The sequence below is a fragment of the Allosalinactinospora lopnorensis genome (genome assembly GCF_000981225.1).
Taxonomy (GTDB): domain Bacteria; phylum Actinomycetota; class Actinomycetes; order Streptosporangiales; family Streptosporangiaceae; genus Allosalinactinospora; species Allosalinactinospora lopnorensis.
In genome coordinates, this window is sequence record NZ_LAJC01000032.1 from 1 (window position 1) to 55,207 (window position 55,207).

Below are 55,207 nucleotides of genomic sequence, written 5' to 3' on the forward strand. Positions count from 1 at the left end.
TCATCGACCGTCCGGCCAAGGTGCGGGTCCCAAGGACGGGGCGCCGCGGCGACAGGACCGTGGAGCGGGCTCGGCGGTCAGTCGCCGACGCCTGGCGGCCCATCGAGCACGGTGGGCACGTACCCGAGCAACTGAAGCCGACCGTCGAATGTGCGGCTGTCGACCAAGTCGAGGGCGATGTCGGGGTACGCGTCGAAGATGCGGTCCCTCCCGGTGGCGCCGGTGATGACCGGGAAGATAACCACGCGGAAGCGATCCACCACGCCGGCTTCGAGTAGAGACCGGCACAGGCTGAGACTGCCGATGGTGCGCAGCGGTCGCGCGTCGCGCCGCTTCATGTCCTGCACAGCCGCGACCGCGTCCCCGTCGACCAACTCGGTGTTGGCCCATGACAATGGCGTCTCCAAGGTCGAGGAGAACGCTACCTTGGGCATCGCGGTCAATGCGGCGAGGCCGGGCTCGTCGGGCATCTCAGCGGCGAACCCGGACATCAGCCGGTACGTCGTCGCACCCATTAGGGCGACGTGCTCGTGTTCGGCGCCTTTCTCGATCCAGGCGAGATACTCAGGCCCCTCCATGCCCCAGTAGCCGGGCCAGCCCTCCGCGGCCCCGTAACCGTCGAGTGAAATGATGAAGTCCACCATCAGGCTTGACATCGGCCTTTCCTTCCGTCGGCAGCGGTGTCGCGCTCTGGGCGCCCGCCGGTCGAGCCGCATCGGCTGAGGGGCTCGACAGTGGTGACTGACCGCAAGACAAAAACTCATCGCCTCGGACCCGAGGAACACACCCGCTGTGGGCGCCACACCGACATCCCGCGAACGGGACGGCTGCCGACGGTCCACGACGCGCGGCCGAGGAAAAGATCGCCGAGTGCGACACCAAGCTCGCCCGCTACCGCGCCGCGCCGGAGGCCGGAACGGCCCCCAAGGTCGTCGCGGAGTGGATCCGCGAGGGACCGGACACTGGCCAACGCCCAACTCGACGAAGACGAGATCGCCGCTGTGGTCGGCTACAGCCAGTCGTGTTCGCGCGCGTACCGCGCCGCCTCGTGCCGGGTCCGCGTCTGGGTCTTCTGCATCGCGTTGGAGAGGTAGTTGCGCACCGTGCCCTCGGCAAGGTGGAGTTGGGCGGCGATGTCGGCGACCGAGTACCCCCCGCCGGTCGCCCGCAGCACGTCGATCTCCCGGTCGGTGAGCGGGCAGTCGTCGATGACGGCGAGCGCGGAGACGTCCGGGTCGATCCACCGCTTGCCTGCGTGCAGAGCGGTGATGACCGAAGCGATGTGCGCCGGTTCCGCCGACTTGCTGACGAAGCCCTGGACCCGGAGTTTCAGTGCCTTGCGGAGCACGCCGGGCCTGGCATGGCGGGTCAGCATGAGGATCACCTGCTCCGGTCGCTCCCGGCGGATCGCCGCGACGGCACCGAGCCCGTCCACACCGGGCATCTCCAAGTCGATGACGAGCACGTCGGGCCGGTCGTGCAGCGTGGCTCGCACCGCTGATCCACTGTTTATTGGAGGCTCTAGTGTGTGCCGGGTCTTGTGGAGTCGGGTTTCTGGTTCTCAGGGCGGGCTGGAACGGCGCGGTTCGGAGGAGTAGTACGGGTGTCGAACTTGGTGCTCGCCAAGGTGCGCTCCGTCAGCGTAATCAGATCAAGCACCTCGCGGGCGAGGTAGGCGGTGGCGCCCCGTTCAATCGACCTGGTCCGCAGGATACCGGCCTGACGGAGTTCATCCAGGGCAGCACTCGCCGCCGGGAACGAGATATCGAGGATCTTCGACAGGGTCGTCGCGGTAACCACAGGCGCCTCGGGAAGGTGGTCGAGCAAGCGCGCAACGGCTGAATCTGCCCGCGGTGCGGCGCGTAGGCCGACGGATGTTCGATGTGTCGACAAGCGATTGGTCCAGTCAGAGCGTAGATCCTCGATCTGTTTCATGAGCGTTTTCGACTGTTCGACAGCGATGGCAGAGGCTCGAACGAAGACCGTCAGCCACTCGTTGATTGATGCACTCGCGTCTACGCTCGCAGCGGGTGCATCGTGTCGGTAGACGTTTAGCCCGGTGACGTAGGTGTCCCGCAGGGTTGCGAGTACGAGGCTGATTGGAAGGACCGCGCGTTCGGTCAGCCCGCGGCGTGCCAAAATCGTGTGGACGAGCGCACGGCCCACGCGCCCGTTGCCATCGGTGAAGGGGTGGATCGTCTCGAACTGCGCATGGACGACAGCGGCTTGGATCAAGGGAGCATGGGCGGCCCCGTTCATATAGTCGGTGAGGTCAGCCATCAGCCCGGGAACCCGGTCGGGATCTGGCGGGACGAAGTCCGCTCCGATCGGGCTCCAGTCCGAGCCACCGATCCAGTTCTGCACTTTGCGCAGGCCGTGGTGCCGGGGCTGGTCGGGAAGCAGTGACTGATGAAGTCCGACGATGTGGTCGACCGTCAAGGTCTCGACCTCGACGAGTTCGGTCGTCGACTGCCGCACGATCGTCATGTTGTTGGCCACGAACCGTGCCTGTTCGCTTACACCACGAACCGCCTCCGACTGACCGAGCTCAGCGAGGGCGACCTGCTGCGCCGACGGGGAGATGCCTTCAATCCGCGAGCTGGCGATGGCCTCGGAGCGCAGCAGGAACCGCGCAATGCCGGCCAAGTTCTCCGCCCCCAGGCTGTTGAGGGCACGGATACTTCGCTCGATCGCGGTAACCTCACGCGAGATCCCTCCGTCGATACCCAGCGCGAAGCCATCAACGGTGTCAGGGACGTACCGTTGATACAGCCCGGAACGTTGCGCAGAGCGCGGCAGGCCAGTGTCCGCGCTGGACTCCCAGTGGGCCTCTTCCCAAGTGGCCATCAGCGGATTTTCCTTTCACCGGGCTGTCCTCTATCAAAGGATAACGGTCTTAAGTTTGATAGGTGCGTGATCTGTTCAAGGATTCCTGCGAGCTTCCTGCTCGTCGCGCGACCTTGAAGGCATGCTGATGGCGGCGGAAGCACGCCGGGGAGCCGTGATATCGGACCAGCAGGCAGCTCGGCGTCGGTTGCTAGAGCTGGGACGAGCAGCCCGAAACCAAGCGGACTCTCATCAGGCGCGCTTGCGGCGCCCTTGACCGTGTGCCCTACGTTTCGCGGAGTGAGTCCAGAAGCCTGCCGGTATCGCTCACCCGCCAGAACCGCCAGCCGTTGGTGTTCGCGTTGCGCTCCGGGTTGTACCGCGTGACGACCGCGATGGCGGCCGTGCTGGGCTTAGAGAACTCCTCGCCCTCCCACGGGGATGAGTCGATGGTCACCGTCTGGGTGCCCGGGTCGTACGTCCCTTCGACGCGGACCTGTCTGTAGACGGCGTGCACCGAAACACGGCCGTCGCCTCGACCTCTTGGCTCGGGCTTCCGATTGAGCAGGCGGGTGACCACCTCTCCGATGGATATCCCTTCCCAAGTAGCGATGGCGGAGAGCTTGGCATAGGTATCGGAACTGATCTCAATGGCCGGCATGACTCGATTATAGTGTCCAAAGTACTTATAGCAATTATAGTGCTATGGCTTGCGCATGGGGACGCCTCCATAGGCCAGCATGTCGGAGGCGAAGAAAGTCACCAGACGCAGCATTTGGGGCCGGACCCGGGAGCGCGGTCGTCGTGCGAGCGCCTACCGCACCCGGACCGGTCTCGCCGTTCGCACTGCTGTGACCTGCGATGCGGGGTAATCGGGAGTGTCCGAGGGGGGTCGAACCCCCATGGTCGTGACCTGCGACTTCTCTACACGGTCATGCCAGCCCCATAAGAGAACCCCTGCTGATCGCAGGGTTCCAAGTGATGGCCTTGTGTCCGAGGGGGCCTCGAACCGATTTCCTATACCCCCTCAACCCGCCCGACCTTCTCCAACGCGCGGGTTCGCCTGAGCACCGAGCTGGATCTGACGGGACGGTGAGCTGGTATGAGTTCTTCCCGCTGGTCCCGCTGGACAACCATCGCGCGGTGCTGCTGCTGGCCGTGATCGCCGCTGTCGTCAGCTACAGCCACATGTACGAACTCGCCTTGCGCCATGGCGAGCCCGAGTAGCGGGCGGCGCTGTTTCCCCTCGTGGTGGATGGCATCATCGTCGCGTCGTCGATGACTCTGCTCAGTGACGCCCGTCAAGGGCATCGTGGTGGGCTGTTGCCGTGGACGTTGCTGATCATCGGCGGCGTCGCGTCGCTCGCGGCCGACATCGCGGTGGCCGACCCCACCGCCTGGTCGCGCATCATCCACGCCCGGCCGTCCTTCGCGCTGATCGGAGCCCATGAGCTGCTGATGCGCCAGTTCCGCGCGAATGCCGCTGGCGTACGCAACACCCACGCAGTGCGTACGCACACCGAAGATGAGAAGACAATCGGCGTTGAGGAGCGCGATGCGCCCTCAGTTGCGGAGTCGGAGAAGGCTTCAAAACCACAGGAGCGCCGTCATCTGCACGTGGTTCAGGTACAGGAGTCAGCCGGTGAGCCTCGTTGCGGAGTCCCTGAACGGCAGAGCCCCCTTTTACCTCAAGTGCAGTGCGACGCCTGGAAGTGGGCGCTGGCCAACCGGCGCGAGGACGGCTCATTGCCCAGCGGACAGGAGATCGCGGCGCAGTTTGGCCGGAAGGAGCGCTGGGGCGGTTGGTCAAGCAGTGGGGCAGCAGGGCCGCCTCGGCGCAGGCGCGTCGAGGCGGCCGATACCTGACGCTGTGCCGGGATGGGCCGGTCCGCCGCGTGCGTCTTTGGCGCTGTGTTCTCAGCCGTCCTCGGTGTGCACTGTTCCGGGTGTTCCCCCCTCGCCGGTGTCATCGGGCTCGCCGGTTGCGCTGTTGGCCACCCATTCCTCCCAGGGGCGCTGCCAGTAGCCCCAGCCGTTGTCGACTTCGAGTTCGCGGTCGGTTCCGGTGACGATCAGCGGGTCGCCCATATAGGAGTTGTCGTAAAACCACTTGGCGTCGGCGGTGGCCAGGTTGGGGCAGCCGTGGCTGAGGTTGGCCTCGCCGAGCTGGTCGTTCCACGGGGCGGCGTGGGTGAACTCGCCGCTGTCGGAGAAGCGGACCGCGTATTGGACGTCGAGCTTGTAGTACTCGGGGTCGTCCTTGGGCACACCGACGGTGGCCGAGTCCATGACGAGGTCCTCGTACTTCTCCATGGTGAGGTGGGTGCCGCTGGTGGTGGTGTACTTCTCGACGTCGGCGCGGCCGATGCTGGTGGGGAAGTCCTTGATCTGCTGGCCGTCGCGTTCGACGGTCATACGCTTGGTGTCGCTGTCGATGGTGCTGATCTGGGAGCGGCCGACCTCGAAGTTGAGCTGGTGGTTCTCGGTGCCGTACACGCCGTCGGCGGCTTGGACTCCGGCCAGGCGCAGGTTGACGGTGACTTCCTGGTCGGGCTGCCAGTACTCCTTGGGGCGGAAGACCGCGGTCTGGTCGCCGAACCAGTTCCAGGCGCCTTCCTCCGGTTCGTCGGACAGGACCTCCATCGCCGACTCCACCGGGCCTTGTTCTGCACGGGCAGGTCGAAGTTGACGACGACGGGCATGCCGACCCCGACCGTCTTCCCGCTGGTCGGGAAGTTCGACTCCAGCCCCAACCGTTGGCCCTCGGCCGCGGGCAGTGTCGTGAAGGCGCTGGTGGTCTCGCTCTCCTGCCCGTCGGGGGAGGCGGCGGTGGCGGTCACGGTGACGTCGGCGCCGGGGGGCAGCGTCCAGTCGCCGGTCCACTCGGTCTTGTCGTCGTTGAGGGAGCCGGTCATCTCGTTGGCGCCGGTGTCCTTTTGTTCGGCGGTGGCGACGTCGACGTCGGTGATGGTGCCGCCGTCGGCCTCGACGGTGACGGGAAGGTCGGGCCGGACCTTGGTGGCACCGTCCTCCGGCGAGATCCGGAGCTCGGTCGGCTGGCGGTTCTCGCCGCCGGGCTCCGCATCTGAGGCGGGTGCGCTGGAGCAGGCGGTCGCGACCAGGAGGCCGAGAGCGGCCAGGCAGACGCCGGTCGTTCTGGTCAGCGGAAAACGGCTGGTGTATGGCATTTTCGGGAGTCTTTCGAAGTCGTGCGTCTGGACTGAGGGGCCGGTGATTGCCGTGCGACGTCGGTGAAGGGAGCCACCGATCGGGGTGAGGGCCACGGTCATTGCAGCGGGCGGCAGCGTTCGTGTGCCTCGACGGGTTCGGCGTTGCGGAGCGGTCCGCACGGCGCCGGGCGAGCCAGGGCGGCCCATCCGCGCGGGAATCCCGTCAGTGCCGTGAGCGGTGCGAAGCGCGGCTTCAGCGGGCGGTCAGCCTACACCTGTAGTACACACAGGGAGACATGCAGCCGTGCCCGAAGGCGCGGCGTCTGCGGAGAAGACCGCTCTCTGCGGGGAGCGGGCCGCCGCGCCGCGGTCCACAGCACGGCGAGGGCGGCCGCGCCCAGCCCTGGCAGTGCGGCTGTTCTGATCGCGGTGGTGCGCTGGCGGACACCGAAGGCTGCACCGTTCTGGCACAGGTGGCGCTCGGTTGTCGCCTCGTGTGGCGGTGCGCTCATCTGGGATGCGGCCGAGGCGGTGGCGGGCACGTCGGCGAGTGAGTCCGCAGTGCTGCCGCCGTGGCAGGAGGCGCCCAGGACGTGGGCCAAGAGCAGCAGCGCCAGCAGCGCGGTTCCCGCGCCGAACAGCCGTCGCATCGTCGTCCGCACCACCCCATGAACCCTATCCAAACCCACACGTACCGGGGCAGGGGCGTACGCATCCGGTGCGATATCGGCGACTCCGCCCCCGGCTACCAGAGCACAAGGTGCCGACCGGCGGGACAGGCGGGCGGACGCGCGGTCCGCGCCGTGGCCCCGCGCACGGTCGCCGGAACCGGTTCAGCCGAGGCGGATGCTCACGGCAGACCGCCGCCGCTGCCAGCGGCAACCGAGCGGGGGCGGACGAAACCGGCCAGCGCGTCCATCCTGAGGAACAGCCCGGCTCAGGTGCCGAAGGGCGCCACCGGCTGCCACACGGGATCGGCCTGCGGAGAACACCCGCGGTGACAGTGCCACCGACTCGGCGGTCACCGCCCCGCCCCATTGGCGGCGCGGAGATGGCCGCCAAAAGCACCGTCGCACGACCGCCATGCCCCTCCTTGACGGCCACGGCGGCGATGGGCAGCGCGACGATCGGGTCGGTCCATGCCCGCCGAAGAGGGCGTTGGCCAGCAGGTCTGCCAGCAGGGCGGCGGAGAGGTAGGTGCACAGCAGGCTCTGCTTGGAGTCGGTCACCGCTGAGGACGAGCCGAGTCCGCGGCCCGCCGGCGCTGGGCCAGCGACAGGAACGGCATGATCACCACCGAGGTGGCGGCCAGCGCGATCCCGGGTACGGAGGTCTCGGCCTCACCGGTGCCCAGGAGCGAGCGCAGTGCTTCGAAAGTGACGTAGGCAGCCAGAGCGAAGAATGACACGGCGATGATCCGCAGCACCCCATTCTCCCGCGCCTGGCGCAAGGCGTGCTCGCGGGCGGAGAACTGCCAGGCCACTGCCGCGGCCGAGGACACCTCGATGACCGAGTCCAGGCCGAAGCCGATCAGCGCCGCCGAGGAGGCCAGCACCCCGCGGTGACGGCCAGCGGCCTTGAACCGTTCCGGGTTCGGTGGAGGGTTTGGTGTGTGCTACCGGGGATTCGTGGACACCTGTTCGGGGGCGCCGCGGGGCGGTGAATGAAAACCGCCGCATGTGCGCGTATGGCGTCACAGGACCAGCAGTAGGAACACGTGGTTGAGCTGGAAAGCCGAGGAGGTCACGCCGCTGGTGGCCACACCGGCCCCGCTGAGCAGGGCCGGCCCGGCCACACGGTTGGTCGAGGGCGCGTCGCTGAGCAAAGCTTCGACGCGCTGCACGACGTGGGAATTGGCCAGTGCCGGATGCCATGAGGTGCTGGATTTCGGGGAGGCCAGGGCGACCTGGGCGATGGTGTGGGCGACGAGCGTGCGATCGCCGACAGTCGCGGCGGCGTCCTCGTCGGCCCATCGTTCCAGTGCGAGCCGTACCGACCGGTGCACCCAGGCCAGGGGCGGAAAGATGCTCGCGGCGAATGCGCTGACCGAGCCGTAGAGGTGGTGCCGGTGCCGCAGGTGGGCGTGTTCGTGCCGGAAGACGACCTGCAGTTGTTCGCGTGTCAGCAGCCGTAGCAGACCTCTGGAGACAAGAACACCGCCGTGGTGTCCGGGCACGGCCATGGCGATGGGCTGGTCGTGATCGCTGATGCCTGAGGTGTGTTGACGTACGGTCTGCAGGTCGCGCCACCACCGGTAAGCAAGGCGTATGGTGCAGAACGCGCCCACGGCGAGTAACGCGATGGCGAGCAGTCCGGGGTAGGCGGGGATGGGCGCGTGCTCCAGCAGCAGCCTGCCCTGCGAGGTCGCCGCTACCGCCTCGGCAGGCAGTTGCCCTGCGATGAAGACGGCCGCGATGAAGGCGACGGTGGTGCTGACGGTCAAAGCCGTGGTGGTCGACAGGACGACCAGGACCCGGGCCGACCAGGCCGGGTGCAGTGACGGGGGGCGCCAGGCGAGAGTCAGGCTCAGCACCGTCAGCGCGGCGGCTGGAGCCAATGCGACTGTGCTCATGGCGACTCCTCGTTCTGGTTCCTGTTCTCGTTCAGTACTGCGCGCAGTGCTGCGGCCTCGGAGTTGTTGAGGCCGTGGGCGAACTGGCTGAGCACGTGCGAGGGGTCGCTGGCGACGCGCAGGTGGCCGAACATGCGCTCCGCGGCGATCTCGGATTCGTCGACGAGGAGGCGGTAGACGAAGGCACGTCCGCGCTGGGAGCGTTCGACCATTTTCTTGTCGAGGAGCCGGAACAGGATGGTGTTGACCGTGGTGTAGGCGGGGTCGCCGTTGAGGCGCTCGCACAGTTCACTGGTCGACAGGTAACCGTCGGCGCCGGCCAGTACCGCCAGGACCTCCGCTTCTAGTTGGCCGAGTTTTCTTCGTGACATTGGTGAACCTTTAGCGTCGTTGTCGAGTCGCCCCGTCCGCCCCATTGTCGCTGACTTTTGGCGGGGGAGGAGATGCGTCTTCGCCGCTGGTGTGTGGTTATTGTTTGAACCCGATGTGCAGGTGGTCCTCGTGCACCGTGTCGGTGAAGGTCGCGCCGCCGCTGGTGTCGAAGGCCCACGGCCCGCCCACTTCGGTGGCGCCGTTGTCCAGGGCGAGTTCCATCAGGGCGCGCGCGGTGTTGTCGGCTCCTTGGTCGCGTAGGTCGGAGACGGTGGTGCCGTCGATGGCCCAGATGTCTACAGCCCGGCCCTTGATGTGGTTGCTGACGGAGGAGCTGTCGAAGACGTTGGTCGGGTGGCCGGTGGAGAGGACGGCGACCGAGATGGTGTGCTCGGCGGAGAGCGCGAGCATCATCTGCAGGATCCGGTCATCGATCTCACCAGTCAGGATATCCCACCGGGCGGTGTCGGGCAGCTTGATCCGCTCGGACTGGAGAACGTCCTCGGCGGCATCGGAGATACCAGGGTCCTCGGTGGAGCCGCCGTCTGGCGGTTCGCCCCCGAGGGAGGCGATCCCGCTCACCTGCCACTCGTCTTCGTCGCGGCTCAGGCGCAGGTCGATGACGCGAGTGGCGGAGGAGAGTCCGGGTGTCCGTGGCGGCTTCTCCTGCAGCAGGTGTAGTTCGACCACCGCCATGATCGAGGCCTGGTCTTCGGTCAGCCCGCCCAGTTGCGGATAGATCACCTGTGCTGCGCTTGCTGCGTCCTCGGCAAGGAGGGGAAGGGCGTCATCGACGGCGGTGTCGCTCGCCTCTTCGGCGTGGAGGCGTTTGCGGGTCTTCTGTGGTGTGCCCTCGCCGACGCCGTAGGTGAAGACGGTTTCCAGAAAACGCGCAGCGGTACCTTTCACCTCGGGGGCGGGCTCGCCCTGGGCGACCTCGTAGGCCCGGACCTCGGGTAGCGTGGCCGATTCTGTGTCTGGCACGCCCCTTTCCTCCTCTCCGGCTCTCTCGACGGCACCGCATGCGCTCAGCACACAGAGTGCGCTCGCCAAAGCCATGGCGCCTGGCCTCACGTGCTTTCCGCTCTGGATTTTGGTGTGCCCCGTGGTTGGTCCTTGGCGTGGGCGCATGGATCAGTGGGCCGCCTCTAGCGCGTTGCGGCGCGCAACGAACTCATCTGCCGGAACGAAGGTCTCGATGGGGTGGCGGATCATGGCCACATTTTCCTGCCAATTATCGGTAACGGGCGGCTGGTGCGTGTCCAGTGCTTGGGCGAGCAGCCCGTTGATCTCGTCGATCCCTGCGGCGGTGGTCAGGGCGGAGCTTCCGGAGAAGCGCGGGTTGATCTCGAAGACCTGCGGAGCGCCCAATGAGTCAAGGCGGAGCTGGACGTTGAAGGGCCCATCGGCGTCAAGGGCGTGGGCGGTCTCGATGCAGATCTCGGTGATAGCGGGGTTGCGGCGGCTGATCGCGTAGCGTGAGCTGCCCTCCTTCAGCACGACCTCTTTGGGAACGACCGCTTGGACTTGGCCGTCGCGCCAGGCCACAACGGAGACGGAGAACTCCGGTCCCTCGACGTACTCCTGGATGATCCACTGGCCGAGGTCGCCGGCCCGTGCCAGGATGTCGCGGAGTTCACGGCGATTGCGGGCGATGGCGATCCCCCGGCCGCCGCGCCCCGCGCGGGGTTTGACGATCAGGGGATAGGCAAGGCTGCCGGCCCCGAACGTGGCCAGACGAGTGTGCGGCACGGTGACCTTCGCCTCGGCCAGGGTCTCCATCAAAACCAGCTTGTCCAGGCAGAGCGCGACCATCTCGGCGTGCGGAAGCAGGATCTCGACGCCCTCGGCCGCCAGCTCCCACACCGGGAGAAGCTCCTCATCGACCAGCGGAACGATGGCCTGGATGTTTTCGGATGCGCAGATGCGCCGCATCCGTCCAAGGAACGCCGGGCTCGTCCCCCCGGGGACCGTGAAGGCGGCATCGGCCAGGTAGAGGCCAGCCGAACGCGGATCGCAGTCGGTGGCGACGACCCGGTGGCCATGCTGACGCAAACCGAGGATCTTTCCGGCCGTGCCCACCGCACCCGCCGTTGTGACCAGGACGTTCGCGCGTTTCTCCGTCATGGGCCGTTCCCCCTCTTCGAAATGTCCGCAACCTCGTTGCTACTACAGTGTTAGTAGATGGTTGTGCGGTGCGCCGCTGGGGCGGCCGCGAGCGATGAATCCGGCCGCAGTAGGCCGGGTTGCCCTGGGGCGTCGGAGTGGTGATGCATCTATTACAAGTGTAGTAGCTTGTGGGCATGTCATCCACCTCGCCTATGGAGACGCCCGCGGTGTCACTGCGCGTCATGGAACTCGGTGATGTCCCCACGGTGGTACGGCTGCACCGTGCGAACCTGCCCGCCGGGTTCTTCGTCGAGCTCGGCGACCGTTTCCTCGGCCGGTACTACCGCACCTTTTTGACCAGCCCCGCGGCGGTGGCCCTCATCGCCGAGGTCGAAGGCACCGCCGTGGGCTTCCTGGTGGGAGCCACCGACGAGGTGGTCCACCACCGCCACGTCATGCACCTCAACAGGTGGGACCTGGCACGCTGCGGCATGGCGTCGCTACTCGTGCGCCCCGAACTGACCGCCCGCTTCGTGCGCACCCGAGCCCGACGCTACCTGCGCGGCATGCGGCGGCGCCGTTCCGCTGGGTCCGCTCAGGAGGAGTGGGGCCGGACCGGGGTGCTGAGCCACATCGCGGTGCAGACCCGCCTCCGCGGCGCGGGGGTGGGCGCGGCGCTCGTAGGCGGTTTCGTGGAGATCGCGAAGGTCCACGGTGTGGAACGGCTGCGCCTGTTCACGTCCTGTGACAACGAGCCAGCTCAGCGTTTCTACAAGCGCCTGGGCTGGCAGACCCGGCCCGAGCAGTGCGACGCGGACGGCAAGCGCTGGGTGCCTTTCACCCTCGACCTGTAAGGCGAACACCGCGACCGCGGCCGATCATCGAGTCCGTAGCGCAGTGCCTCGCCGCCCAAGCGGCGCCGGAGCGGGGTCACTGGCATGGGCTCCATGCACCACGAACTCTGAAGGGAGATCGAGCCAGTGGCCGGCGACATCACCACCAGTGGCACCACCGAGGACGAACGCGCCCCCACCACGGAACGCGCTCACCGTGAGCGCGTACCACCCGCCGGAGGCCCCCCGGAGGACGCGGGTCCGAGCCTGGCCAGATCGAGCGCGGTCATGGCCACCGGCACACTGGTCTCCCGCGTCACCGGGTTCGGTCGCACTGTGGTGCTGGCCGCGGCGCTGGGAACCCAGCTGCTCGGCGACGCCTACAACACCGCCAACACCATCCCCTTCATCGTCTATGACCTGCTCATCGGCGGGCTGATGGCCAGCGTGATCGTCCCGTTCCTGGTCAAGCGCCGCAAGGCCGATGCCGATGGCGGGCAGGCCACCGAGAACCGGCTCTTCACGGTGGCGGTGCTGCTGCTGGCCGCGCTGACAGCCGCGGCCGTCCTGGCGGCCGAGCCGCTCATCCGCCTCTACGCCGACCGGTTCACCGATCCCCAGTTCGAGGTCGCGGTCCTCTTCGCCCGCTACCTGCTGGCGCAGATCTTCTTCATCGGGGTGAGCGGCTTGTCGAGCGCGATGCTGAACACCCGCGGCCGGTTCGGCGCACCGGTCTGGGCACCCGTTGTGAACAACCTGGTGATCATCAGCGTGGGCGCGGCCTTCCTGGCCGTCGCCGGCCCGGGAAGCACCCCGGACTCAATCACCGACCACCAGATCCTGCTGCTCGGCGCCGGTACCGCATGCGGCATGGTGCTGCAGGCCACCGTGCTGCAGTGCGCCCTGTGGGCGACGGGCTTCCGCTGGCGTCCCCGCCTGGACCTGCGCGGCTCCGGTCTTGGAGAGGCCCTGCGCGCGGCCGGGTGGATGTTCGTGCTGGTCTGCACGATGCAGCTCGGCCTGCTCATCACGGCCAACCTGGCCAACCGGGCGGGGGTGGAAGCAGCCCAGGAAGCCGGGGTCGGCGCCGGCCTCACCGCCTACAACTACGCCTACCAGCTGTTCCAGCTGCCTTATGCCATCATCGCGGTCTCCGTGATCACCGTCCTGCTGCCCCGCATGAGCGCCCACGCCGCGGACCGGGACTGGGCGGAGGTCCGAGCGGACTTCTCCCGGGGACTGCGCGTCTCATCAGCCATCCTGGTGCCGCTGGCCCTGCTGCTGGCCGTCTTCGCCACCCAGGTGTGTGTCCTGGTGTTCGCCCGCGGCACCACCTCGACGGAGGACGCCCGAGCCATCGGCCACGTACTGACCGCCTTCGCCCTCGGGCTGATCCCCTTCACCATCTACCAACTGATGCTGCGGGTCTTCTACGCCACCGGCGACACCCGGACACCGGCGCTCATCAGCATCGCCAACGTCACGGCGCACGGCGCCATCGGGGTGGCCTGCTACTGGCTGCTGCCGGCTCCCCAGGTCGTCATCGGGATCGCGGGCGGCTTCATGTTCTCCTACGTCCTCGGCTCCACCATCGCAGGACTGGTTCTAAGCCGTCGTCTGGGCGGGTTCGACGGGCGACGGATCGCCACCACCCTGGCGCGATTGCACATCGCGGCACTGCCCGGTGTCGCCGCAGCGCTGGGAGCGCAAGAACTCCTGGCCGCCCGATTCCCCGACGGCCCGGCCACACTCGCCGGTCTCCCCGCGGTCGGCTGCCTGGCCGGCGGGCTGCTGTTTTTGGCAGCCGCCCGGTTGCTGCGGATCGAAGAGACACGCGAACTGCTGGGACTGGCCCGCACCCGGGTACTCCGCCGCGGTTGACCGAGGGCTCAGGGATCCGGAGCAGATACACGATGTCGCGGTCGCGACCCTCCACGTGACCCTCCAATGGAGGGCCGCATCGGACACCACCAGCACCACGACAGCGGTGCGCGGCGCAGGATGTGCGATCGCCGACCTGAGATTCACAGCGCGGTCTGCGCCGAGGCGGCAACTGAAACGGCACCGGAGTCCTCGGGGCGCATGATCTGCCCGCAGCGCAACGGTGGAGCCGCTGCACGCCCACAGCCCGGACCCGGTACCGATCGCGGGGGCACCGGAAGCCCCAGCACAACAGGGCCCCGCATGGCCGAACCGCCAGCACGCCGACGATCCGGCCACCCGGTTGGCTGGAAGCCCGCGGCGCGCAGCCGTCCGCCCGACCCCTGGGCAGACACCACCTCCCCGATGGCCTCTCCCCGCTGACCGGGTCGAAGGCGCTGGCGGCCACGGCTTCGACGCCGGTTACTCACCGGCGTGGTAGAGACCCAGGATCCATGCCGTCAACAGTAGGTGCGCCGCACCCGATGGGGTCCGCGCGTCTCTTTATGTCACTTGAGTGCATACATGCGCACATGAGTGCTATGTTTGCGTGACTGTGGTGGAGCGAGAGCCTGTCGCCGATCGGAAGGGAGAGGTCCGGGCGTGCTGGGGGTGCTCAAAGACCGGACCTACCGGCATCTGTTCGCGGCCCAGCTTGTGGCGCTGGTGGGGACGGGGCTGGCGACGGTGGCGCTGGGGCTGTTGGCTTACGACATCGCCGGCGCCTCCGCGGGTGCGGTGCTCGGCGCGGCGATGACGATCAAGATGGTGGCCTATGTCGGTGTCTCCCCGCTCGTCGGAGCGGTGGCCGATCGGCTGCCCCGGCGTGCCTTCCTCGTGTCGACGGATCTGCTCCGCGCGGGGGTCGCGCTGTGCCTGCCGTTCGTCGACTCGGTCTGGCAGGTCTATGTGCTGATCTTCCTGCTCCAGGCGGCCTCGGCATCGTTCACACCGACCTTCCAGGCCACCATCCCCGACGTGCTGCCGGACGAGCGCGACTACACACGGGCGCTGTCGTTGTCGCGGTTGGCCTATGACCTGGAGAGTCTGCTCAGTCCGGTTCTGGCCGCGGCCCTGCTGACCCTGGTGACCTACCAGGGGCTGTTCACCGCGACGACGCTGGGGTTCCTCGCGTCAGCGGCCCTGGTGGTCTCGGTGCTGCTGCCCAAAGCGGCTCCGAGCGGCCGTCGGGACGGGGTGTGGCGACGTATCACGCTGGGCGCGCGTGTCTTTCTCGCCACTCCGCGCCTGCGCGCGCTGCTGGCGATGAACGTGGTCGTCGCGGCCGCGAGCGCCGTCGTGATCGTCAACACCGTCGTCATCGTGCGCGGCGTGCTGGGCCGCGGCGAGGTGGAGGTGGCGATCGCGCTGGGGTGTTACGGCGCGGGGTCCATGGCGGTGGCGCTGAGGCTGCCGCGCCTGCTCGACCGGCTCGGCGACCGGCCGGTGATGCTGCCCGCGGGTTTCCTCCTCACGGCCGTCCTCGCCGGAGCGGCGGCGATCATGGCGCTCGCTCCCGCGACCGCTTGGCCGCTCCTGCTGTTCACCTGGCTGCTGCTCGGCGCGGGCACCGCGCTGATCCTCACGCCCGGCGGGCGGCTGCTGCGCCGCTCCTGCGACCAGGCGGACCGCCCGGCCCTTTTCGCCGCGCAGTTCTCCCTCTCCCACGCCTGCTTCCTGGGCACCTATCCGCTCGCGGGCTGGCTCGGCGCCGCGGCCGGGATGGGAACCACCCTGCTGGCGTTCGCCGGTCTGACCCTGGCCGCGGCCCTACTCGCGGTGTGTGCCTGGCCGGCGGGCGATCCACGTACGCTCACCCATGTCCACGCCGATCTGCACCCGGGTCACCCGCACCTGCACGACGCCGAAACGGTCGGCGCGGGCTGGTGGGGGCACAGGCATGAGTTCGTCATCGACCGCCTGCACACCCGGTGGCCGCAGCGAGAGACCGAACCGGTCGATACACGGTGATGGCCGCACAGCGCACGCGGCATACGATGCGCGGAATCGCGGAATACACTGCGCACATGAGCACCCGCGAGTCGCCGCCGGCCGCTGAACCGAGCCTCGTGCACGAGGCGCCGCCCAGCACGGACCAGCTCGGCGTGGCCGCCGGGGTCTTCCAGTTGCTCTCCGATGCCACCCGGCTGCACCTGCTGTGGGTGCTGGCCCAGCACGACGCCGACGTCGGCCAGCTCACCCAGGCATGCGGCGCCTCACGCACCGCGGTCTCCCAGCACCTGGCCAAGCTTCGACTCGCCGGTCTGGTGGAGGCACGCAAGCAGGCGCGCCACTCGGTCTACCGGCTGCGCGACGGCCACCTGCGGCGCCTGGTCCTCGAAGCCCTCAACCACGCCGACCACACCGTCACCGGCGAACCACCCCACGCCTGAGACGCCCCGAGGCCGCGGGTGAGACCCGTGTCCATTCTGTGCCGTTTGAGAACGCGACCTGGGGTGGCCTGGGCAGTCCCCGGCGGTGGCGTCGCCGGTCTGGGTGAACCGCTCCGACTTCAGCGGAGAGCTTGGTCTGCCCTGACGTGATTTTGGCCCCTACGGACTGGGTGTATGGGTGGTCTGGCCCGTCTTGGGATGTTCCACGGATCAAGGCACCTCAGTTGTCCCTCTGACCGAGGTTATGCGTGCCTGGATCCCACGGTGTGGCCTATGCCGGCGAACTGCGGCCGGTGCCGACCGGGCGACCGGCACCGGGCCGTAACCGGCGGTGCCTCAGCCCGCAGCCGTGATCGCGGCTGCGGCCGGAGGCGCCGACCGGGAGGCGGGATCAGGGGCGGACCGCTCCGACGAAGTGCTGGTCCCAGTAGTCGGCGAGGTTGACTTCGGACACGGTCTTGCCGCTGCTGGGCGCGTGCACCATTCTGCCGTTACCGGCGTACATGCCGTTGTGGCCGAGGTCGTCGAAGAAGAACATGATGTCGCCGGGTTGTAGGTCAGCCCGGGAGACCTTGTTCGGCATCTCGAACTGGGAGTAGGTCGTGCGGGGGATGCCGGCTCCCGCAGCGCCCCAGGCGGCCTGCATCAGTCCGGAGCAGTCGTAGCCGTCGGGACCGGTACCGCCCCACTGGTAGGGGGTGCCGATCTTGCTGTAGGCGAAGTCCAGCGCAGCGCGGGCGTCGCCGGAAGCCGAGCCGTTGTAGGAGGCCCCGGCCGCGGAGCCCTGTGCCGCGCCGCTGGCCGACGAACCGGCTTCCTCAAGTTCGGCGAGCAGTTCTTCCTGCTCGGCGAGCTTGTCCTCGACGTCGTTCTTCTGGTTTTCGAGTTCGTCGCTCTTCTCCTTGGCCTTGTCGCGGCTGTCCTCGGCCTCCTTCTTGAGGTTGATGAGGCGCTCGGAGGAGCCTGCGAACTCGTCGAGTTCGGCTTTCTGGTTCTCCGAGAGGTAGGACACGTCCGCGGACTGGTCGAGAAGGTCCTCGGGATCCTCCACGCTCATGATCGTCGTGGTGGCGTCGAGATCGGCGGACCTGTAGGCGGCGCTGGCGTACTGGGCGACCTCTCCGCGCAGCTCCTCGTAGCGATCCTCCTCGTCGCCGATCTTCTCCTCAAGGTCCTCGATGCGCTTCCCTGTGGCGTCGAGCTCCTCTTCGGCTTCGTTGTAGTCCTGGACGAGGGTGCTCGACTCCTCAGTGAGTTCGTCGATGCGTTCCTCGACCTCTTCGGGCTCCGGCTCGGCATGGGCCACAGCAGTGGGCAGCACGAGGCTTGTGACGGCGAAGGCGCCCAGACCTGCGGTGATCCGCTTCATTTTCCGCTGTTGTGCGTGATCGCTCATAGGGTACTCCTCGGACTCGTAGATGTCTGGAGCTGGGAAACAGGTCTCTGGAAAAGGGGGAAGAGGGCCTTATTGCAAAGGCCGGAGGTGCAGAAAAGGGCGTCGGCGCTGAATGCGTCCGAATGGGAGTCTGCGGAGAGCGGCGGCAGGGCAAGAGGAGGCCAGGACCGCCGAAACAGCCGGGACCACCGGATGCGATGAACCCGGCAGCGTTCGACCCCGGGAAAAGGAAACGTCGGACGCGAGTCCTCACCTGCTAGGTGCAGAACATTCCCGAAAAAGCCGCAGGATGGGGGATCTCATCCGCACGCTGCAGACGCGGTCGACGCGGCGCCTACCGCTGGTCTAGACCCGCCTGATGCAGAGTGAGAGGAGCAAACGCGTGCCGCTCCGCAGACTTACGCGCGTTCGCGGAGACGTGAACCATGCATGAACCTGCTGGAGGACCGACCACAGCGCCGAAGCGGGAATCGTGCCGAGGGCGAGCAGCATGACGGAACTCGCCGTTCCAGGACGGTTGTCAGCACTGAGAAGGCCGCTGTCATCACAGCCACCGTGGTCGTCGGTCTCCTCGCGGTCCCCGGCGGGCGTCGTATGCGCGGGTTCGCTGGTTTGCGCGGCTGCCTGGGCTTCTGCTCCGGCCGTGCCCCCTCCGAGCGGGGTGGGATGGCAGATCGAGCAGAAGAGGTAGGCGCCCAGCAGGAACGCCAACAGCAGCCCTGCCCCCAGGGGGTGGCGCGCCACTGTTGCCGTTCGTCCGAACACGCCAGGAAGAATACACAATGGGCAGGTATGGCGGGAGTTCCGGCCGATGTCCAACCCGGCGGAGAAGCGGCACCGCGACAAGGACAACCACCGGACCGGTGATCCGGTGGTCCGCCGCGCCAGGCGACACGTCCGGGACGTAGCGCCTCGGCCTCTCAGATCGTACGGCGAAGGCGCTCAAAGCCGCGAACGGCGAGTGTCACCACGCTTCGAAGGTGGCGCCTTCATCGGTGGAGCGGCTCACGCGGTGATCGGCGACCACGATGAGCTGGTCGGCATCGGCGTGCAGCGCCTCGGGCTCCCCCTCCACCGTGCCGGTCGGCGCCCACGTCGCACCGCCGTCCTCACTGCGGTGGACCTGGCCGTCCACAGAGATCCCATAGACGGAGTCCATGCCCGCTACCCAGTCGATGAGGACCAGGGCCGGCGCCTCCGGAACGGCTGTGAAGCTACTCCCGCCATCGGTGGAGCGCCTCAGTCCTTGCCGGGCCGCGGCGAGGACGGTCTCGCCGTCGTCGGAAACAGCCAGGGAGAACGGTTCGATGGCGCTGTCGAGGTCCTCCCATGTGCTGCCGTCCTCAGTGGCGCGCAGGCGGCCGTCGAAACCGATCACGCGTTCTTCGCCGGTGGCAAGGGCGTGGAAGTCCGACTCCCCCTGCAGGGACAGCGGCTCCCAGCGCTGCCCGCCATCGCGTGATTCGATCAGTCCGACCGGATCGGGCAGGTCGGTGCCTGGCCCAGGGTGCCCGCTGGCCACGAAGCGGCCGGAGCCCGCGATGCTGAAACCCATCAGGTCGATCGCCGGGCCGACCATCTCCGGTACCGCGTCCCCGCCGGTTGCGTTTTCGGGAGCGTGGATACGGAACAGTCCTGCGTGCGTGGCCACGAATACTTCACCGGTGTCGGGGTCGGCCCCAACACCGTGAATGTGGGAGGTCTCATCGGGCAGGCGCAGGCCCACCCCACCGCTTTGCGTCGATCCGTTCTCGGATGAATCGGCTCCGCAGGCGGACAGCAGAACGGCCGATACGGCGAACGCGCTGATACGAAGCGCTGCAGGGGCGCGCGACAGGCGGTGGGAGACCTCGGCCGCGCCCGCCGGTGTCGTGCTGTTCCTCGTCATTGGCACTGCTGTGGCTTCCTTTGCTGGAGCTGGCTGGGACCGCACCGGTCGACAGGCCGTCCTCACTGTTGGAGGTGTCGTCATTCACGGTGGCGCAGGCTTCACTGCGCTTGGCCCTGATTATGGCCTCACCGTATTCGCCGCCCACCGCCTGTGCCGCGAAGCGCCCGGTACGTGCGCGGTCGCCTTCGGAAGGGCCGTTCCAATGACGGGCCAAGACGCATTCGCCTCGCGGGTCAGCCGCTGTCGCCAAGGAAGCCGTGCCGCTGTGGCCGCTGGGAGAAGAGCGCACCCGCGTTCTCCGGAACACGTAGGCTATAGGTGTGGCCACGGCGACTCAGCGGACCCCCCGACACACCGCACTGATGTGGGTGCTACTGCTGTCGCTGCTGATCGGTGTGGGGGCGATGCACACGCTCGGGCACGCGCCGGACAGTACGCACGGTGCCGCCGCGGTGACCGGACCCGCCGATCCAGGTCCGATGCACGAAGAGCCCGGGCTTCCGGTCCTGGACCCGACCTCGGTGTGCCTGGCGATCGGCGGATTCGTGATCGCGCTGCTTGGCGTGGCCGCTGTGGCCTTGGCCCACTGGCCGGGAGCGCTCGTTCGGTCGCCCTCGTGGGTGCGGCGGTGGGCGCTGCGTATCACGTCGCCTCCTGAACCGCCTTCTCTGGCGAAACTGCAGGTGTTACGGATCTAGATGCCTTTCCCGGGGAGGAGCGCCCTCACGTCGCTACCCCCGGCTCTGGACCTTTCACCTAACGTCACGCATCGGCATTCGTGCGTCGTGCGTGAGCCAAGACCGAGAAGGACCGATCGACCATGACCACCAACACTCGTAAGCGCCTGTTCCCGCTGTTCTCCGCCGCTGTGGCGACTACGTTGTTCCTTACCGCCTGCGGCGGCGGGGAGGAGACCGAGCAGCCCGCCACTGATCAGGCCGAGGAGCAGGAAACCGCGGAGTCCAACGACGCCGACGTGATGTTCGCCCAGATGATGATCCCGCATCACGAGCAGGCCGTCGAGATGTCGCAACTGGCCGAGGACCGTGCCGCCGGTGACGACGTCAAGGAGCTCGCCACCGAAATCGAGGCCGCCCAGGGCCCGGAGATCGAACAACTCACCCGGATGCTCGAATCCTGGGGTGAGGAGCTCATGGCGGACATGGACGGCATGGACCACGACATGGACGGCATGGGCGGCGGCATGGAAGGGATGATGACCGGGGAGCAGATGGCCGAGCTGGAGCAGGCCGAGGGTGAAGGGTTCGACACGATGTTCCTGGAGATGATGATCGACCACCACGAGGGGGCGATCGATATGGCCCGGACCGAACTCGACGAAGGCGCCAACCCTGAGGCCACGGAGCTCGCCCAGGAGATAGTGGATGTTCAGGAAGCCGAGATCGAGCAAATGAGCGACATGCTCGGCGAACGACAGTGACGGAAACGGAAAGCGCCGCCGAGTAGAGCGGGAACCGCCCTCTGCGGCGGCCGCTATCCGCGTCGAGGGGCGCCGAGCCCGGCTCGGCGCCCCTCATCATGCGCCACCAAATCCTCGTAGCCGCGCTTTCTGCGGTCACAGGATCTCGTAGCAGCGCCGGTCACCGAAGCCTCGCATCGCCGCGGAATCCCGTCCTGCTATGCCTGGGCTGGACCGCAGGCGTCCGCCCGGCCCGCGCGTTGATCGCGGTGGACGCCGCCGTAAGGGCAGGCGCGGTGCCGCCGAACCGTCCGCCCACCAGCGGCCGCCCGGTCCTGGCGCATCGATGCTCCGAGCCGCACCTCCTCTACTCTCTATTCCGATTCCACCGGTCAGAAGCACTGCCGTATGGTGCCGCGAGTACCTGTTCTCCATCGGAGCGCCAGAGACCGAGGCGCGGCGGCTCTCCCGACCGACACCGCCGAGGCTCCGGGCATCCCCGCCGACCGCATCCGTCCCCGGCTGCAGGATTCTGCGCGAGACCCGCTGGGCGCGGCCCGAGGTATGTGGTCATGCGGGAGGGCGCTCCACACCCTCAAGCCGACGTGTGTACGCGCCGACCAGGCGGCTTGCGAGCAGAAGCAGGAAGAAGAGCCCAAGAGGGAGCAGGAATCCCGGCGACAGCGGATCGCTGACCGTGTCTCCGAGCACGACCAGGGCGGCGGTCGCCGGCAGGCTCCCCAGGACGGTCCCCGCAACGAACGGGACGACGCCCAGCCTTGTCAGGCCCAGCCCGTAGTTGACCGCGGCGAAAGGCACGACGGGAAGCAGCCGCAACTGGATCACCGCCAGTACGCCGTGCCGCCGGACAACGCGGTCGATGCGCGCGGCGATCGCAGACGGCGGCCGTGCCGCGACGAAGCCGTGGGCGAGGAAGCGCGCCAGGCCGAACTGGACCAGAGCGGCGGTGAGCCCTCCGGCGAGCGCGGCCGCAACACCCAGCCAGGCAGTGAAGGCAACGCCTGCCATCGCGTTCAACACCGGACGGGGAACGAACACGAGGGAGGCGGCGACATACCCGGCGAGGTACACCACCAGTGCGGCCGGGCCGGCCGCACCGATCCAGTGCCGCAGCGCGGCGAGATCTGGCGCAAGGCCACCGATCACGGCGACGGCCACCAGCCACGACGCGAAGACCGCCGCCCGTACTCCTGGCCGCTCCGTCACGCGCACTCCTCGCCGTTGTCTTCTCCCACCGGAGCCCCCGGTCTTCGGTGTCCTCGGTCGGTTCCAGGACGACCGCGGTCCGAGGCGCAGCCCGTGGTACTCAGTAGGGTCGAGCGCGTTCACACGGTGCGGTGGAGGAAGCGCCGATGCGAATGAACCATTCGCCCAGCGCTGTACTCCTTCGTATGTCGACCAGCCCGGAGGCCATGGCGGTCCGGCAGCATAGCCGGGCCGTCACCTACGCCGTGTCCGGTCTCGTGTCCTGTGTGGGCCGCTCCGTGGCTGGGACGTGCTGCCCATGGTCGCCATGATCGTGCATCGCCGCGGTCGTCTCGTCTCTATCCATTTCACCTGGGGCCCAGCGCGGTCGCGGATGCGTTTCCCGGGCGCGCCACCGTGTGCTCTTCGCGAAGCGCCTTGGCTGCCCGTACCGGGGTCCGTCGCGGCACGGGTTTGCCGGGATCATTCGCTTGCACTGTGCTCGCGATCGTCCGGAGGTTTTGGTCCGTGGCGGATCCCGTGTCTGTCGGTGCCGGCCAGTGTGAGCAGCTCAGTCCGGCGGTTTAGCCTCTTCCTCGGGGATAGCCGAGTGGCCATAGGGCGCCTTCCGCCGGCAGCGGTCGGTGAACCGGAGTCGAAGTTCGCAAAGGGGGCTCGCCATGAGCGTGACCGGGCAGATGATCGAGACCTACCCCAAGGACCTGGGCGGTGTGGACCGGGACAAGATGCGGGCCTGCATCGAGGCCTGCTACGAGTGCTCCCAGGCCTGTACCGCGTGCGCGGACGCCTGTCTGAGCGAGGAGACGGTCGCGGAACTGGCGAAGTGTATCCGCACCAACCTCGACTGCGCCGATCAGTGCGACGTCACCGGGCGGGTGCTGTCCCGGCACACCGGATACGACGCGAATCTCACTCGCTCGGTGCTGGAGGCGTGTGCCCAAGCCTGCAAGACCTGCGGGGACGAGTGCGAGCGGCATGCCGCCCACCATGAGCACTGCCGCGTGTGCGCCGAGGCGTGCCGCCGCTGCGAGCAGGCCTGCCGCGAGCTGATCGCGGCCCTGTGACCGCAGGCTGAATCCGCCGGCGCCGACCGGCCCGAGCCTCTGTGCCACCCGTCGGCTCCAAGCCGGTGGCCGGATCACCGCGGCGGCGACAATGCTGGCGGTGTCGCCGCGCGGGATAGCGTCGCGGATCATGGCGCCGACGACCTCGGGGAACGTCGCCAGGATCGGTTCCCACGCCGCGTGCAGCCCCTGCGATGCGGCGCGTGCCGCGAACGCGTCGAGGAACGCGCTCTCCTCGGCTTAGGCCTCGTCATCCTCAATGTCCTCGACCCCGATCACGACCACTCCCGCGATCCGCTCGGGCCCGTGTACGACGGCGCGCAGCGAGATCGTCGAACCCAGCCCCGCCCCGCCGGGCGGGGTGCCGCGCGTCTACGGCGCGGGTGCCGCGCGCCGCTCATGCTGCCCGCGCCGCCCGTATCGGGTCCTGCCCCGCGGTTTGTACACCGCCAGGACCGTGTTCATGAACAGCACCAGCAGGCCGCCGCCGGCGTGGAGCGCGAGCGGGGCCCCCAGCTCGCCGAGGTCGGCACCGGATGGTGCGGCCTGTGCCGCCACGCCTGCCATGTGGTCGATCGTCTGCGTATACATCAGCAAGACAGCGGTGGCGAACACGGTGAGCAGGAGTTTGAACACCACCCAGTAATGCCGGAACAGGCCCCACGCGGTGCCCAGCGCCTGGACGATCCCGCTCAGCAGCGAAGCGAAGGCCAACGGGAGGACGGCGAACCAGGTGATCGGCTCTACCGCGGCATAGACGGCACGCACCCTCTGAACGTCCGGGCTGGCCAGGCCGGCGATGGCGAGGACCAGGACGGCGGCGACCGCGCCGAACCAGCCGACCGAGAAGGTGACGTGCAGGGTGAGCGCGAACCTGCGCAGGCGGGGCGGCATGGTCATCCGCGACCACCCGCGAACGGAGCCCTGGGCTCAAGCGCACCCTGCTCGGTCCGCTCGGCGGCCCCGTCCCCGGACGTGTGGCGGTCCGGGCCGTGGTTCCCCAGACCCCCGCCGATGAGCGCCATGACGACCACCAGCAGGACCAGGACACCGACGATGACCCCCGCCACCTTCACCCAGCGTGGGACGCCGGTGTCGGGGGGCTGGTCAGCCATGCGCGCCTCCTCCGCCGTGTACACCCCGAGATTTTCATAGACAAAATGTCGCTGTCAATTCAAAGTGTCACTGTAGCGTCGCCCCGTATGCTGGGATGGTGCCGAAGCTGTGGAACGAGACGATCGAGGAACACCGCCGCGCGGTACGCGAGGCGATCCTGGACACCACGTGGACGCTGGTGACCGAGCGCGGGCTGGCGTCGGTGACGATGTCGCAGATCGCCGAGAAGGCCGGCATCGGGCGCGCGACCCTGTACAAGTACTTCCCGGATGTCGAGGCGATCCTCTTCGCCTGGCACGAACGCCAGATCACCCGCCACCTCGAACACCTCGCCGCGCTCCGGGGCCAGCCCGGCGAGGCCGGCGAGCGGCTCGAAGCGGTGCTGGAGGCCTTCGCGCTCGTTTCCCACCGCCGGGGGAGCCACGGAGTCGAACTCTCGGCGCTGCTGCATCGAGACGAGCGCGTCGCCCAGGCGCAGCAGCAGCTCCTCGACCTGATCCGTGACCTGCTGGCCGAGGTCGCCCAGACCGGCGACCTGCGCGATGATGTCACGCCTGAGGAGCTCGCGAACTACTGCCTGCACGCCCTGACCGCGGCCGGCAACCTGCCGTCCACGGACGCGGTCCGCCGGCTCGTCACGGTCACCCTGGCCGGACTGCGCCCCCAGCGCTGACGTTGTGACGCCCCGGCACCGGATCCCTCCTTCCGGAGGCCGCGGCCTGCACCCAACGGTGTTGCCCGCCTGCGCGGTGCTGGTAACGACGCTGCCAGGCGACCATCGACGCGCCGACCTCCAAGCCGAGCGCAGGGGATGACGACGGTCCGGGGCAGAGCGTTGCTCCACGGTGACGGTGGCGGAAGTAAGTCCAGGGAGGCGTCGCCGACACGGTGTCCATGGCCGCACTCGCCGTCGCTCCGAAGGTCGTGGATGCCGTCGAAGACCACATTCCTGCCCACCGTCACGCCGGCCCGCCGTTCCCGGCGGGTGCCTCGTCCGGAACCGGCCCCAGAGCATCGACGACCCTGCCGGACATGCGTTTGAATGCCGCCCGCCGGGCGAGGGCGGGGGGCTGAGAAGAGGCGCTGTCCGCGATCGAGGAGGCGATTCACGAGGACCTACCCGTATCATACTAGACGGTCTAGTATGATAACTACTGTGGGAACCCAGAAGACATCCCGATCGAGCCCGAAGCCGGCTGCGATCCGCTCCGCCGCCCAGCGCCTGTTCCTGGCCCGCGGGATGCGGCAGACCTCGATGGACGCGGTGGCGGCCGAGGCGGGCGTCACCAAGCAGACGGTGTACCGCTACTTCGGCAGCAAAGAGCAGCTCTTCGTCGCCGTGCTGCGCAGCCTGGTGGTGGAACGCCTCCAGCCCGACATCGCCGCGGCCGCACACCAGGCCACGCGCTCGGGCGAAGAACTTGAGGACACGCTGCTGGCCGTGGCCAGCCGGATCCTCGACCGCGTCCTCGACCCGGTCTACCTCGACCTGATCCGCGTCCTCATCGCCGAGGGCCGGCAGTACCCCGAACTTGTGGACCTGTTCCGGACCGCCGCGGTCGGCCCCATGGCCGCCGCCCTCAGTGAGGTCCTGGGAGTCCGCCCGCCGGAGCACAGCAGCGGCGCCGAGGCGGTCCCCCCGGCGCTGCGGCTGTTCATCGCTCCGATCCTCGCCTACGAGGTGGAGGGCATGCTCGGCAATCCCAGCGAGGTGCGTGCGCGGGCCCGAGCCGAGTTGCCCGGTCTGGTCAGGCTGCTTGCGGCGGCTATCTCCGCCGACACCGGGAGGCGGCCATGACCTTTCAACTACTGCTGGCCTGCCACGTCTTGGCCGGCATCACCGCCACGCTCGCCGGGGCCGCGGCCATGCTGGTACGCAAACGCCGGGGCCGACACACCTGGCCGGGTACCGTCTACCTCGCAGCCCTGCTCGTCATCGTCGTCACCGCGTCTGGCATGGGCGCGCTGCACTGGCCGCGCGTCAACCATCTGCTCATTCTCGCCGGCATCGCGCTCGCCGGCGCCACCCTAGGTTATGCGGCACGCCGCGTCGCCTGGCGCGGCTGGCTGCCCTACCACATCACCGGTATGGGGATCTCCTACATCGCCATGCTCACCGCGTTCTACGTCGACAGTGGGCCCAACCTGCCGCTGTGGCGCCTGCTCCCACCCATCGCCTTCTGGTTCCTGCCCGCCGCCGTCGGTCTGCCGATCCTGGTCCACGCCCTGATCCGCCACCGCCCCGGCCGGCGCACACCAGCGCCTCCCCGGAGCTAGACGGCGGGGTTCCTCGCTCTCGGCAGGTCTCGCACCCCAGGCACTCGACCTTCCCGCCTTCGCCACAGTCGATTACACCCCGGCGGATAGCCTCAACCAGTCCTCTGGAAGTCGAAAGCTGCGCTGACCTGGGTGGGCGTGGTCTCTTCGACGATTCCGCGGTGCGGTGCGCCGGCGTTGTTGACCAGTACGCCGATGGCGTCGTTGCGGGCGAGCGTATGGTCGGCCGGACGCCGGGTCCACACCATCGTGTAGCGGGGGCCGTAGAGGTTCAGGACACGTCCGTGATGGCTTGGACGAGCTGGTCGACGGTCGGAGCGCCGTCAAGGCCCTCGGGGGTCGCGTAGACGCGGCAGCTCATACCGTGCGTGCGGTCCGGCGAGGGGAAGGGGTCGCGGCCGTTGAGGCGGATCGTTGGCGATCCGGGAAAGCGCAGGGTCTGCGCCTCTTCATCGGTTTCCACTGCTGTGAGCGTGATCTGCCGGCCGGGATGTCCCGCGATCCGCAGTGCCTCGGTCAGGCGTTCCCTGGCGAGACGCCAGTTCGGGCATCCGGCGAAGTACAGCAGTTCGGCGTCCATGTCTCCATGATGGGCCGGACCACAGCCAGGGACACACGCTGATCCCGCTTGAGAGGGACATTGCAATGCCTCGAACCTGATCCAGCACGTCGAAAAGGAGTGCCCTGGGACTCCGATGGTGCCGGCCGAGCCGCCTCGGTTCGGGCGGTCGCCGTTCCTACCGTCCTGACCCGCGACATGGGGCAAACGACAGCGTCCGAGGGGGAGGAAAACCCCCATGGCCGTGACCTAATTCCTCACCGGAATCTGTGGCACCAACAAGAAAACCCCTGGTCAAGCCAGGGGTCTCATGATCACTTTGGTGTCCGAGGGGGGACCCGGCCCTTACGTACATGTCCTTGACCCTGTCCGCGGACCTCGCGCTGGACGGGCGGTGGACTGCGATGAATTCTTCCCGCTGGTCCCGCTGGACAACCATCGCCGCGGTCCTGCTGTTGGCCGTCATCGCCGCTGTCGTCAGCTACAGCCACATGTTCGAGCTGGCGCTGCGCCACGGCGAACCCGCCTGGCGTGCGGCGCTGTTCCCACTGTCCGTAGACGGGATGATCGTCTCCTCCTCCATGGCGCTACTGGCTGATGCCCGCCACGGCCGGCGCGGCGGCCTGCTGCCGTGGACGTTGTTGATCATTGGCAGTGTCGCGTCTCTCGCTGCGAACATCGCGGTGGCTGACCCCACCATGTGGTCGCGCATCATCCACGCCTGACCCTCCTTTGCACTGATCGGCGCGTATGAGCTGCTGATGCGCCACTTTCGCGCGAACGCGGCTGGCGTACGCCCGCAGTACTCCGGGCGTACGCAATCCTGGGGCGATTCGGCAAGCGACGCCGAGGAAAGCGCAGTGCACTCGGCGCCGGAGTCTGAGGATGCTCCAGGCGGGGAGGAACGACCTCATTTGCGAGTAGTCCAGACACGGACGGCTTCATCGAAGGCGGAAGTCGTCGAGCCCGTCGACGCAGAGGTATCACCGCCCCAGATTCAACGCGAGGCCTGGGCGTGGGCATTGGATAACCGCCGCGAGGATGGCTCCTTGCCTACCGGTCAGGAGTTGGCCAAGCAGTTCGGCCGGAAGCCCCGCTGGGGGCGGCTCGTGAAGCAGAAAGGTGAGCAGGGTTATCTGGGCCAAAGCCCAAAGGTAAAACTTTCCCTGGCTAGGGAACCGCGTGCTGCTGCAGCACCTGACTCCGGGACGGGCTGAAGAAACTGTTCGGTGAATCCCGGTGATCGCCGATACATCGTAAGAAGCTCCCGAACAACGCGTACAAGGGTCCCTGACGCTGCGCTTTCTTCCACAGAAGACCCCGTGTGGGGGTGGGAAGGCTCGTTACTGGAGCAGGCTGAGGGTCGGGCCGGCTGCCAGGCCGAGCAGGAGGACCAGGACGCCTGCTGCCAGGGCGACGGTGGTGCTCCGGCGTTGCGGCGTTTCGGGACCGGATTCGTTGGCCGGGGTGCCGGCTCTGGTCTGGAACAGGGGGAGTATCCAGCGCAGGTAGTAGAAGAGGCTGGCGACGGTGTTGATGATGGCCAGCACCACGAGCCAGGCCAGGCCCGCGTCCACGGCGGTGGTGAAGACGGTGAGCTTGCCGACGAAGACCGCGGTCGGCGGTGTTCCGACCAGGCTCAGCAGACTGACGACGAGGCTGAGCGACAGCCACGGGTGGTGGCGGAAGAGGCCGGTGTAGTCGTCCAACATTCGTGTGCGCGGGAGCGCGCACACGACGGCGAACGCCGCGAGGTTGCTCACCGCGTAACCGGCCAGGTAGAAGAGCAGGCTTGGCAGCGCCAAAGCGGATCCACCACCGGCGGCGGCCACCGCCATCAGCAGGTAGCCGACCTGGCTGATGGTGGAGTAGGCGAGCAGGCGTCGTACATTGCGTTGGAAGAACGCGGCCAGGTTGCCCAGGGTCATCGACGCGGCGGCCAAGAGCGCGGCGACCAGTGTCCAGTCGAGTGGGGCCGCTACGACGACCTGGTCCCCCAGCCGGTAGAGAGCGACGAGCGCCCCGATCTTGGGGACGGTGGTGACGAACGCGGCCACGGGCGCCGACGCCCCTTCGGTGACATCGGGCACCCAGAAATGAGCCGGTACGCCCCCAGCCTTGAACAGCAGGCCGGCCAGGACCGCTGTGACGCCGACCGCCACCACGGTGCGCGGCGCGGCCGGCAACGTCTGCGCCAGCACCGTGTAGTCGGTGGCCCCGCCCGCCCCGAGCAGCAGGGTGGCCCCGGTCAGCAGCAGCACGCCCAGGAGCGCGCCCAGGAGATAGTACTTGAGGGTGGCCTCGGTGCCGGGCGGGTCCTTGGCGAAACCGGCCAGCGCGTACAGCGGGATGCTGGCCAACAGGTAGGCCACAGCGAGCACCAGGAGGTCGTTGGCTCCGGCCAAGGTGATGGTGCCGAGGGCGGCGAGCACCAGCAGGACATAGAACTCTGACTCGCGCGGGTGTCCGGCGACCGAGTCGGCGGCCAGCGGCACCGTCAGCAGCAGAGCGGCGAGTACCACCGCGCGGGCGGCGTGCGTGCCGAGGTCCACCACGTACCCGCCGGTGAGAAGGGTGTCGCCCGGCCAGACCATGGCCCCGATCGTGATGATGAGCCCGCCGGCTACGGCGACAGCGACGCCCGTCCGCACGATCCATTGCCGCCGCCGGGGCATCCAACTTCCCACGAGCAGCCCGGCGACCGCGGTCAGCGCGAGAGCGGCTTCGGGCGCGAGCGCGACCAGTTTCATCTCAGCCATGGCGCTCATCGGGTCACCAGGGCGACAAGGAGCTGGGAGGCCGGTTCGATGACGTCGAGGAGGAACCTGGGCAGCACTCCGATGACGACGGCGAGCGCCACCAGTGGCGCGATCGCGGTGAGCTCACTGGCGAAGAGGTCGGTGACGTGTGCCTTCGGTGGGATTCGCCGGTGGCCGAGAAACACGCGGTTCAGGGCGCGCAGGAACAGAGCGGCGACGATGAGGATGCCGGGCAGCGCCAGCGCTGCGGCGATCGGCACGATGCCCAGACTTCCGGTGAAGATCTGGAACTCGGCGATGAAGCCGGACAGGCCCGGTAGGCCGAGGGAGCCGAACGCCGCTACCGCGGTCAGGGCTGCGAAGCGTGGTGTGAGGCCGGCGAGCCCACCGTAGGAATCCATCGCATATGTGTCGCCCCGGTCGTGGAGTACCCCCACCAACAGGAACAGCGCTCCGGTGAGCAGCCCATGGCTGACCATCTGGGTGAGGCCTCCGGTCACGGCCAGGCTCGCGGCCTGGGCCTGGTCGCTCGTTGCCAGGCCGGCGGCCCCCAGCCCGAGGAGGATGTAGCCCATGTGGTTGACCGAGGTGTAGGCGACCATCCGCTTGAAGTCGGTCTGGGCGAGCGCGAGCAGCGCGCCGTAGAGCACGGAGACCACCCCGACGACCACGAACACCATGGCGTAGTCGCGCCACGCGTGCGGCAGGATCGGCATAGTGATGCGGACGAACCCGTAGGTGCCCATTTTCAGCAGCACACCGGCGAGGATCGCGGACCCCGCCGCCGGGGCGTCGGTGTGCGCGGGCGGCAGCCAGGTGTGGAACGGCACGGTGGGGGTCTTGATGGCCAGGCCGATACCGACGGCCAGCAGCACCAGGCCGCCCGCGAGCCCGTGCCCTTCCAACGGGGATTGGGTCGCGAGTTCGACCATGTCGAAGGTGTGCGGCTCGGCGGCGAGGTACAGCCCGATGAACCCCAGCAGCAGGGCGAGCGAGCGAGAAAGGTGTAGAGGAAGAACTGCAGCGCCGAGCGGACGGGATCGCGGTGGCCCCACCCGGCGATGACAAAGTACATACCGACGATGGACAGGTCGAAGAAGACGAAGAACAGGATCAGGTCGAGGGCGACGAACAGGCCCAGCGACACCGTCTGCAGGAAGAGGAACACAACGGCGTAGGAGCGCACGCGCCGCTTCTCGCGCAGCGAATAGAGCGCGCAGGCCAAGAAGAGCACCGCCGTCATGGCGAGCAGCGGCAGCGAGAACCCGTCGACACCGATGTGGTAGCCGACCCCGACATTGGGGATCCAGCGCAGATTGGTCTCATAACCGATCGGTCCGGTGATCCCGTCGCCGGTGGGGCGCGTGCCGCGCACATAGCCGACCCACAGTGTGACGACCAGCGCCAGGTCCAGCGCCGCCACCGCGATCCAGGTCCACAGCACCGTGGCGTCGCGCGGGCACGGCACGGCGAGCAGCGCGACGCCCGCGATGAGCGGCAGGAAGACGACCAGGGAGAGCACGCCTCACCTCGACAACACGACGACGATGGCCAGCAGAATGAACGCGGCGACGGCTTGGGCGTAGTACTGGTGCAGTAACCCCGTCTGCAGGCGCCACGACCACATCGCCAGCACGCGCGCGCCCGCGGCGATGGCCCGCACCGCCCGATCGACCCGGATCTCCACACGCGCCTCGGCCTGCTGGGCGCCCCACACGCCAAGGGCCGCGCATGCCCGCACTCCGCCCGCGATCACCCGGTCGTCGAACGCGGCGAGGCCGTGCGACAGTGCCGACACCGGCCGGACAACGCTGGCGTGTATACCCCGTTCGATCGCGAGCCAGTCACCCAGCAACCGCCCGCCCGGAACGGTCTCCGATACCGCCGGGGAACCGCGCCGGACACTGACCCATGCGGTGCCGGCGAGGGTCACGACGCTCAACGTGCCGGAGACCGCGATCTCCCAGCCCACGGGGCTGGGCTCACCCGCCGTTCCCACCGTCGAGTACCACCACGGCGCGAGCACCGGCAGGGCGAGAATCCCGACGGCGGCCGCGGTCGCGGCGAGGACGGGCAGCGGGAGTCCCTCGGCCGGGGAGACGCGCGCGGTGGCACGCTCCCGGGTGGCGTCGGGCGTCCGCGGCCCCGGTGGGGACCAGACGGCGACCAGCGCCTTGGCGGCATAGGCGGCGCTGACCACTGAGGCCGCCAGGCCGGTGACGTACAGGGCGGGTGAGGCGTGCAGCGCACTGGCCAGTACTTCGTCCTTGGCCACCCAGACGGACAGCGGCGGCAGCCCTCCGATGGCCAGCGCCCCGACCGAGAACGCCGCGCCGACGAGCGGGTGGTGGCGCGCGGCTCCCCGCAAGGCTGTGAGGTGCTGGGTGCCCACGGCGAGCAGCCAAACTCCCGCGCACAGGAAGAGCAGGCTCTTCGCGGCCGCGTGCGCGACAAACTGCAGCGCGCCGCCCGCGATGCCGCCCGTACCCGCCGCCAGCACGATGAACCCGATCTGCGAGCAGGTTGAGGCGGCCAGCAGCTGCTTCAGGTCGGTTTGGGCGAAGGCGACCGCCCCGAGCAGCAGGGCGGTGAGCACACCGATCCAGGCCACGGCCGCATCGGCCCAGGCGGTGGCGGCCAGCGCGGGTTCGAGCCGCAGCAGCAGGTAGCCGCCGGCCGCGACCATCGTCGCCGAGTGCAGCAGCGCCGAGACCGGAGTCGGGCCGGCCATGGCGTGCGAGAGCCAGAAGCTGAGCGGCAGCTGTGCGGACTTGCCCAGGGCGGCGACGACGAGACCGGCGACGGCCGCGTCACGCCAGGCGCTGTCGAGGCCCGCCAGGCCGGACAGTTCCAGCGCGGTCGCGCCTCCGGCCAGGGCGGCCCCGGCCGCGAAGTACATCCCCAGATCGGCGGTTCGAGTGGTGACGAAGGCGAGCGTGGCCGAGTGGACCCGGTGGGGCTCACGCCACCAGTAGGCGATGAGCGCATACGAGGTGGCGCCCATGATCTCCCACGCGGCGAGCAGCGCCAGCAGGTCGGTCGCGGTCACGGTGATGAGCATCGCCGCGGCGAACAGCGACATCAGCCCGAAGAAGCGGGCGCGCGCCTGTGCCGGATCCAGCTCACCGGTCGCGAACACGATGACCGCCAGAAACACAGCGGAAACGGTGATGACCATGGCCGCGGACAATCCGTCCACGGCCAGGCCCGCGGGGATACCGGCCAGCATGGGCGCCGAAACCTCGGGGCGGCCAACGGCGACGGTGGCGCCCAGCACGAGCCCGGCCGTCGCCACGGCCACGGCGCACGGAGCGGCGATCGGGTCGGCGCGCCTGCCGACCACCAGCAATGCCAGCCCGGCCAGGGCGGGTAACCCCACCAGTGACCACAGCGCGGCCGTCATCAAGGCGCGTCCTTCAGGTCGCCGGCCGAATCCACCACGTCGACGTCACGTGAACGGAAGATCGCGGTGGTCACGGCGAAGCCCATGGCCATCTCCACCGCCATCGCGGTGATCGCGACCAGCACCAGTACCTGCCCGTCGGGACGATCCGCGGAGGTGTAGAACCAGAAGGCCGCCGCCGCCACGATGATCGCGTTGATCATCAGCTCCAGGCCCATCATGATCATGACGATGGACTGCTGGCTCAGCGCCCCGAACAGACCCACCGCGAACAGCGCGGCGGCCAACAGCAGGAACAGCTCCAGGATCACCGGCCCACCCCGCCGCGAATCGGATCATCGGGGTGCTTGCGCCGCAGGTCATCGCCGTAGCGGGCATAGCGCCCGCGGTGCGTGGCGAGCACGATCGATGCGACCATCGTCGCGAACAGCACCATGCCGACGAGCATCATCACGAGCATCTTCTCGCCCATGATCGCCTCGCCGAGCGCCAATGTGGGATCGGCCGGAGGGGCGGCGGTGCTGGTCGGCCATGGGACGAGGAGGACACCGGCCGCGAGCGCGACGAACGTGCCGACGGAGATGGCCAGGGCACCGGCCTTGTTGTGCACCATGGTCATCGGCATCAACCCGGCCGGGTTCATCATGTACATGACCATGAAGATCACCATGATCATCATCTCCATGACCATCATCAGCACGACCAGCACGCCGAGGTAGGACAGGCCCAGCAGCAGGATCGGCACCGCCGTGAAGACGAACGAGGCCAGCAACGCGAAGGTCGCCCGAGCCATGGAGTCCACCACGAACACCGCGATGCCACTGGCCACCGCGCTCGCGGCGCAGATCGCGAATACCACCAGTTCCGCCACGCGTTCCCCTAACCCAGCAGCACGAAGATCGCGACGAGCAACGCCTGCAACAACGTCGCCGGAATCAGCACCACCCAGCCGATCTCGGTGAACCGCTCCATGCGCACCGTAGGCAGCCGGTGCCCGAGCCATACCAGCAAAGCGAGCACAGCGGCCGTCTTAACCAGCGACCACGCCCAAGCGGGAAGCAGCAGGCCGGCGCCACCGCCGAGGAACAACGGCACCGCCATGGCCGCGACGACACTGAGCAACACGTAGCGACCGGCTCCCACGACGAGACGGTCCACGCCGGACAGCTCCGCCAACGCGCCGCCGGCGAGGTCACGCCCCACGGGCTGGTCGAACGGCCCCCAGAACGCCATGGCCAGTGCCGAGACCAGATAGGCCACGAAAGCCACCGGCATCAGCACGGCGAACCACAGGCCCTGCTGCGCCGCGGCGATGTCGGTGACGCGCAGCGAACCGGCGCCCAGCGCGGCGGTGATCAGCGCGAACATGTGCGGCAACTCGTAGGCCACACCCTGGACCAAAAAGCGGTAGCCACCGATCAGACCCCAGACCGAGTTGGCCCCCCACCCGAGCATCCACACCGCCGCCCAGATCACCACCTCCATCGCGTTGAACCACACAACACCGACCGACAGGTCACTGACCACGAACCCGCCCAGCGGGATCACCAGCGCCGACAGGGCCGCGGCCACCGGAACGAGCGTCCCGCCCAGCCGCAACAGCAAGGCGTCCGTGCCCAGAACGACGCGGCGCCGCTGCACCAGCAGCCGCGCCGCCGACCGCGCGGGAGCGGCGATGCCCGAGGCGCGTGGGGTGCCGGCGGCATGGGCCCGCAGCGTGGCCGACCCCGCCGCGGCCCCGTAGGCGAAGACACCAAGGAGCACGGGGATGACGAGGACACTCCACAGTGGTGCCGGATCACCCATGGGAGCCCTCCCGGTCTCCCGCGGTGAGTGTCCCGAGATCCGGATCCACAGACGCTACGATCAACCGCACCGCGGCCAGCTCCTGGCCGATCAGCAGCGACGGCAGCAGTCGCAGCGCCGCGCGCGTGCTCTGCGCGCGCAGCGCCGCGGAGGCGCGCGGATCCGGCGGTGGGGCGGCGCCACCACCTTCGGCGACCGCCGCGAACTCGACCTCGTCGAGCCATCGTGACCAGCGGTCAGTGGCATCACCGCGCATCCACGCCGCCGTGTCGCCCGTGATCTCGCCGAGCCCATTGGTGGACCACCGCAGCATGCGGGAACGGCGCACCCTTCGCAGCCAGCGCACCAGGTCCCGGGGCGGCAGGGTTTGCGGATCCGTGCTCAGCAACGCGTCGCGCAGGCGGCGCCCGGAGAGCGCCGCGGAGGGCCAACCGGCGACCGAGAGGAGCCGCTGCATACTGTCCAAGGCGCCCGCCGCCCGGGCCCGAAGCGAGTCGGGGTGCCCGTCAGCATCCACGACCGGTGCGTCCCAGTAGGCGACCGTGGCCTCTGTGGGTTCACCAACGGTCGAGGCCTCGGCGTCCTGGACCACGTCGCCCTGAATCACCAGCCGAAGCGACAACCCGCTCGGCCAGTCGGGCAACGCCGGGCCCAGCGCGATGTGGAGCTGATCGAGCATGAGGCCATCGCGGTCCTCGGCCCGATCGGCCATCGGCACACCACCCGGCATCATCATGTCGCCGTTGTGCCCTGAGGCTGTCGGAGAGGCCGAATGCGTCGCTCGATCACGTTGCTCGGCGTCGCGGCGCTGCCGGGCGACGTCACGTAGTTCGGCGCGGGCCTCGTCAAGCCGGCGGGCAGCCACCTCCGGGGCGTCGACCCGGACGCGCGCACGCGGACCGGGCAGCTGATCCCACACCCGGTCCACGGGGCCCACCAGATCCCGATGGCGGGGGCCGCAGACCATGAGAAGGTCGGCCTCGGCCGGCGCCAGCGCCTGCGCCCAGCCACGCTCGCGCAGCACGCGCTCGACCGCCAGCCGGGCGCCCGTGCCGCCAACAGCGGTGACGACGAAGGCACTCGGCGCCGCCCGACGCAGCAGCCACCGCGTCAGGTCCACCGGAACACCCCCTCCCGCCAGCCGTAGATCACCGCTGCGACCAGGACCGCCAGAAACACGAACATCTCGACGACCGCCACCGCTCCCATGTCGGCCACCACGAGCACCCACGGGTACATGAAGACCATCTCCATGTCGAAGGCGAGGAAGAGCAGCGTCACCGCATACCAACGCACGTGATAGCGCGAGACCGCGTGCTCGGTCACGGGAACCCCGGACAGGAAGGGTTCGCAGACCATTGGCGCGCGCCTGATCCGGACCATCGCGGAAAGCCCGTAGGCGCCGATGAGAAGCGCGATCAGCGCGCCGAGCAACACCAGCGCGGGTCCGAACGCCTCCAAGCCCTCCTCCTCGACGGCCGTAGCTCCCTCCGCCGTAGCGACTGCCCAAAGGACGCGGCGTTACACGGCCCATAGGGACGCGGGGTATCAGCCTCATGGTCGGTATCGACGGCGAATCCCGCCCCCTGCTTCGAGCTCCAGGTTGGCGAGCAGGAAGATCTGCCCCTGATCGGCACTGACCGGGAGACGAAACCGAACCGCGTGACGTCGTTTCGTCCTCGACCGTCACGGTCACCAATTCGTCTGGCTTAGCGGCCGCACGTCGCCGACCAGGTCGCCGGGATGCGGAAAGGGGAGCTCCGGAAGAGGGGACGGGCGGTCACGCTGGATCGGCTTTCCCGTTGTCCTCGCCGAGAACCGTTTCGACGAGGTCGGTCAGTTGGTTGTAGGTGGTCGCGCCCACGACGCGGGCGGCGACGCGGCCCTCACGGTCGACGATGATCGTGCTCGGGATGGCCTGGGGCGGAACGGTGTCGCGGAACGTCATCAGGACCGCGCCGGGCTGATCGCGGATGCTCGGGTAGGTCACGCCCAGGTTCCTCTCGAACGCCTTGGCGGCGGTCCTATCGTCCTTGATGTCGAGGCCGAGGAACTCCACGCCCTCGTCTTTGTGCTCCTGGTAGACCTCGCTCAGCACCGGCATCTCCTCGCGACACGGTGTGCACCAGATCGCCCAGACGTCGACCGCGAGGATTGTGCCTTCGTAGTCCGCCAGGCTCATGGGATCACCGTCGAGGGTCTCGCCGCTGAACTCGGGGGCCGGCCGGCGTTCCTCCGGCGCTTAGGAGGCGGCGGATCAGTCGCTGATGATGTTGAACTGATCTTCCTCTCCGGCTTGGGCGTCCGTGTCTTCCGTTTTCTGGGCGCAGCCGACGAGGGCGGCCGTCACCGCGAGAGCGACAGCGCCATGCAGTGCCGCGCGTCTACGGATTCCGGGGTGGCCGACGGGCCGTGTCAAAGGTCCCGAATGCGGAGATGAGCCAAGCATCGTATCCCCTGAGCCGCCGGAAGAGGGGCCATGGTGGTCAGGCTCGCCCAGTTCGTCGCGCCGGTTGTGTAGTGCGGTGCTCCGGGGCGCTGTTGCCTCTTCGGGCTTTGAATGGTGGCGAGAATCGGTCGGTGCTGCCCGGAAAACGCCACAGGATTCACCGATGAAACTAAGTCGCTTAGGTATGAGACATCGTGTGCCTGGCTTCCGCGTGGCCCTCGCAACAACACCGCCGTGGTCACCGTGGGAGGTCATGGAACCAGTCGAGGCGGGCCCGAGTACTCGTGCGCCTTGTGATCGACGAAGCCAGTTAGGTGCACGGGGTGGTGGGTAGGGGCGCTTCCGTACGGGCGGAGCGGTTATCGCTTCGGTCTCCGCGGTCGCCCGTGAGTGGGTAGACCAGCAGTAGGATCCGGGTGGGAAGCGGTTCGCAATGGTCGAGAACAAGACGGAGAGGTCGCGGGCGCTGTGGGATCGGTTCGCGCGGCGCTACGACCGCAGCATCCGGCCCACGGAGGTACTGCTGCTGGAGGACGGGCGGCGATGGGCATGTTCGCAGGCGCGGGGCCGCACACTTGAGGTCGGCATCGGCACCGGCCGCAACGTGGCGGAGTACCCCGACGGCGTCGAATTGCTCGGGGTGGACCTCAGCCCGTGGATGCTGTCGATCGCCCGGCGGCGGGCGACGGAGCTGGGGCGGGACGTGGAGCTGCGCCAGGGGGACGCCATGCGGTTGCCATGGCCGCGGGCGAGCTTCGACTCCGTTGTCGTCACCCTGACCCTGTGCAGCGTGCCCGACGACGCGGCCGTGGTCGATGAGATGGCGCGGGTGCTCGTTCCCGAAGGCCGCCTGATCGTCCTAGAACACGTCGGCAGCCACCAGAAGTTCCCGCGCATGGTGGAGCGGCTGTTCGATCCGCTGACCCGTCGCCTGATGGAGGACCATCTGCTGCGTGAGCCCGAACCTCACCTGGATGCGGCCGGCTTGCGGATTACGCACGCCGAACGCCGCAAACTCGGAACCATCGCCCGCGTCGTGGCGGAGAAACCACGGGCTCAGACGGGTTGATCCAAAGACAACTCGACGCGTCTTCGCGGTTAGTGGCCAGGTAGGCCAGAGGAGTTGGTCGCCATGATGGATGGCTGGGGAATAGGCGTGATATGGATGCTGCTGGGGGGCCTGATTGGGTTGGCCCTGCTGGTGCTCATCGTGCTGGGGAGTGTCTGGCTGGTCCAGCAGCTCACCGTCAACTCGGCGCCAGGGCCGGTGGCGAGCGCCCCGGCGCGCCACGAACTCGACCGGCGCCTGGCCGCCGGCGAAATCGACCAGGAGGAGTACCGGCGTCTGCGATCCGAGATCGAGGGACGCTGACGCAGGGGGCGCTCACGGTGAGGGCTACAGCGGTAGTTGGTAGCCGTCCGCCCACCGCTGCATCACCAGGACGAAATCGGTCCACAACCCGGTGCTCTGGGTCAGCCCGACCAGCACGAGCATTACTCAGCCCACGCGGGTGATGGTGTGGGCGTGCAGGCGGGTCCAGCCCATTACACGCATCGTCTTGGTCAGGGCGACCGCGGAGATGAGGAAGGGCAGCCCCACGCCGAGGCCGTAGACGAAGGCGAGGAAGGCCCGCGCCCCGCGCTGCCCGAGGCTGTGGACATCGCCAGTACCGCGGCAAGGGCCGGCCCCATGCAGGGAGTCCAGCCCAGGCCGAACAACACGCCCAACAGCGGGGCGCCGGCCACGCCGCTGCGCGGCTGCAAACGCGGCTTCAGGCTGCGGCCGGTCCAGGGGAGCCACCGCAGCGCCCCCATGAACATCAGCCCCAGGACGAGGTGAGGCCGCCGAGGATGCGGATCAGGATGTCCTGGTAGTCGAACAACAGGGCGCGCCCAGGCTGCCGGAGAAGGCCCCGTAGGCGGCGAACAGGCCGGAGAAGCCGACCATGAACAGCAGGGTGCCCAGCACCGTGCGCCCACGTAGGACGCTGCCGCGTGCGGGGTGCTGGCCTTCCGTGCCCGACATGCCGGTGATGAAGGAGAGGTAGCCGGGCACCAGCGGCAGGCAGTACGGCGACAGGAACGTGATGCCCCCGGCCGCCAGCGCGAGCGGGATGGCCAGCAGCATCGGGCCGGCGGTGACGATGTGCGGGATATCCATCGACCGAGCGCAGTCTTCAGTGGGGCGCAGGCGGAGATCGCGCGAGTGCCCTGAGCACACGCACACCTAAATAACTAGATTGCTTAGGCGTACCCTGTCATCCTCCTCAGCCTGGAGCGCACCGGGGTGCGGAACTGGGAATGTGCCCGTGCGCCCGACGTGGTGGAAACTCCAATGCGCCATTCGCTGCTGTTCGGGGGCGGTGGGACCGAGCTGCGGCTGCCGATGCCCGGCGGTAGCGTGCCGACCGTCGGCATGGGCTCGATCTTTGCGCTGGCGTGTCCGGGATCGTCAGCGCGTGCATCCGCATGGGCGGCTACCGGTACGTGCTCCCGGTCGGCAACGCCCGAGGCTGCGTTGCGACCGGGAGACGGAAACAGTCGGCCGTGCCCATCCCGATGGGCACGATGATCACGGCGATTCCGGCCGCGAACACCAGGGCCCTCCATCGCGCGCCCGGGCGTGCGAGAAGAAGTAGGTGCTGCTGGCCGCATGGGCGTGGCCACCCTGGTCGCGGCCGTCAACGGGCCGGGACCGCCCAATAAATGGCTGGCGGGTCCAGATGTTCGGGCAGTCGCAGCATTTCGCATCGCTGACGACCGACGCGCTGTCCTGGCTTCCGGGCATCGCGTTCGGCCTGCTGCTCTTGGCCGTGACCGGTCAAAGCCTCTCTCGCCGGGGGCGGTTCCAGGCCTGGCGTTACGAATTAAAACGCACACCCGACCGATCCCGCGGGGCGGTCCACGGCCACACACGCGATTGCGTCCCTGGCTACTCTCGTCCGCGTCAGCGCCCGCTTCGAGGGAACGAACGCGTCGAACGCCCCACCGAGTGTCCCTGGCTCGACGGCTTGGCGGGACGCCGTGCAGGCCGAGGAGCCGCTGCCTCAGTGCTCGTGGTCGTGGCCGTCGTCAGTGTGCCCGTCGCCGGGTTCCGAAGACGCCGATGACGATGGCGTGCCCGTCTCGGAGGCGTCCTCGCACTGCTGCGATTCACCCCCGGAGGCGTCCATGCCCGCGCCCTCGTGAGCGCCTCCGCCGTGCCCTTCCGCCTCCGTGCCGTGAGAGTGCTCATCCGCGTCGCTCACCGCGGCCGCGGTGGAGAACGCCACCGCCAAAGCCGCGACGGTGACGGCGCCGATCACTCCCTTGCCCGATTCGGCTCTGGCTTCCCGGCCGCGCACCGCCCAGAGCGCGCCGGCCACAACGCCCCCTTCGAGGGCGACGGTGACGAGATCCGCCAGCCCGACGGGTTCGGGCATCCAGGCATGAGGCCCGAAGGGGATCCCGTAGAGGCGGCTGAGCGCCACATTCCGATGGACACCAGGTTCAGCACCGCGCCGAGGAACATCAGTACAGGTTCGCTCCGCCACAGGGCCAGAACGGCCCATACCGCCTGGAAGATCCCTATGACAACGAAAAACAACCCGGACGGCCACCACTCCTGCCAGTGGACGGGCGACATGACCAGATGGATCTCGGCCGCTCCGGCGGATGCCGACACGGCGACGAACCGGGCGAGATCACTACCGTGCCTCGGTGCGAGGCGACGACGACTACGACTCATGAAAGAACTCCCGAATACATGTGCATGTTTGACGACGGCATCACCGCACCGCGATCCGCGCACCACCCGCCGGAATGGGGAGGCCGCAACGCCACTTCGCGCGGGGCATGGTCCGCGTCCAGACGCCGGATTCGACGTCGATGTCCGCATGTCCCGCCGTAGGCGGAGAGACCGGCACTGTGCAGGCGGAAGACGCTACGGCACGGTGGGGAAACGGTGGACACTCGTGCTCGCGCGAGCCGAAGGAACGGTCCCACGCGAGGCCGCGGGCATCTAGATCCGCAGTACTGACAGTTCCGCGATTAACCGGTGGCGGGGGCGGCGAGGCCCTGATCCCCGCCCGATCCACGACGGAAGGACCGACCCCCTGTCTCTGGGGACGGCAACCGGGCCCAGGGAGGCCGGCGGACACACCAGGAGGAGAAACAGCGCGAAAATGGGGGCCATGCTCGGATAGTCCGTGTGCTGATGAGGCTGCGGCTTTTCCGAGACCATTGCTTCAGTCGCGGGCTCCTCCACCTCCCCGGCCGTTTCCGCCCCGATGGCATGGTGGACCTGGTGAAAGAGGTATGGATGGTCCTCGTGTGCGGCCGCTGTGCCGTGCGCAGCGTCACGAGGCAGATGCGTGAAGGCGCCTTCGACTCCATGGACGAACAGGACCGAGAAGAGCGCGCAGAACAGCATGAGCCACCACCGCGCCGGACCGTGCCCGGTAGCGTGACCCATGGACATACGAAATTCCCCTCATACCTTCCGGGCCAGAGAGCACGATTCGATCCTGGGGGATCGCGCTGGCCAGCCAGCGACTCTACCCCTCCTTCCGTGTGGCGTGAAGCGCTGATTGACGTGGAGTGGCACGAGGGGCCGACGTGATCATCGTGCTGTCACCAGGGTCTACGGTGTGCTACTAGCCATGGTGTCCCGATGGGGTAGAGGGCGCCCCTGCCACGGGGCTGCGCCTACTCCGAGGAGTCCTTTTCGCCTTCACTGCTGCTTGTCCAGGAACCGGGAGTAGTCCTCGCGCGGGTCGCCGATCCGGGGTGCTCGGCGTCCACAGCAGCCACCCCTCATCATGGGTGTTGAACCCGATGACGTGTGAGCCGTGGTCGGTGGTGTAGCCGCCGGGGCGCGGGCCCGGGCGAGGAGGCCGGTTCGGGCGCGCGCCCGAGTTCCCGGTAGCCGGCCCAGCCTCTGACCACGGCGGTGACAACTGCCACGGCGACGGCGATGGCGTTCGGCGCGCCCTTGGCATGTCCGTGCCTTCCCCTGCTTCCTTTGGCGCTCCCCTGGCCACCTTCCACCTAACAACCTTAGTTTCATCGGTGGCGGGGGAGGCCACCGCCCCGGGAAACCACCGGTGGCACGGTGGATGGCCGGGACCGGTCCGCGTCCTTCCGCGGGCTCGCCACCGCCGTCAGGTGGCGAACAGCAGGGTGAGCCCGCCGATGGTGTAGGCGACCATGAGCACGAGCAGCGGGATCTGTGTGAGCACGGCCCGCCGGCGGGGAAAGAGGCGCAGCGCGCGGTCGTGCGCAGCGATGACACCGAGGACATGGCCGGTCATGACCGCGATCACCTGCACCAGGGCGATCGTCGCCGGGGTGACGATCGTGAAGTCCACTCCGTGGTCGGCGGTGCCGAACAGGTCCGCGCCGGTGCCCAGCGGATCGGAGGCGAGCACGAGCGTGCGCTGGCCCTCGAACAGCAGCAGCGAGAAGTAGTGCGCCACCAGGTAGCCCACAGTCACCGGGATGACGGAGTGCGCGAAGGCTGTCGGCAACCCGGCGCGCGGCGCACCGCCGATGGCGTCCGCGGCCCTCGCCCCGGCGGCTAGCAACGCGGCGACCAGCAGTACAGCACCCACGAGCCCGAGCGTGCCGCCGGCCACGTCGGACAGCGGGCCCGATTGGAGGAATCCGGTCCACCAAGGGGCGTTGGACAGGCTGTCGTAGGCGGTGCTGCCCAGCAGCACCGCCACTGTGGCCGCGAGCCCGGACATCGGCGCCAACCCGTCGAGGCCGTTGAACGGATTGCGGAGCACAAGCCGTCCATCGGTGCGCCGCCCCAAGGCAGACAGCCGCCCGATGAGTGAGGAGTAGGCCTCGAAGGCATCGCCGTGGTCGAACCAGCGGCCGCCGAAGGCCAGCGCTCCCAGTAACTGGACCGCCGCATAGCCGGCGAACCACACCCGCAGGCTGACCAGATCGGTGCTGTGCGGCCAGACCAGCTCCAGCCAGGTGAAAGCGAACAGCCCGGCCGCGGCCGGCCAGTAGCCCAGCCACGCGGGGTAGGGCCACAGCCCTCGATCCGGGGCGGTGCGGGCCAGCCGGGCCAGGCACGAATGAATCGTGCGCAGCGGGTTGAGCAGCCGCCATACCGGACCGAACAGCAACGACGCCGGGACCAGGCCCACCCAGAACAGGACGTAGACAACCCCGGGTGTGGGGTTGAGCGTGTCATTGGGACCGAACACCGCGGCCACGGCGACGAACACCGTTACCGCCAGGCCGGCCGCACGCAGCGCCCAGCGCACCGCAGGACCATCGAGCACGGCTTGAAGGCGGCGCGGCAGGGGACGCCCGGCGGCGTCGCCGGACAGTCGCGGACGGCGCCAGGCCAGGCCGAGCGCAGCGAAGGAGACCACGAGCGCGATCGCAGCGCCGGTCAGCGCGTACGGGAACGGCAGCGGCAGATCCTCGCGCCCGCCGACCCCGTGCGCCAGGATGAGTGTCGCATTCATTCGACGGCAATCTGAGTAAGCAGCGTGCCGGACTCGTGCGTCTCCAGTTCAAAGAGTCCGGTCTGGTCGGCGGTGAAGCTGAGGGTGGCGGGCTCGCCCGGGCCGACCGGCTCTTCGATGTCATAGCCGTGCAGATGCACGGTGTCACTGCTGTCGCTGTCCACCGTGAGGCGTACGCTCTGGCCCTGTTCGACCTCCATTCGGCCGGGTTCCGGCGACACCGTGACGTCCTGCACGCTGATCTCCGCCGTGACATCGGCGGCACCGGTGTCCTGGGAGCCGGCGTCTTGGGAGGCGTGGGAATGGTCCCCATCGCCACCGCTGCCGGTAATCGTGGTGCTGTCGCTGATCGGCTCACCGTCGACTGCCCAGGAGCTGTGGTCGTTAGCCGATAGGTGCACCGATAGGGTGTGCCCCCCCTCGGGCACCACCGAGGCGGGCAGATGATGCCAGGGAGCATACACCCGCGCGACCTTCTCGCCATCGACATACAGATGCGCGTGCCCCTCGCCCTCGCGGGCCTTCTCCCCGACCTGCCTCGGGGTGAACTCGAAGTCCTCGGCCTGCACATGGACGTTCCATCCGGAGTCGGTGTCCTCGGCCACCTCCATGCTCACCGAGGATGCGCCATCGCCATCGACCTCCCGCAGCTCGTGATCGTGCTCGGGGGCCGAAGCAGACGGACTGGACGGATTGGGGCTGGCGTCCTGGGTGCCGCTGGCACAGCCCGCGACGACGAACACGAGCACCGCACCGGCGAGTGCGGCACAACCACGCACTGGCATACATCTCCTCTGCGCATCAGCGCTTGTCCGCTGAGGGGGAGCGCTCGGGCACCTCGATGGACACGGTAACCTATTCACCTAAGTCGCATAGGTATATTTAGGGTCCCCCCAAGCACCGGTCGAGAGGTTCCAGATCGTGTCATCGCGCCAGAGCAAAGGGGCGGCCGCGTCCAGTCGGTCCCCGTCGAAGGAACAGCCGAGGCGAGGCACAGCGCAGAAGGTCGCCGCCATGCGCCAAGAGCAGGCTCGCAGCGAACGCCGGCGCCGGGTCCTGCTCATGAGCGCGGTCGGGGCCGTCCTGGTCGTGGTGGTGGGGCTGGCCGGATGGGGACTCACCAACCTGCCGGGCGGCGAGGAAACGGAAGCCGCCCTACCGGAACCGGTGAGTGGCGAGAGCACCGCCATGCCGCCGTGGTCGCTGCCCGAGGACCCGGTTCCCTTGGCGGAGCAGGCCGGGTTGCGGGTGGAGCCGATGGAGGGCACCGCGAAGCACTTCCACGCCCACCTCGACATCATCGTCGACGGTGAGCCGGTCACCGTACCCCCCAATCTGGGAATCCACCCCGCGGGCACCGCTATGTCGGAGCTACACACCCACGACGAACGCGGCGTTCTGCACGTCGAGGCCCCCACCGATGACCAGCGCTACAACCTCGGCCAGGTCTTCGCCCAATGGGACGTGCGCCTCGACGAAACCACCCTCGGCGGACTGGAAGCCGACGGCGGCAACACGCTGCGCGCCTACGTCGACGGCGAACTCCACGAGGGAAACCCCGCCGCCATCCAACTCACCGAGCACCGCCAGATCGCCCTGGTCTACGGGCCCGAGGACGCCGACGTCGACGTCCCCGACGACTTCGACTTCGAGCCCGGCGAGTAACCTCGGTGCGCACCGCCCGCCCCCGGTGCCCGGCGCGGGCACCACGACGAATGATGAGGGACCATGCCTGCCTGGCGCTCACCGGTCGAGTTCCGCGTCGAAGCGCGCGACCGCCATCCCTGGTTCGCGCTCGCAGCCCTTGGCGGCCTCGTCCTCGGCGGGCTCATGGCGGTTTTCGGCCTGCCGCCGATCGATATCCACGGCCCGCTGCACTACCTGGGGATCATGGACCCCGGGTGTGGGGGAACCCGGTCGGTGTGGGCGGCGATGCGGGGCGACCTGGCGATGTCGTGGCGCTACAACCCGATCGGTATCCCCCTGGTGGTCGGCGCCGTGGCCACGCTGCTGCGCCTCCTGGTCGGCGTGGCGACCGGCAGGTGGCTCAACGCTACGTGCGCTCCCTGACGCCACTTGCCGTGACCGGCGGCGCGCTGTTCGGCCTGCTGACCGTCAACCAGCAACTCAACGCCGAGCTGCTGCGCACCCCGCCGGAGGACTTCTCCCCCTTGGGTCCGTTGCTCAACGCGCTTCCGATCCTGGGCCTGTGCGTGGTGCTGCTCATCCGCAACCGCAGGATCGCGCGCCGGGCCGCGGGCCGATGACCACGGTATCCAGGCGGTTGAGTATGTCGTGGAGAGCCGCGAGGGCCGGGGCGCTCACATGGTGCCCGTGCACATCTGTTGGACGAGCAGGGCCGCGTTGGCCGCACCGGCGAGTACGACCGCCGCGATCATCGCGCTGACCAGCCACGAGCGGCGCGGAATGGGCGGCAGCGGCGGTTCGCTACCCGTTTCGAGCTGGGTGATGCGGGCGTCTACTGTGGTGGCGCCAGCCATCGCGGCGGCTGGGGAGGCGGCCCAGGCCGGAGGGCTCAGCACGCGCAGGAGGGCGCCCGCCAGGGGCCGGGTGCCGCAGCGGGTAATGGCCCGCCGGTCGGCGGCCAGCTCCCGGCCGGCGACGAAGCGCTCCGAGAGATGCCGCAGCGCCGGCAGGTAGAACTCACGCGCGAGCAACACGCGGATCGCCAGGATCCAGTGGGTCGCGGCTACGGGCATGTGCGGACTCGTGGGCGAGAATCGCGGCGAGTTCGGCGGCTGGCGCCATGCGGACGAGGCCGCTGCTCACCGCGACCCGCGGGATCCACAACCCATAGGTGAAGGCGAAGGGTTCCTCGGCCTGCGCCACGCTGACCCGTCCCGACAGCCCGTAGGGGCCCACGATCCGATCGAGGTCGGCGGCCGGGGCCGTGACACGGGCCCGCACCTTTCCGCGCCGTGCGTGATCCGCGCGCAGTTCCCCAGCCAGGCGGATCACGGCCGTGCCCGTCGAGACGAGCAGGAGAGCGGCCAGCGCAGCGAGCGCCAGCATCCGCCACCCTCCTGCCCACAGCGCCGCCGGGCCCAGCGTCCACAGATGGACAGCCACGACGCAGATCGCGCAGCAGGCCAGGGCCGTGAGAACACCACGAAAGCCCAGAGCCAGGACCAGCAGCAGCGACAGGGCCCGGTTGCCGCTGTCCAGGCGCGCCAATGCCTGAGGACTCACGGCGAGGTCTCCGGTGGCGAATCGTGGAGCAGCCGCCGCAATCGGTCTCGTGCCTCAGGGTCGGCTTCGATCTGGTCCACGAAGTGGGCGACGGCCGCCTGGCCGTGCTCGGCGAGTACCGTGCGCACGGCCAGCGCCGCCGGGTCCGACCCAGCGGGACGATAGGCGAACCCCCGCCCGCGCGCCTTCCGGATTACCGCGTCCTTTTCCGCCAGCCGCGCCAGCACGGTCATCACCGTTGTGTAGGCCAGCGGCGAATGGCGATCGCGATTGAGCTCGCCACGGACCTCGCGGACCGTCATCGGTCCCTCGGCTTGCCACAGCACCTCCATCACTGCGGTCTCCAGCGGCCCCAGCGCCACCATCAATTCCCCCCGGAGCCGCCGCGCCCCTCGGCGCGCAGGAGATCGCTCAGGATCCGCTCAAGGGTGGCGTGGTCGATGTCGCCGCGGGCGTAACGCTCCTTGGCCAGCACCACCGCACCGGAATCCTTCGAGTCCGTGCGAGGTCCCGAGGCGGTGAGGGCAGGGACACGCGATTGTGCGAGTGCCAGGAGCAGCGCGAACGCGACCACCCCGGCCAGCAGCGCGCTTAATACGGGAAACGCCAAGGTCGGCCCCGGCATCCCCATCGATTCCATCATCGAGCCACACATACGGTCCTCACCTCCAGGGGCAGAACGCGCGAAGTACCACACACCCACAGTAAAAACGCGGCCCGGCTTCCTGATGGGGCGACGCCGCGGAGTCGTGGCGGCCTGGGTAGGTCTTCGCCCACACATTTTACTATCCCAGCGTAGTAATAACTACGATTATGTAGTAGAAAGGTGGTGTGAACTCCCGAAAGCTGAGATCCGCGATGCGATCGTCACGACGCGCCAGGCACATCGAGATCACCGACCAGATACGGCGACACTGGGATCGCCAGGCACCGCGATACGACCGAATGATGGACCGGATGGAGCGGCTCTTCCTCGACGGCAGCCGCGAGTGGTTGTGCTCCAAGGCCGGCGGGAACACCCTTGAGGTCGCGATCGGAACCGGCCGTAACCTGCCGCACTACCCGGACCAGGTGAACCTGACCGGCATCGACCTCAGCCCTCGCATGCTGGAGATTGCCCGGGAACGCGCTCACACACTCGGCGTACAGGTGGATCTGCGCGAGGCCGACGCCCAACACCTCCCCTTCGCCGATGCCTCCTTTGACACCGTGGTCTGTGCCCTGTCGCTATGCGCCGTGCCCGACCTGGACGCCACCGTCACTGAGATGCGCCGCGTGTTGCGCCCCGGTGGCCAGCTCCTGCTCCTGGACCACGTGCGCCCCACCTTCCTGCCCGTGCGCTGGCTGCTGCTCACCATCCAGGGCCTGATGAACGTGTTCGACCCCGGCAACGGCGAGCAGATGATGCGCCGCCCACTGCTGACCGTGCGGGAACACGGCTTCACCGTGGAACAACGCGACAGGTTCAAGGCCGGCGTCATCGAACGCCTCGCGGCCCGCAAACCCGACTAGAGGGGAAAGGCGTACCGGGAGGGGCGCGCCGTGAGCGTCGTCAGCGGATGTCAGCTGCGCCCGTTCCCGCTCGCGGCTGTGAGATCGGTATGACCTAAGCTGATTGGGTGCATTGGCCGGGCGGATCGTCAAATAGCGTTGCGCGGTCTGTAACGGCCACTACGCCCAGGTGTTATCACCCCCAGAAAGTGGAATGGCGAAGGAGTCCGATGCCGCAGTTCGGCGAGCTGGAGGCCGCGATCATGCGCTCGGTGTGGGCGAGCGATGCGCCGATGCGGGTGCGCGATGTGCTGGACGACCTGCGACGCGACCGCGACATCGCCTTTACCACGGTGCAGACGGTGATGGAGATCCTGTACCGCAAGGGATGGCTGCAGCGCACCAAACAGGGGCGCGCCTATTACTACTGGGCGGCGGCCTCGCAGGAGGACTACATCACCGGCCTGGTCGAGGAGGCGCTGGAAACGGCGCCCGACCAAGCGGCTATCCTCTCCCGCCTGGTGTCACGGTTGCCCAGCGACGAGGTCGCCGGGCTGCGCGAGGCGTTGGACGAGGCCAAGCGGCGCGAGGGTCTGGCGTGATCGTCGCGACACTGCTGCTGGCCTATGCCCTGCTCCTGGCCGCGGTCGGCCCGTATGTCGTACGGCGCTCGCGCTGGGTGGAGCGCGCACCCCGGCTGGGCATCGCCGCCTGGCAGGTGCTGAGCCTGGCCTTCATTGTCTCGCTGGTGCTCGGTGGGCTCGCGTTGAGCGTGCCGAGCCTGCGCCTGGGCATGGACCTCGCCCAGGTGCTGCAGGCGTGCCTGGTGGCCCTGCGCGCGCAGTACGCCACCCCCGGCGGTACGGTGATCGGCACGAGCGGTGTGGGGCTGGCTGTCCTGGTGCTCACGCGCTGCGGTTGGGGCGTGGCCGCCACGCTGTGGCGGGCGATCGCCGATCGCCGCCGCCACCTGGAGATGCTTGAGCTGCTTGGCCGGCACGACCGGGACACCGGAGCGGTGGTGCTTGAGCATTCAGTGCCCGCCGCCTACTGCGTGCCGGGCGTGCGCCGGCGGATCGTGCTGACCAGCGGCGCCCTCGAAACGCTCAATGCTGAGCAGCTCCAAGCGGTGCTCGCGCACGAACGCGCCCACCTGCGCGCCCGCCACGACCTCGTGGCCGCGGTCGCGAGCGGACTGGCCGCGGCGTTTCCGCGGCTCCCCCTGTTCCAGGTGATCAGGGACGAGACCGCGCGGCTGATGGAGTTGGCCGCCGACGATTCGGCCGCCCGCGTTACCCACCGCCTCCTGGCCGCCGAAGCGTTGCTGAACGTCGCGGGCCAGCGCGGCCCGGCCGGCGCGCTGGCCGCCGGTGGGACGGGGGCCGCCGATCGGGTACGGCGCCTGATCACCGGAGTGCGGCCATTCGGCCGGGCGCGCGTCGTGCTGGCCGGTGGCCTGTTGACCGTGCTACTCGCCCTACCGGTCGCGATCTTCGCCGGCCCCGCCGCCATGTTGTTCGATTCGGCGTGCTGTCCCACCGACTCGGCCATGTTCAACCACGCGGAGGTGTGCCAGGCGATGCCGACGACACGCTACTGCGCACCGAGCTGACCAACTGCTATGGCGGGTCGAAAACCCGGCCGTCGGTTATCGCTCCATGTCGATCTTGCGCTGCAGGAATTCCTCCGGTCGATCTCGCCCGCGGCGTAGCGGCGCTGCAACTCGGTCTCGGCCGGATCCGAGTCCAGCGGCGGGGTGGTCGCGTTCCTGTGCGCCAGTGAGCGGCTCCACAGAACCCGGCACACACCACCTCCATCACACCCGGTACAGGACAAGAGGATGGGGCCGATTCGCCGGATCGTCCAACAGTTGGACATCCACCCCGAGGCGCTGCGGTCATGGGTCAAGCGGGCCGAGGTCGACGTCGGCCGGGCGCCGGCCCCTGCTGCCGCGCTTAGCGCGGTTGGCGGCCTGGTTGGCCTTCTCTGGGATCACCGCCTTGATGTTGCGTCTGCGTAGGTAGGAGCTGGTTGGCGCGGGAGGAGTAGGCCTTGTCGGCGGCGACCGCGTCCGGCCGGGTGCGCGGCTGACCGGCCGGGCCACGAACCCGGACTTCCTCCAGCACGGGGATGAACCGAGGGCAGTCCGCTGCCTGCCCGTCGCTGGCCTGGAGGGCCAGCGGACGGCACCGCCGATCCGCCGCCAGGTGGACCTTGCTGGTCAGCCCGCCCCGTGAGCGCCCCGGAGAAGCCGCTTTCAGCCGCGCGCGGCGCCGACGCCTCACGGTGCATGTGCCCCGGCGCTGGGCCTGGCAGGAAGCTTGGAGGCGGTTGTCCGACACCACCCACCCGCCCCGCAATCCCCAAAAGACCACTTCAGAAGTCGATCGGTGGATCGAGACTTATGTGGTGTGGAGTGGTAGCGCGGTGCCCGCAATGGCGCCGCCGTCGATCACGAACTCACTTCCCGTCGAGTATGTCGCCTCCGTGAGGAGGAAGTAGACCATGCGGGCGACCTCCTCGGGGTTACCGAACCGCGGGATAGGCTGGCCGGCGACGACAGAGTCGTCCATTTCGGCGGTCATGGGCGTGCGGATCGGACCCGGGTGGACCGAGCACACGCGAACTCTGTCTGTGGCGAACTCCAGCGCCGCCGTCTTGGTAAGCCCGCGGATAGCCCACTTGCTGGCAACATAGGCGCCGATCCCGGCGTATCCCTGCATGCCCGCGGTCGAGGAAAGGTTGACGATACTTCCCCCGCCGGATCGCCGCAGGGAAGGGAGAGCGGCACGCATGCCAAGCCAGGTGCCGAACAGGTTCACGTCGAGAATCCGGCGGAAGTTCTCAGCGGGTTGTGTCTCGATTGGCCCGATGTCGAGGATCCCGGCGTTGTTCACCAGGGATGTTAGCGGGCCAGCCATGCGTTCAGCCACAGCTATCGCGTCCGTCCAGTCTTCGGCGCTCGTCACGTCCAGGTGGACGTAGTGTGCACGGTCGTCAAGCTCCTTCGCGAGCTGCTCGCCCTTCTCGTCCAGAATGTCGGCGATGATCACGGATGGGCCCGCATCGTGAACTGCGCGGACCACAGCCGCCCCAATACCTCGAGCGCCCCCTGTAACCAGCACCGTGAAGGTGTCTCGTTCATTCATCACTGGCTCCATTCGAATTCCTTGGTCTCACACTTCTCGTCGAATCGACCCGTGAACAGTGCCTTCGGCCCCGAGGCAGGCAGACCTTCGGGTCGGTCGAGAGAGGGACCATGCCCCGGACGCAGGTGCTGCGGGGCTCAAGCTGTTGCTCTTTCGGGGGGCTGCACCGATGGTGCGCGTTCGGCGGCCAGTGCGACGCGTATGTGCTCAGCCAGTTCCGAACGGAGGTGGTGGGCGTTCGTCTTTAGGATCAGCTCCGATCCCCATGGCGCCGAGGAAGTCAGTCTCGGGCGTGGCAGGGTCGTTTCGTGTTCTGGGAGAGTCGGTAGTGGCCGTGCTGCGTGTAGGGCCGAGAACCCTGAGCCGCTGGCGGATATACGGGAAAACCCTTGTTCTCCCGGCAGTGTCTGGGATGGGCGACGATCGCTTTGAACGTTCTGGTGTCCAGTACATCGGAGGAGGATGCGGCCTGTTAGGGGCCAATGATGGGACCGTGGAAGGCAGAGCTCCCGGCTTGCCGCTCTGTCGGGAGAGAGTGAGCTAGGCACTGGGGCGGCTTCCCACGGACCGGTACTTTCGGCCCCTGAAGGGACGGCTTAGGCCTGGTGACCGACGCCGAGACGATCGCCGAGACTGGCGGTAAGGAGGCGGCAACGGTTCGCCCACCCGCGTGACCAGGCAGTGGGGGAGCAGCATGGACAGGGTATACGAGGCCGGCTACGAAGCCGGATGGGGCGGCAAGACCCGGGGGGATCTGGGGCGGCGGGCGGCGCGGCGCCGCGCCGAGCTCGGGCTCTCGGTGGAGGAGGTCGCGCGGCGCGCCGGTATGGCGCCCGGGTATGTGGCCTACCTGGAGGAGCACCCGCCCAACCTCAGTCGTCGGGCGCTTGCGTGGCTGGCCGGGGCGCTGGAGACCACCCCGGGCGCACTGCTTGGCGCGGACGTCGACGTGCCGCCGGGCCGCAACCCCACCGGCCGCGCCGCCTTGTTGCAGACACTGGACGCTGAGGAGTGCATGGACCTCATCAGGCCGGGAGGTGTGGGGCGGATCGCGTTTCCCGTCGAGAGCGAGGCCGGCCCCACGGTGCTGCCGGTGAACTTCGCGGTCGTCGACGGCAACATCGTCTTCCGCGTCGAAGAGGGTGGCATCATCGCCAAGCATGCCACTGGATACGTGAGCTTCCAGATGGATCGGATCGATCAGGTGATGAGCGAGGGCTGGAGCGTGCTGGTCAAAGGGCGGGCGCGGCTGGTGCGTGACCCGGGGGAGGTGGATGACCTCGGGGCTGTGCAGGTTCGCCCGTGGGCCGGCGGCGATCGCGAAGCTTATGTGACGATTACACCAATCGCCATCAGTGGACGCCGCGCCAGCGCCGGCGAAATACGTTGACGATTCATCCTCGCAGAAGAGAGGGGCACCACCTTTGGCCTGCGGTTCAAAATCTGTGTGGCCTGGCGCTATGGCACTGCTGACGGCAGTGGCGCGCCCGTAGCGGGGGCACGCACCAAACCTGAGGGGGAGCTCATATGAATAGGACCGTCCGCGACGTGATGACCCCCGACGTGGTTTCCACTAGTTCAGAGACTCCGATCAAGGACATCGCGCGATTGATGCTCTGGCGGGATGTCTCTGCCCTGCCTGTCGTCGAGGGCGGCCGTGTCGTCGGGATCGTTTCCGAGACCGACCTGGTGCACCATGAAGAGTTCGCTCCTGAGCGCCCTGGCGACGAGTACCACGAACCGATGCGGGCCCGGCTGCGCCGTACCCTGGGCAGCCGGGGCAGCGCGCAGAGGAAGGCGCGCGCTGAGAATGCCAGGGAGCTAATGACTCGGGACGTGGTCACCGTGGGTCCTGAGGAGACCGTCGTTGCCGCGGCGCGGGTGATGGCTCGCCACGACGTCAAGCAGCTGCCCATCGTCGACGAGCGCGGTCACCTAGCGGGGATGCTCAGCCGGCGCGATTTGCTTCGGGTCTTCGTGCGCCCCGATGGGGATATCGCGCGCGACATCGGTGCGGCGTTCGCTGTTGCTCCTGCCTGGCTCGATCCCGGGCGTATCCGATTCAGCGTGGATGATGGCGTGGTCAGCCTCGAAGGGCGCGTGGAGCAGCACAGCCACTGCGCGATACTTGCACAACTTACCCGTGGGGTGGATGGCGTGGTGGGGGTACACAGCAAGCTCACCTGGGATGTGGACGACATGCTGCCGCCGAGAATGCCCTACACCCCATAGCACCGACACCCGGTGGTCAGCAGACTCCTGGCAATTTCCGGCTCTCGTTACCACGAGTATCGACCACTGTGCGCTGCCAGGTCAGCGAATTCGGGTCCGGCCGCGCTGGCGTGGGAGTTGGGAGCAGGTGCCGATCGCTGCCAACCGGGAGCCCGGCAGTATCTCATCGAGGGGTGTCTTCTCGGTCCATTCCTCGTGGCCTGTGCTGTGGTCCACTGGCCCACTGCCGCGCACGCTGCGATTTTCCCCGCTTAGAAGATCCGACCCGGCGTCTTTTCGGCGAGGAAGCTCACCGCGGGAGCGATGATCCGGAAACCGCTTCGCCGGAGGCGTTTCTGCGCACCGCGTGCCGCCGAACCGGGAAGACGGGGCCTCCTCACCCGGGTGTCGAACGCCGCGGCGTTGACATCGGGGGATTCTCCGCTCAGGGAGTCCAGCCACTCGCGTACTCCCTGCCCGGTCGATACCGGTTCCCTGCCCGCCTGCTCCGCGGCCGACTCCCGGGGCGCGCACGGGTCATGCCGAAGGCGTGGGTCGGGCCTCCCACGATGAGCAGCCCGACATCACCGCCGAGGGAACGGGGCGCGCTCGAGACCTCCGCGACGTCCACACCGAGCCGGGTCGCCACCCCCGCCGCGATCTCCTCCGCGACCGTCTCCGCGTTGCCGAACATGGATTCGTACACCACCAACGCACGCATTCTGTCCTCCGATCGAACCCCTCACCACCGTGTTCGCCGAAGTTCTCCGAATCGTGCCCGCACCGGGGCCGAAGAGCCGCCGGACTCCGCGGAACGGTTCAGCCGCGTGCACGCAGTTTCTTGTGCGCGGTGTCTGCGAGCCATACGACCGGGATCGCCAGTGCGGCCATGGCCCAGCCCAGCGGGCTCGGGAGGGTGCCGCCGAGCAGTCCCGGCAGCGGCGGGAGGAGCAGGAACACCGCGAGTATGCCCACTTCGAAGGCGACGGCGTAGAGCAGCAACCGGTTACCGCCGACCCCGGTGCCTGCGACCCAGCGGGACTCGCTGCGGCAGGCGAAGGCGTTCGCCAGCTGTCCGAGCACGATCGCGGTGAACAGGGTCCCAGAGGCCGTCGCC

The 55,207-nt window shown here is 68.4% G+C and carries 59 protein-coding genes and 4 pseudogenes (1 of these 63 cut by a window edge); 23 read left to right on the forward strand and 40 right to left on the reverse strand.

Annotated features, from left to right (window positions below; genetic code table 11):
• Positions 1-77 precede the first annotated feature (77 nt).
• The 4 genes and pseudogenes from VS93_RS13300 to VS93_RS26990 all read right to left on the reverse strand — a co-directional run bounded on the left by VS93_RS13300 (position 78) and on the right by VS93_RS26990 (position 3,487).
• Complete coding sequence (locus VS93_RS13300) at positions 78-656, reverse strand: dihydrofolate reductase family protein (protein ID WP_046470265.1); 579 nt, start codon at positions 654-656, stop codon at positions 78-80.
• Positions 657-1,009: 353 nt separating this feature from the next.
• A pseudogene (locus tag VS93_RS13305) lies at positions 1,010-1,510 on the reverse strand (LuxR C-terminal-related transcriptional regulator); the annotation flags it as partial.
• A gap of 11 nt (positions 1,511-1,521) precedes the next feature.
• On the reverse strand, positions 1,522-2,847 hold the full coding sequence (locus VS93_RS13310; protein ID WP_046470266.1) for a Fic family protein: 1,326 nt from the start codon (positions 2,845-2,847) through the stop codon (positions 1,522-1,524).
• Between the two features lie 265 nt (positions 2,848-3,112).
• Positions 3,113-3,487, reverse strand: a complete 375-nt coding sequence (locus tag VS93_RS26990; RefSeq protein ID WP_052745731.1) for a hypothetical protein — start codon at positions 3,485-3,487, stop codon at positions 3,113-3,115.
• Positions 3,488-3,918: 431 nt separating this feature from the next.
• On the opposite strand from VS93_RS26990, the gene VS93_RS31635 reads away from it, so the two are divergent.
• Positions 3,919-4,053, forward strand: a complete 135-nt coding sequence (locus tag VS93_RS31635) for a DUF2637 domain-containing protein (protein ID WP_236700527.1) — start codon at positions 3,919-3,921, stop codon at positions 4,051-4,053.
• 21 nt (positions 4,054-4,074) lie between these two features.
• On the forward strand, positions 4,075-4,692 hold the full coding sequence (locus tag VS93_RS13320; RefSeq protein ID WP_236700528.1) for a hypothetical protein: 618 nt from the start codon (positions 4,075-4,077) through the stop codon (positions 4,690-4,692).
• A gap of 51 nt (positions 4,693-4,743) precedes the next feature.
• Here the strand turns inward: VS93_RS13320 and VS93_RS13325 are convergent.
• From VS93_RS13325 to VS93_RS13355, 7 genes and pseudogenes are all read right to left on the reverse strand, one after another.
• Positions 4,744-6,014, reverse strand: a pseudogene (locus VS93_RS13325) (Ig-like domain-containing protein).
• A gap of 251 nt (positions 6,015-6,265) precedes the next feature.
• Positions 6,266-6,646, reverse strand: a complete 381-nt coding sequence (locus VS93_RS13330; protein WP_156184817.1) for a hypothetical protein — start codon at positions 6,644-6,646, stop codon at positions 6,266-6,268.
• 575 nt (positions 6,647-7,221) lie between these two features.
• Complete coding sequence (locus VS93_RS13335) at positions 7,222-7,551, reverse strand: hypothetical protein (protein WP_338022734.1); 330 nt, start codon at positions 7,549-7,551, stop codon at positions 7,222-7,224.
• A gap of 138 nt (positions 7,552-7,689) precedes the next feature.
• Complete coding sequence (locus tag VS93_RS13340; RefSeq protein ID WP_046470268.1) at positions 7,690-8,568, reverse strand: M48 family metalloprotease; 879 nt, start codon at positions 8,566-8,568, stop codon at positions 7,690-7,692.
• Complete coding sequence (locus VS93_RS13345) at positions 8,565-8,939, reverse strand: BlaI/MecI/CopY family transcriptional regulator (protein WP_046470269.1); 375 nt, start codon at positions 8,937-8,939, stop codon at positions 8,565-8,567. Before VS93_RS13345 ends, VS93_RS13340 begins: the two co-directional genes overlap by 4 nt.
• Positions 8,940-9,036: 97 nt before the next feature.
• Positions 9,037-9,924, reverse strand: a complete 888-nt coding sequence (locus VS93_RS13350; protein ID WP_236700529.1) for a hypothetical protein — start codon at positions 9,922-9,924, stop codon at positions 9,037-9,039.
• 150 nt (positions 9,925-10,074) lie between these two features.
• Positions 10,075-11,067, reverse strand: coding sequence for an ATP-grasp domain-containing protein (locus VS93_RS13355; RefSeq protein ID WP_052745732.1), 993 nt, complete (start codon positions 11,065-11,067; stop codon positions 10,075-10,077).
• A gap of 209 nt (positions 11,068-11,276) precedes the next feature.
• On the opposite strand from VS93_RS13355, the gene VS93_RS13360 reads away from it, so the two are divergent.
• The 4 genes from VS93_RS13360 (at position 11,277) to VS93_RS13375 (ending at position 16,195) form a co-directional block, all read left to right on the forward strand.
• Positions 11,277-11,903 (forward strand): GNAT family N-acetyltransferase, encoded by a 627-nt coding sequence (locus VS93_RS13360; protein ID WP_046470271.1) that lies wholly within the window; start codon positions 11,277-11,279, stop codon positions 11,901-11,903.
• 126 nt (positions 11,904-12,029) lie between these two features.
• Entirely contained in the window at positions 12,030-13,763 is a 1,734-nt protein-coding gene (gene murJ / locus VS93_RS13365; protein WP_394298820.1) for a murein biosynthesis integral membrane protein MurJ, read from the forward strand.
• A gap of 642 nt (positions 13,764-14,405) precedes the next feature.
• The gene (locus VS93_RS13370) at positions 14,406-15,773 is read left to right on the forward strand and encodes an MFS transporter (protein WP_046470272.1); all 1,368 of its coding nucleotides are present in this window, start codon (positions 14,406-14,408) and stop codon (positions 15,771-15,773) included.
• A 56-nt stretch (positions 15,774-15,829) separates the two neighbouring features.
• Positions 15,830-16,195, forward strand: a complete 366-nt coding sequence (locus VS93_RS13375; protein WP_082126866.1) for an ArsR/SmtB family transcription factor — start codon at positions 15,830-15,832, stop codon at positions 16,193-16,195.
• A 391-nt stretch (positions 16,196-16,586) separates the two neighbouring features.
• On the opposite strand, the gene VS93_RS13380 is transcribed toward VS93_RS13375, so the two are convergent.
• Both VS93_RS13380 and VS93_RS13390 read right to left on the reverse strand, forming a co-directional pair.
• Positions 16,587-17,591, reverse strand: coding sequence for a C40 family peptidase (locus VS93_RS13380; protein ID WP_046470273.1), 1,005 nt, complete (start codon positions 17,589-17,591; stop codon positions 16,587-16,589).
• Between the two features lie 964 nt (positions 17,592-18,555).
• Positions 18,556-19,479, reverse strand: a complete 924-nt coding sequence (locus VS93_RS13390; RefSeq protein ID WP_156184818.1) for a F510_1955 family glycosylhydrolase — start codon at positions 19,477-19,479, stop codon at positions 18,556-18,558.
• Positions 19,480-19,802: 323 nt separating this feature from the next.
• Between VS93_RS13390 and VS93_RS13395 the strand changes: the two genes are divergently transcribed.
• Both VS93_RS13395 and VS93_RS13400 read left to right on the forward strand, forming a co-directional pair.
• The gene (locus VS93_RS13395; RefSeq protein WP_236700530.1) at positions 19,803-20,180 is read left to right on the forward strand and encodes a DUF6153 family protein; all 378 of its coding nucleotides are present in this window, start codon (positions 19,803-19,805) and stop codon (positions 20,178-20,180) included.
• 122 nt (positions 20,181-20,302) lie between these two features.
• A complete protein-coding gene (locus VS93_RS13400; protein ID WP_046470276.1) occupies positions 20,303-20,923 on the forward strand; it encodes a DUF305 domain-containing protein in 621 nt (206 codons plus the stop codon).
• A gap of 549 nt (positions 20,924-21,472) precedes the next feature.
• On the opposite strand, the gene VS93_RS13405 is transcribed toward VS93_RS13400, so the two are convergent.
• Entirely contained in the window at positions 21,473-22,129 is a 657-nt protein-coding gene (locus tag VS93_RS13405; protein WP_052745733.1) for a TVP38/TMEM64 family protein, read from the reverse strand.
• Positions 22,130-22,788: 659 nt separating this feature from the next.
• On the opposite strand from VS93_RS13405, the gene VS93_RS13410 reads away from it, so the two are divergent.
• Positions 22,789-23,193: a four-helix bundle copper-binding protein gene (locus tag VS93_RS13410; protein WP_046470278.1), complete on the forward strand. Its 405-nt coding sequence runs from the start codon at positions 22,789-22,791 to the stop codon at positions 23,191-23,193.
• A gap of 372 nt (positions 23,194-23,565) precedes the next feature.
• Here VS93_RS13410 and VS93_RS13415 read toward each other — a convergent pair whose 3' ends face one another.
• The gene (locus VS93_RS13415; protein ID WP_201776639.1) at positions 23,566-24,093 is read right to left on the reverse strand and encodes a hypothetical protein; all 528 of its coding nucleotides are present in this window, start codon (positions 24,091-24,093) and stop codon (positions 23,566-23,568) included.
• Positions 24,090-24,308, reverse strand: coding sequence for a hypothetical protein (locus VS93_RS13420; RefSeq protein ID WP_156184819.1), 219 nt, complete (start codon positions 24,306-24,308; stop codon positions 24,090-24,092). Before VS93_RS13420 ends, VS93_RS13415 begins: the two co-directional genes overlap by 4 nt.
• Positions 24,309-24,403: 95 nt before the next feature.
• On the opposite strand from VS93_RS13420, the gene VS93_RS13425 reads away from it, so the two are divergent.
• The 3 genes from VS93_RS13425 to VS93_RS13435 all read left to right on the forward strand — a co-directional run bounded on the left by VS93_RS13425 (position 24,404) and on the right by VS93_RS13435 (position 26,586).
• Entirely contained in the window at positions 24,404-24,982 is a 579-nt protein-coding gene (locus VS93_RS13425) for a TetR/AcrR family transcriptional regulator (protein ID WP_236700531.1), read from the forward strand.
• A 483-nt stretch (positions 24,983-25,465) separates the two neighbouring features.
• Positions 25,466-26,107, forward strand: coding sequence for a TetR/AcrR family transcriptional regulator (locus VS93_RS26995; RefSeq protein ID WP_052745734.1), 642 nt, complete (start codon positions 25,466-25,468; stop codon positions 26,105-26,107).
• The gene (locus tag VS93_RS13435; protein ID WP_046470281.1) at positions 26,104-26,586 is read left to right on the forward strand and encodes a hypothetical protein; all 483 of its coding nucleotides are present in this window, start codon (positions 26,104-26,106) and stop codon (positions 26,584-26,586) included. Before VS93_RS26995 ends, VS93_RS13435 begins: the two co-directional genes overlap by 4 nt.
• 92 nt (positions 26,587-26,678) lie before the next feature.
• Here the strand turns inward: VS93_RS13435 and VS93_RS29180 are convergent, their stop codons facing one another.
• Together VS93_RS29180 and VS93_RS13440 are read right to left on the reverse strand one after the other, a co-directional pair.
• A complete protein-coding gene (locus VS93_RS29180) occupies positions 26,679-26,834 on the reverse strand; it encodes a hypothetical protein (RefSeq protein ID WP_156184820.1) in 156 nt (51 codons plus the stop codon).
• 23 nt (positions 26,835-26,857) lie between these two features.
• Positions 26,858-27,166 (reverse strand): DF family (seleno)protein, encoded by a 309-nt coding sequence (locus VS93_RS13440; RefSeq protein WP_046470282.1) that lies wholly within the window; start codon positions 27,164-27,166, stop codon positions 26,858-26,860.
• Positions 27,167-27,549: 383 nt separating this feature from the next.
• On the opposite strand from VS93_RS13440, the gene VS93_RS32755 reads away from it, so the two are divergent.
• Positions 27,550-27,870, forward strand: a complete 321-nt coding sequence (locus tag VS93_RS32755) for a DUF2637 domain-containing protein (RefSeq protein WP_275451690.1) — start codon at positions 27,550-27,552, stop codon at positions 27,868-27,870.
• 618 nt (positions 27,871-28,488) lie between these two features.
• Here VS93_RS32755 and VS93_RS13450 read toward each other — a convergent pair.
• The 9 genes and pseudogenes from VS93_RS13450 to VS93_RS31640 all read right to left on the reverse strand — a co-directional run.
• Positions 28,489-29,904: an NADH-quinone oxidoreductase subunit N gene (locus tag VS93_RS13450; protein ID WP_046470283.1), complete on the reverse strand. Its 1,416-nt coding sequence runs from the start codon at positions 29,902-29,904 to the stop codon at positions 28,489-28,491.
• 5 nt (positions 29,905-29,909) lie between these two features.
• Positions 29,910-30,959: a complex I subunit 4 family protein gene (locus VS93_RS13455; protein WP_236700532.1), complete on the reverse strand. Its 1,050-nt coding sequence runs from the start codon at positions 30,957-30,959 to the stop codon at positions 29,910-29,912.
• Positions 30,960-31,429: 470 nt separating this feature from the next.
• A complete protein-coding gene (locus VS93_RS13460; protein WP_046470284.1) occupies positions 31,430-33,307 on the reverse strand; it encodes an NADH-quinone oxidoreductase subunit 5 family protein in 1,878 nt (625 codons plus the stop codon).
• Complete coding sequence (gene nuoK / locus VS93_RS13465) at positions 33,307-33,618, reverse strand: NADH-quinone oxidoreductase subunit NuoK (RefSeq protein ID WP_046470285.1); 312 nt, start codon at positions 33,616-33,618, stop codon at positions 33,307-33,309. The genes VS93_RS13460 and nuoK overlap by 1 nt, the downstream gene beginning before the upstream one ends.
• Positions 33,615-34,178, reverse strand: a complete 564-nt coding sequence (locus VS93_RS13470; RefSeq protein WP_046470286.1) for an NADH-quinone oxidoreductase subunit J — start codon at positions 34,176-34,178, stop codon at positions 33,615-33,617. The genes nuoK and VS93_RS13470 overlap by 4 nt, the downstream gene beginning before the upstream one ends.
• A gap of 8 nt (positions 34,179-34,186) precedes the next feature.
• On the reverse strand, positions 34,187-35,113 hold the full coding sequence (locus VS93_RS13475) for a complex I subunit 1 family protein (protein ID WP_046470287.1): 927 nt from the start codon (positions 35,111-35,113) through the stop codon (positions 34,187-34,189).
• Positions 35,106-36,233 (reverse strand): hypothetical protein, encoded by a 1,128-nt coding sequence (locus tag VS93_RS13480; RefSeq protein ID WP_046470288.1) that lies wholly within the window; start codon positions 36,231-36,233, stop codon positions 35,106-35,108. Before VS93_RS13480 ends, VS93_RS13475 begins: the two co-directional genes overlap by 8 nt.
• Entirely contained in the window at positions 36,224-36,574 is a 351-nt protein-coding gene (locus VS93_RS13485; RefSeq protein ID WP_046470289.1) for an NADH-quinone oxidoreductase subunit A, read from the reverse strand. Before VS93_RS13485 ends, VS93_RS13480 begins: the two co-directional genes overlap by 10 nt.
• A gap of 319 nt (positions 36,575-36,893) precedes the next feature.
• Positions 36,894-37,328, reverse strand: a pseudogene (locus tag VS93_RS31640) (TlpA family protein disulfide reductase); the annotation flags it as partial.
• 667 nt (positions 37,329-37,995) lie between these two features.
• On the opposite strand from VS93_RS31640, the gene VS93_RS13495 reads away from it, so the two are divergent.
• Both VS93_RS13495 and VS93_RS13500 read left to right on the forward strand, forming a co-directional pair.
• Complete coding sequence (locus VS93_RS13495) at positions 37,996-38,631, forward strand: class I SAM-dependent methyltransferase (RefSeq protein WP_046470290.1); 636 nt, start codon at positions 37,996-37,998, stop codon at positions 38,629-38,631.
• Positions 38,632-38,694: 63 nt separating this feature from the next.
• Positions 38,695-38,934, forward strand: a complete 240-nt coding sequence (locus VS93_RS13500; protein WP_046470291.1) for an SHOCT domain-containing protein — start codon at positions 38,695-38,697, stop codon at positions 38,932-38,934.
• A gap of 126 nt (positions 38,935-39,060) precedes the next feature.
• Here VS93_RS13500 and VS93_RS32995 read toward each other — a convergent pair whose 3' ends face one another.
• The 5 genes from VS93_RS32995 to VS93_RS13525 form a co-directional block, all read right to left on the reverse strand.
• The gene (locus VS93_RS32995) at positions 39,061-39,363 is read right to left on the reverse strand and encodes a hypothetical protein (RefSeq protein ID WP_449353793.1); all 303 of its coding nucleotides are present in this window, start codon (positions 39,361-39,363) and stop codon (positions 39,061-39,063) included.
• Between the two features lie 57 nt (positions 39,364-39,420).
• A complete protein-coding gene (locus tag VS93_RS33000; RefSeq protein WP_338022736.1) occupies positions 39,421-39,723 on the reverse strand; it encodes a cytochrome c biogenesis protein CcdA in 303 nt (100 codons plus the stop codon).
• Positions 39,724-40,609: 886 nt separating this feature from the next.
• On the reverse strand, positions 40,610-41,032 hold the full coding sequence (locus VS93_RS27000; RefSeq protein ID WP_052745736.1) for a hypothetical protein: 423 nt from the start codon (positions 41,030-41,032) through the stop codon (positions 40,610-40,612).
• A gap of 1,671 nt (positions 41,033-42,703) precedes the next feature.
• Positions 42,704-44,029: a hypothetical protein gene (locus tag VS93_RS13520; protein WP_046470293.1), complete on the reverse strand. Its 1,326-nt coding sequence runs from the start codon at positions 44,027-44,029 to the stop codon at positions 42,704-42,706.
• Entirely contained in the window at positions 44,026-44,814 is a 789-nt protein-coding gene (locus tag VS93_RS13525) for a cupredoxin domain-containing protein (RefSeq protein WP_046470294.1), read from the reverse strand. The genes VS93_RS13520 and VS93_RS13525 overlap by 4 nt, the downstream gene beginning before the upstream one ends.
• 229 nt (positions 44,815-45,043) lie before the next feature.
• Between VS93_RS13525 and VS93_RS13530 the strand changes: the two genes are divergently transcribed.
• The 3 genes from VS93_RS13530 to VS93_RS31650 all read left to right on the forward strand — a co-directional run bounded on the left by VS93_RS13530 (position 45,044) and on the right by VS93_RS31650 (position 46,296).
• Entirely contained in the window at positions 45,044-45,694 is a 651-nt protein-coding gene (locus tag VS93_RS13530) for a hypothetical protein (RefSeq protein ID WP_046470295.1), read from the forward strand.
• A gap of 63 nt (positions 45,695-45,757) precedes the next feature.
• Positions 45,758-46,099 carry a DUF2752 domain-containing protein gene (locus VS93_RS31645; protein WP_156184822.1) on the forward strand — a complete coding sequence of 114 codons (342 nt, stop codon included), beginning with the start codon at positions 45,758-45,760 and terminating at the stop codon, positions 46,097-46,099.
• A complete protein-coding gene (locus VS93_RS31650; RefSeq protein WP_156184823.1) occupies positions 46,087-46,296 on the forward strand; it encodes a hypothetical protein in 210 nt (69 codons plus the stop codon). Before VS93_RS31645 ends, VS93_RS31650 begins: the two co-directional genes overlap by 13 nt.
• 54 nt (positions 46,297-46,350) lie before the next feature.
• Here VS93_RS31650 and VS93_RS13540 read toward each other — a convergent pair whose 3' ends face one another.
• Genes VS93_RS13540 through VS93_RS13555 form a run of 4 tightly spaced genes read right to left on the reverse strand, consistent with a single transcriptional unit; the run spans position 46,351 to position 47,882 of the window.
• A complete protein-coding gene (locus VS93_RS13540) occupies positions 46,351-46,710 on the reverse strand; it encodes a M48 family metalloprotease (RefSeq protein ID WP_162231680.1) in 360 nt (119 codons plus the stop codon).
• Complete coding sequence (locus tag VS93_RS13545; RefSeq protein ID WP_156184824.1) at positions 46,694-47,239, reverse strand: M48 family metalloprotease; 546 nt, start codon at positions 47,237-47,239, stop codon at positions 46,694-46,696. Before VS93_RS13545 ends, VS93_RS13540 begins: the two co-directional genes overlap by 17 nt.
• Positions 47,236-47,604 carry a BlaI/MecI/CopY family transcriptional regulator gene (locus VS93_RS13550; RefSeq protein ID WP_046470298.1) on the reverse strand — a complete coding sequence of 123 codons (369 nt, stop codon included), beginning with the start codon at positions 47,602-47,604 and terminating at the stop codon, positions 47,236-47,238. The genes VS93_RS13545 and VS93_RS13550 overlap by 4 nt, the downstream gene beginning before the upstream one ends.
• Entirely contained in the window at positions 47,604-47,882 is a 279-nt protein-coding gene (locus VS93_RS13555; protein ID WP_156184825.1) for an SHOCT domain-containing protein, read from the reverse strand. The genes VS93_RS13550 and VS93_RS13555 overlap by 1 nt, the downstream gene beginning before the upstream one ends.
• A gap of 215 nt (positions 47,883-48,097) precedes the next feature.
• On the opposite strand from VS93_RS13555, the gene VS93_RS13560 reads away from it, so the two are divergent.
• The 3 genes from VS93_RS13560 to VS93_RS13570 all read left to right on the forward strand — a co-directional run bounded on the left by VS93_RS13560 (position 48,098) and on the right by VS93_RS13570 (position 50,342).
• Entirely contained in the window at positions 48,098-48,751 is a 654-nt protein-coding gene (locus tag VS93_RS13560) for a class I SAM-dependent methyltransferase (protein ID WP_046470300.1), read from the forward strand.
• A gap of 209 nt (positions 48,752-48,960) precedes the next feature.
• Positions 48,961-49,332 carry a BlaI/MecI/CopY family transcriptional regulator gene (locus tag VS93_RS13565; RefSeq protein ID WP_046470301.1) on the forward strand — a complete coding sequence of 124 codons (372 nt, stop codon included), beginning with the start codon at positions 48,961-48,963 and terminating at the stop codon, positions 49,330-49,332.
• Positions 49,329-50,342 (forward strand): M56 family metallopeptidase, encoded by a 1,014-nt coding sequence (locus tag VS93_RS13570; RefSeq protein WP_046470302.1) that lies wholly within the window; start codon positions 49,329-49,331, stop codon positions 50,340-50,342. The genes VS93_RS13565 and VS93_RS13570 overlap by 4 nt, the downstream gene beginning before the upstream one ends.
• A 306-nt stretch (positions 50,343-50,648) precedes the next feature.
• Here the strand turns inward: VS93_RS13570 and VS93_RS28140 are convergent.
• Positions 50,649-51,015 (reverse strand): annotated as a pseudogene (locus tag VS93_RS28140) (transposase); the annotation flags it as partial.
• 117 nt (positions 51,016-51,132) lie between these two features.
• On the reverse strand, positions 51,133-51,879 hold the full coding sequence (locus VS93_RS13580) for an SDR family oxidoreductase (RefSeq protein WP_046470314.1): 747 nt from the start codon (positions 51,877-51,879) through the stop codon (positions 51,133-51,135).
• Between the two features lie 694 nt (positions 51,880-52,573).
• Here VS93_RS13580 and VS93_RS13585 point away from each other — a divergent pair.
• Positions 52,574-53,269, forward strand: coding sequence for a helix-turn-helix domain-containing protein (locus VS93_RS13585; protein WP_046470315.1), 696 nt, complete (start codon positions 52,574-52,576; stop codon positions 53,267-53,269).
• A gap of 137 nt (positions 53,270-53,406) precedes the next feature.
• Positions 53,407-54,111 (forward strand): CBS domain-containing protein, encoded by a 705-nt coding sequence (locus tag VS93_RS13590; RefSeq protein WP_046470303.1) that lies wholly within the window; start codon positions 53,407-53,409, stop codon positions 54,109-54,111.
• 424 nt (positions 54,112-54,535) lie between these two features.
• Here VS93_RS13590 and VS93_RS30440 read toward each other — a convergent pair whose 3' ends face one another.
• Together VS93_RS30440 and VS93_RS13600 are read right to left on the reverse strand one after the other, a co-directional pair.
• Complete coding sequence (locus VS93_RS30440) at positions 54,536-54,811, reverse strand: flavodoxin family protein (protein WP_201776640.1); 276 nt, start codon at positions 54,809-54,811, stop codon at positions 54,536-54,538.
• Between the two features lie 98 nt (positions 54,812-54,909).
• Positions 54,910-55,207, reverse strand: the 3' end of a protein-coding gene (locus VS93_RS13600; protein ID WP_046470304.1) for a cation-translocating P-type ATPase. The gene runs 2,282 nt beyond the window's last position; the window shows 298 of its 2,580 coding nt (coding positions 2,283-2,580); its start codon lies beyond the right edge, outside the window; it ends in the stop codon at positions 54,910-54,912.

Coding starts and splice junctions, on each gene's coding strand:
- VS93_RS13380 (WP_046470273.1), bottom strand. CDS start 17,591: ATGAGCGATCACGCACAACAGCGGAAAATGAAGCGGATCACCGCAGGT.
- VS93_RS13300 (WP_046470265.1), bottom strand. CDS start 656: ATGTCAAGCCTGATGGTGGACTTCATCATTTCACTCGACGGTTACGGG.
- VS93_RS13330 (WP_156184817.1), bottom strand. CDS start 6,646: ATGCGACGGCTGTTCGGCGCGGGAACCGCGCTGCTGGCGCTGCTGCTC.
- VS93_RS13390 (WP_156184818.1), bottom strand. CDS start 19,479: ATGACGAGGAACAGCACGACACCGGCGGGCGCGGCCGAGGTCTCCCAC.
- VS93_RS13590 (WP_046470303.1), top strand. CDS start 53,407: ATGAATAGGACCGTCCGCGACGTGATGACCCCCGACGTGGTTTCCACT.
- VS93_RS13400 (WP_046470276.1), top strand. CDS start 20,303: ATGACCACCAACACTCGTAAGCGCCTGTTCCCGCTGTTCTCCGCCGCT.
- VS93_RS13580 (WP_046470314.1), bottom strand. CDS start 51,879: ATGAATGAACGAGACACCTTCACGGTGCTGGTTACAGGGGGCGCTCGA.
- VS93_RS33000 (WP_338022736.1), bottom strand. CDS start 39,723: ATGGATATCCCGCACATCGTCACCGCCGGCCCGATGCTGCTGGCCATC.
- VS93_RS13500 (WP_046470291.1), top strand. CDS start 38,695: ATGATGGATGGCTGGGGAATAGGCGTGATATGGATGCTGCTGGGGGGC.
- VS93_RS13435 (WP_046470281.1), top strand. CDS start 26,104: ATGACCTTTCAACTACTGCTGGCCTGCCACGTCTTGGCCGGCATCACC.
- VS93_RS13525 (WP_046470294.1), bottom strand. CDS start 44,814: ATGCCAGTGCGTGGTTGTGCCGCACTCGCCGGTGCGGTGCTCGTGTTC.
- VS93_RS13555 (WP_156184825.1), bottom strand. CDS start 47,882: ATGATGGAATCGATGGGGATGCCGGGGCCGACCTTGGCGTTTCCCGTA.
- VS93_RS13550 (WP_046470298.1), bottom strand. CDS start 47,604: ATGGTGGCGCTGGGGCCGCTGGAGACCGCAGTGATGGAGGTGCTGTGG.
- VS93_RS30440 (WP_201776640.1), bottom strand. CDS start 54,811: ATGCGTGCGTTGGTGGTGTACGAATCCATGTTCGGCAACGCGGAGACG.
- VS93_RS13310 (WP_046470266.1), bottom strand. CDS start 2,847: ATGGCCACTTGGGAAGAGGCCCACTGGGAGTCCAGCGCGGACACTGGC.
- VS93_RS13440 (WP_046470282.1), bottom strand. CDS start 27,166: ATGGACGCCGAACTGCTGTACTTCGCCGGATGCCCGAACTGGCGTCTC.
- VS93_RS32755 (WP_275451690.1), top strand. CDS start 27,550: ATGAATTCTTCCCGCTGGTCCCGCTGGACAACCATCGCCGCGGTCCTG.
- VS93_RS13565 (WP_046470301.1), top strand. CDS start 48,961: ATGCCGCAGTTCGGCGAGCTGGAGGCCGCGATCATGCGCTCGGTGTGG.
- VS93_RS13560 (WP_046470300.1), top strand. CDS start 48,098: ATGCGATCGTCACGACGCGCCAGGCACATCGAGATCACCGACCAGATA.
- VS93_RS13530 (WP_046470295.1), top strand. CDS start 45,044: ATGCGCCAAGAGCAGGCTCGCAGCGAACGCCGGCGCCGGGTCCTGCTC.
- VS93_RS13425 (WP_236700531.1), top strand. CDS start 24,404: ATGGTGCCGAAGCTGTGGAACGAGACGATCGAGGAACACCGCCGCGCG.
- VS93_RS13340 (WP_046470268.1), bottom strand. CDS start 8,568: ATGAGCACAGTCGCATTGGCTCCAGCCGCCGCGCTGACGGTGCTGAGC.
- VS93_RS26990 (WP_052745731.1), bottom strand. CDS start 3,487: ATGCCGGCCATTGAGATCAGTTCCGATACCTATGCCAAGCTCTCCGCC.
- VS93_RS13585 (WP_046470315.1), top strand. CDS start 52,574: ATGGACAGGGTATACGAGGCCGGCTACGAAGCCGGATGGGGCGGCAAG.
- VS93_RS29180 (WP_156184820.1), bottom strand. CDS start 26,834: ATGGTGTGGACCCGGCGTCCGGCCGACCATACGCTCGCCCGCAACGAC.
- VS93_RS13420 (WP_156184819.1), bottom strand. CDS start 24,308: ATGGCTGACCAGCCCCCCGACACCGGCGTCCCACGCTGGGTGAAGGTG.
- VS93_RS13355 (WP_052745732.1), bottom strand. CDS start 11,067: ATGACGGAGAAACGCGCGAACGTCCTGGTCACAACGGCGGGTGCGGTG.
- VS93_RS13450 (WP_046470283.1), bottom strand. CDS start 29,904: ATGGCTGAGATGAAACTGGTCGCGCTCGCGCCCGAAGCCGCTCTCGCG.
- VS93_RS13415 (WP_201776639.1), bottom strand. CDS start 24,093: ATGACCATGCCGCCCCGCCTGCGCAGGTTCGCGCTCACCCTGCACGTC.
- VS93_RS31645 (WP_156184822.1), top strand. CDS start 45,758: ATGCCTGCCTGGCGCTCACCGGTCGAGTTCCGCGTCGAAGCGCGCGAC.
- VS93_RS13375 (WP_082126866.1), top strand. CDS start 15,830: ATGAGCACCCGCGAGTCGCCGCCGGCCGCTGAACCGAGCCTCGTGCAC.
- VS93_RS13520 (WP_046470293.1), bottom strand. CDS start 44,029: ATGAATGCGACACTCATCCTGGCGCACGGGGTCGGCGGGCGCGAGGAT.
- VS93_RS13345 (WP_046470269.1), bottom strand. CDS start 8,939: ATGTCACGAAGAAAACTCGGCCAACTAGAAGCGGAGGTCCTGGCGGTA.
- VS93_RS13495 (WP_046470290.1), top strand. CDS start 37,996: ATGGTCGAGAACAAGACGGAGAGGTCGCGGGCGCTGTGGGATCGGTTC.
- VS93_RS13460 (WP_046470284.1), bottom strand. CDS start 33,307: ATGACGGCCGCGCTGTGGTCACTGGTGGGGTTACCCGCCCTGGCCGGG.
- VS93_RS13410 (WP_046470278.1), top strand. CDS start 22,789: ATGAGCGTGACCGGGCAGATGATCGAGACCTACCCCAAGGACCTGGGC.
- VS93_RS13475 (WP_046470287.1), bottom strand. CDS start 35,113: ATGGGTGATCCGGCACCACTGTGGAGTGTCCTCGTCATCCCCGTGCTC.